The sequence below is a fragment of the Mesorhizobium sp. P170090 genome, from assembly GCF_057786115.1.
This window is the reverse complement of record NZ_JBYNWH010000001.1, coordinates 229,079-281,666: the sequence shown is the minus strand read 5'-3', so window position 1 is coordinate 281,666 and position 52,588 is coordinate 229,079. Positions and strand designations below refer to the sequence as shown.

61 protein-coding genes and 1 pseudogene (1 of these 62 only partly in view) are annotated in these 52,588 nt (G+C 63.8%); 31 read left to right on the top strand and 31 right to left on the bottom strand.

Translation table 11 applies throughout. The features are described from left to right. The 4 genes in view from AC3EML_RS01440 to AC3EML_RS01425 are tightly spaced (at most 49 nt apart) and all read right to left on the bottom strand, a layout consistent with a single transcriptional unit that may run on beyond the window. On the bottom strand, positions 1 to 1,743 hold the 5' portion of the coding sequence (locus AC3EML_RS01440; protein WP_023752872.1) for a xanthine dehydrogenase family protein molybdopterin-binding subunit. 522 nt of this gene lie to the left of the window's left edge; the window shows 1,743 of its 2,265 coding nt (coding positions 1-1,743); the start codon lies at positions 1,741 to 1,743; its stop codon lies off the left edge, out of view. After that, positions 1,740 to 2,222, bottom strand: coding sequence for a (2Fe-2S)-binding protein (locus AC3EML_RS01435; protein WP_023684040.1), 483 nt, complete (start codon positions 2,220 to 2,222; stop codon positions 1,740 to 1,742). Before AC3EML_RS01435 ends, AC3EML_RS01440 begins: the two co-directional genes overlap by 4 nt. Then, positions 2,222 to 3,082, bottom strand: coding sequence for an FAD binding domain-containing protein (locus AC3EML_RS01430; protein WP_023816392.1), 861 nt, complete (start codon positions 3,080 to 3,082; stop codon positions 2,222 to 2,224). Before AC3EML_RS01430 ends, AC3EML_RS01435 begins: the two co-directional genes overlap by 1 nt. A 49-nt stretch (positions 3,083 to 3,131) precedes the next feature. Continuing rightward, a complete protein-coding gene (locus tag AC3EML_RS01425) occupies positions 3,132 to 4,148 on the bottom strand; it encodes an SDR family oxidoreductase (protein ID WP_352522054.1) in 1,017 nt (338 codons plus the stop codon). Between the two features lie 94 nt (positions 4,149 to 4,242). Between AC3EML_RS01425 and AC3EML_RS01420 the strand changes: the two genes are divergently transcribed. Further along, positions 4,243 to 5,151 (top strand): LysR family transcriptional regulator, encoded by a 909-nt coding sequence (locus tag AC3EML_RS01420; RefSeq protein WP_352522055.1) that lies wholly within the window; start codon positions 4,243 to 4,245, stop codon positions 5,149 to 5,151. Here AC3EML_RS01420 and AC3EML_RS01415 read toward each other — a convergent pair. From AC3EML_RS01415 to AC3EML_RS01405, 3 genes are all read right to left on the bottom strand, one after another. Further along, the gene (locus AC3EML_RS01415) at positions 5,115 to 6,290 is read right to left on the bottom strand and encodes an MFS transporter (RefSeq protein WP_352522056.1); all 1,176 of its coding nucleotides are present in this window, start codon (positions 6,288 to 6,290) and stop codon (positions 5,115 to 5,117) included. The two genes, AC3EML_RS01420 and AC3EML_RS01415, sit on opposite strands and share 37 nt — an antisense overlap. Positions 6,291 to 6,445: 155 nt before the next feature. Continuing rightward, positions 6,446 to 6,754 (bottom strand): DUF1244 domain-containing protein, encoded by a 309-nt coding sequence (locus tag AC3EML_RS01410; protein WP_023690051.1) that lies wholly within the window; start codon positions 6,752 to 6,754, stop codon positions 6,446 to 6,448. Between the two features lie 12 nt (positions 6,755 to 6,766). Continuing rightward, positions 6,767 to 7,564, bottom strand: coding sequence for an N-formylglutamate amidohydrolase (locus AC3EML_RS01405; RefSeq protein ID WP_023752876.1), 798 nt, complete (start codon positions 7,562 to 7,564; stop codon positions 6,767 to 6,769). 246 nt (positions 7,565 to 7,810) lie between these two features. On the opposite strand from AC3EML_RS01405, the gene AC3EML_RS01400 reads away from it, so the two are divergent. Both AC3EML_RS01400 and pyk read left to right on the top strand, forming a co-directional pair. Then, the gene (locus AC3EML_RS01400) at positions 7,811 to 8,299 is read left to right on the top strand and encodes a DUF1036 domain-containing protein (protein WP_023673118.1); all 489 of its coding nucleotides are present in this window, start codon (positions 7,811 to 7,813) and stop codon (positions 8,297 to 8,299) included. Further along, entirely contained in the window at positions 8,296 to 9,741 is a 1,446-nt protein-coding gene (gene pyk / locus AC3EML_RS01395; protein ID WP_023673117.1) for a pyruvate kinase, read from the top strand. The genes AC3EML_RS01400 and pyk overlap by 4 nt, the downstream gene beginning before the upstream one ends. A gap of 8 nt (positions 9,742 to 9,749) precedes the next feature. On the opposite strand, the gene AC3EML_RS01390 is transcribed toward pyk, so the two are convergent. The 4 genes from AC3EML_RS01390 to ykgO form a co-directional block, all read right to left on the bottom strand. After that, the gene (locus AC3EML_RS01390) at positions 9,750 to 10,214 is read right to left on the bottom strand and encodes a hypothetical protein (protein WP_352511933.1); all 465 of its coding nucleotides are present in this window, start codon (positions 10,212 to 10,214) and stop codon (positions 9,750 to 9,752) included. A 7-nt stretch (positions 10,215 to 10,221) separates the two neighbouring features. Next, entirely contained in the window at positions 10,222 to 11,289 is a 1,068-nt protein-coding gene (locus AC3EML_RS01385) for an alpha/beta fold hydrolase (RefSeq protein ID WP_352522057.1), read from the bottom strand. A gap of 158 nt (positions 11,290 to 11,447) precedes the next feature. Then, complete coding sequence (locus AC3EML_RS01380) at positions 11,448 to 12,029, bottom strand: tetratricopeptide repeat protein (RefSeq protein WP_023711628.1); 582 nt, start codon at positions 12,027 to 12,029, stop codon at positions 11,448 to 11,450. A 113-nt stretch (positions 12,030 to 12,142) separates the two neighbouring features. Further along, a complete protein-coding gene (gene ykgO / locus AC3EML_RS01375) occupies positions 12,143 to 12,268 on the bottom strand; it encodes a type B 50S ribosomal protein L36 (protein ID WP_006327841.1) in 126 nt (41 codons plus the stop codon). A gap of 242 nt (positions 12,269 to 12,510) precedes the next feature. On the opposite strand from ykgO, the gene AC3EML_RS01370 reads away from it, so the two are divergent. Further along, complete coding sequence (locus AC3EML_RS01370; protein ID WP_023684031.1) at positions 12,511 to 12,939, top strand: lysozyme inhibitor LprI family protein; 429 nt, start codon at positions 12,511 to 12,513, stop codon at positions 12,937 to 12,939. A gap of 37 nt (positions 12,940 to 12,976) precedes the next feature. Here AC3EML_RS01370 and AC3EML_RS01365 read toward each other — a convergent pair whose 3' ends face one another. The 8 genes from AC3EML_RS01365 to AC3EML_RS01330 all read right to left on the bottom strand — a co-directional run bounded on the left by AC3EML_RS01365 (position 12,977) and on the right by AC3EML_RS01330 (position 19,467). Further along, positions 12,977 to 14,053, bottom strand: coding sequence for a 5-(carboxyamino)imidazole ribonucleotide synthase (locus AC3EML_RS01365; protein WP_023752879.1), 1,077 nt, complete (start codon positions 14,051 to 14,053; stop codon positions 12,977 to 12,979). Continuing rightward, positions 14,050 to 14,547 carry a 5-(carboxyamino)imidazole ribonucleotide mutase gene (purE, locus tag AC3EML_RS01360; RefSeq protein WP_023752880.1) on the bottom strand — a complete coding sequence of 166 codons (498 nt, stop codon included), beginning with the start codon at positions 14,545 to 14,547 and terminating at the stop codon, positions 14,050 to 14,052. The genes AC3EML_RS01365 and purE overlap by 4 nt, the downstream gene beginning before the upstream one ends. 74 nt (positions 14,548 to 14,621) lie before the next feature. Further along, on the bottom strand, positions 14,622 to 15,827 hold the full coding sequence (locus AC3EML_RS01355; protein WP_027050794.1) for an aminotransferase class V-fold PLP-dependent enzyme: 1,206 nt from the start codon (positions 15,825 to 15,827) through the stop codon (positions 14,622 to 14,624). Positions 15,828 to 15,847: 20 nt separating this feature from the next. Then, the gene (locus AC3EML_RS01350) at positions 15,848 to 16,309 is read right to left on the bottom strand and encodes a RidA family protein (RefSeq protein WP_023673109.1); all 462 of its coding nucleotides are present in this window, start codon (positions 16,307 to 16,309) and stop codon (positions 15,848 to 15,850) included. A gap of 117 nt (positions 16,310 to 16,426) precedes the next feature. Next, the gene (locus AC3EML_RS01345) at positions 16,427 to 17,245 is read right to left on the bottom strand and encodes an amino acid ABC transporter ATP-binding protein (protein WP_023698474.1); all 819 of its coding nucleotides are present in this window, start codon (positions 17,243 to 17,245) and stop codon (positions 16,427 to 16,429) included. A gap of 4 nt (positions 17,246 to 17,249) precedes the next feature. Next, on the bottom strand, positions 17,250 to 17,900 hold the full coding sequence (locus AC3EML_RS01340) for an amino acid ABC transporter permease (RefSeq protein ID WP_023754124.1): 651 nt from the start codon (positions 17,898 to 17,900) through the stop codon (positions 17,250 to 17,252). A gap of 1 nt (position 17,901) precedes the next feature. After that, positions 17,902 to 18,567, bottom strand: a complete 666-nt coding sequence (locus tag AC3EML_RS01335) for an amino acid ABC transporter permease (RefSeq protein ID WP_023693641.1) — start codon at positions 18,565 to 18,567, stop codon at positions 17,902 to 17,904. Between the two features lie 69 nt (positions 18,568 to 18,636). Continuing rightward, positions 18,637 to 19,467 (bottom strand): transporter substrate-binding protein, encoded by an 831-nt coding sequence (locus AC3EML_RS01330; protein WP_023673105.1) that lies wholly within the window; start codon positions 19,465 to 19,467, stop codon positions 18,637 to 18,639. 155 nt (positions 19,468 to 19,622) lie between these two features. Here AC3EML_RS01330 and AC3EML_RS01325 point away from each other — a divergent pair, with 155 nt between their 5' ends. After that, positions 19,623 to 20,438 carry an IclR family transcriptional regulator gene (locus AC3EML_RS01325; protein WP_023698476.1) on the top strand — a complete coding sequence of 272 codons (816 nt, stop codon included), beginning with the start codon at positions 19,623 to 19,625 and terminating at the stop codon, positions 20,436 to 20,438. Positions 20,439 to 20,462: 24 nt separating this feature from the next. On the opposite strand, the gene AC3EML_RS01320 is transcribed toward AC3EML_RS01325, so the two are convergent. After that, positions 20,463 to 20,666, bottom strand: coding sequence for a YdcH family protein (locus tag AC3EML_RS01320; protein ID WP_023673103.1), 204 nt, complete (start codon positions 20,664 to 20,666; stop codon positions 20,463 to 20,465). Between the two features lie 239 nt (positions 20,667 to 20,905). Here AC3EML_RS01320 and AC3EML_RS01315 point away from each other — a divergent pair, with 239 nt between their 5' ends. The 6 genes from AC3EML_RS01315 to AC3EML_RS01290 all read left to right on the top strand — a co-directional run bounded on the left by AC3EML_RS01315 (position 20,906) and on the right by AC3EML_RS01290 (position 26,181). Beyond that, entirely contained in the window at positions 20,906 to 21,085 is a 180-nt protein-coding gene (locus AC3EML_RS01315) for a YdcH family protein (RefSeq protein WP_023684024.1), read from the top strand. A 287-nt stretch (positions 21,086 to 21,372) separates the two neighbouring features. Then, a complete protein-coding gene (ispG, locus tag AC3EML_RS01310; protein WP_023742770.1) occupies positions 21,373 to 22,626 on the top strand; it encodes a flavodoxin-dependent (E)-4-hydroxy-3-methylbut-2-enyl-diphosphate synthase in 1,254 nt (417 codons plus the stop codon). Between the two features lie 3 nt (positions 22,627 to 22,629). Continuing rightward, entirely contained in the window at positions 22,630 to 23,487 is an 858-nt protein-coding gene (locus AC3EML_RS01305; protein WP_352522058.1) for a transglycosylase SLT domain-containing protein, read from the top strand. A 14-nt stretch (positions 23,488 to 23,501) separates the two neighbouring features. Beyond that, positions 23,502 to 24,053: a chloramphenicol phosphotransferase CPT family protein gene (locus tag AC3EML_RS01300; RefSeq protein WP_352522059.1), complete on the top strand. Its 552-nt coding sequence runs from the start codon at positions 23,502 to 23,504 to the stop codon at positions 24,051 to 24,053. Continuing rightward, positions 24,053 to 25,348 carry a sterol desaturase family protein gene (locus AC3EML_RS01295; protein WP_352522060.1) on the top strand — a complete coding sequence of 432 codons (1,296 nt, stop codon included), beginning with the start codon at positions 24,053 to 24,055 and terminating at the stop codon, positions 25,346 to 25,348. The genes AC3EML_RS01300 and AC3EML_RS01295 overlap by 1 nt, the downstream gene beginning before the upstream one ends. 80 nt (positions 25,349 to 25,428) lie before the next feature. Continuing rightward, a complete protein-coding gene (locus tag AC3EML_RS01290; protein ID WP_023693646.1) occupies positions 25,429 to 26,181 on the top strand; it encodes a Stf0 family sulfotransferase in 753 nt (250 codons plus the stop codon). On the opposite strand, the gene AC3EML_RS01285 is transcribed toward AC3EML_RS01290, so the two are convergent. From AC3EML_RS01285 to AC3EML_RS01275, 3 genes are all read right to left on the bottom strand, one after another. After that, positions 26,182 to 28,524, bottom strand: coding sequence for a response regulator (locus tag AC3EML_RS01285; RefSeq protein ID WP_352522061.1), 2,343 nt, complete (start codon positions 28,522 to 28,524; stop codon positions 26,182 to 26,184). Between the two features lie 85 nt (positions 28,525 to 28,609). Continuing rightward, positions 28,610 to 28,795 carry a hypothetical protein gene (locus AC3EML_RS01280; RefSeq protein WP_023684018.1) on the bottom strand — a complete coding sequence of 62 codons (186 nt, stop codon included), beginning with the start codon at positions 28,793 to 28,795 and terminating at the stop codon, positions 28,610 to 28,612. Positions 28,796 to 28,832: 37 nt separating this feature from the next. Beyond that, positions 28,833 to 29,852, bottom strand: coding sequence for a LacI family DNA-binding transcriptional regulator (locus AC3EML_RS01275; RefSeq protein WP_031208759.1), 1,020 nt, complete (start codon positions 29,850 to 29,852; stop codon positions 28,833 to 28,835). A 218-nt stretch (positions 29,853 to 30,070) separates the two neighbouring features. Here AC3EML_RS01275 and AC3EML_RS01270 point away from each other — a divergent pair, with 218 nt between their 5' ends. The 6 genes from AC3EML_RS01270 (at position 30,071) to AC3EML_RS01245 (ending at position 36,831) form a co-directional block, all read left to right on the top strand. Further along, positions 30,071 to 30,904, top strand: a complete 834-nt coding sequence (locus AC3EML_RS01270; protein WP_031198040.1) for an inositol monophosphatase family protein — start codon at positions 30,071 to 30,073, stop codon at positions 30,902 to 30,904. A gap of 61 nt (positions 30,905 to 30,965) precedes the next feature. After that, positions 30,966 to 31,991, top strand: a complete 1,026-nt coding sequence (locus AC3EML_RS01265) for an ABC transporter substrate-binding protein (protein WP_488505388.1) — start codon at positions 30,966 to 30,968, stop codon at positions 31,989 to 31,991. 91 nt (positions 31,992 to 32,082) lie between these two features. Further along, on the top strand, positions 32,083 to 34,287 hold the full coding sequence (locus tag AC3EML_RS01260; protein ID WP_352522063.1) for an ABC transporter permease: 2,205 nt from the start codon (positions 32,083 to 32,085) through the stop codon (positions 34,285 to 34,287). Between the two features lie 14 nt (positions 34,288 to 34,301). Next, a complete protein-coding gene (locus tag AC3EML_RS01255; protein ID WP_352522064.1) occupies positions 34,302 to 35,402 on the top strand; it encodes an ABC transporter ATP-binding protein in 1,101 nt (366 codons plus the stop codon). Between the two features lie 98 nt (positions 35,403 to 35,500). Continuing rightward, positions 35,501 to 35,974 (top strand): carboxymuconolactone decarboxylase family protein, encoded by a 474-nt coding sequence (locus tag AC3EML_RS01250; RefSeq protein ID WP_023673089.1) that lies wholly within the window; start codon positions 35,501 to 35,503, stop codon positions 35,972 to 35,974. Continuing rightward, positions 35,974 to 36,831, top strand: a complete 858-nt coding sequence (locus tag AC3EML_RS01245; RefSeq protein WP_352522065.1) for a sigma-70 family RNA polymerase sigma factor — start codon at positions 35,974 to 35,976, stop codon at positions 36,829 to 36,831. The genes AC3EML_RS01250 and AC3EML_RS01245 overlap by 1 nt, the downstream gene beginning before the upstream one ends. Before the next feature lie 115 nt (positions 36,832 to 36,946). Here the strand turns inward: AC3EML_RS01245 and AC3EML_RS01240 are convergent, their stop codons facing one another. Next, positions 36,947 to 37,531 (bottom strand): TetR/AcrR family transcriptional regulator, encoded by a 585-nt coding sequence (locus AC3EML_RS01240; RefSeq protein WP_352522066.1) that lies wholly within the window; start codon positions 37,529 to 37,531, stop codon positions 36,947 to 36,949. A 102-nt stretch (positions 37,532 to 37,633) separates the two neighbouring features. Here AC3EML_RS01240 and AC3EML_RS01235 point away from each other — a divergent pair, with 102 nt between their 5' ends. Next, positions 37,634 to 38,449 (top strand): oxidoreductase, encoded by an 816-nt coding sequence (locus tag AC3EML_RS01235; protein WP_488505137.1) that lies wholly within the window; start codon positions 37,634 to 37,636, stop codon positions 38,447 to 38,449. Between the two features lie 68 nt (positions 38,450 to 38,517). Continuing rightward, positions 38,518 to 39,519, top strand: a complete 1,002-nt coding sequence (locus AC3EML_RS01230; RefSeq protein WP_023748329.1) for an NADP-dependent oxidoreductase — start codon at positions 38,518 to 38,520, stop codon at positions 39,517 to 39,519. A gap of 96 nt (positions 39,520 to 39,615) precedes the next feature. On the opposite strand, the gene AC3EML_RS01225 is transcribed toward AC3EML_RS01230, so the two are convergent. Continuing rightward, a complete protein-coding gene (locus AC3EML_RS01225; protein WP_352522067.1) occupies positions 39,616 to 40,533 on the bottom strand; it encodes a polyprenyl synthetase family protein in 918 nt (305 codons plus the stop codon). Between the two features lie 132 nt (positions 40,534 to 40,665). On the opposite strand from AC3EML_RS01225, the gene AC3EML_RS01220 reads away from it, so the two are divergent. The 4 genes from AC3EML_RS01220 to AC3EML_RS01205 all read left to right on the top strand — a co-directional run bounded on the left by AC3EML_RS01220 (position 40,666) and on the right by AC3EML_RS01205 (position 43,448). Next, positions 40,666 to 41,373, top strand: coding sequence for a transglycosylase domain-containing protein (locus AC3EML_RS01220; RefSeq protein ID WP_050586887.1), 708 nt, complete (start codon positions 40,666 to 40,668; stop codon positions 41,371 to 41,373). A 153-nt stretch (positions 41,374 to 41,526) separates the two neighbouring features. Continuing rightward, on the top strand, positions 41,527 to 41,709 hold the full coding sequence (rpmF, locus tag AC3EML_RS01215) for a 50S ribosomal protein L32 (protein WP_008834724.1): 183 nt from the start codon (positions 41,527 to 41,529) through the stop codon (positions 41,707 to 41,709). 196 nt (positions 41,710 to 41,905) lie between these two features. Further along, the gene (locus tag AC3EML_RS01210; protein ID WP_023733045.1) at positions 41,906 to 42,853 is read left to right on the top strand and encodes an agmatinase; all 948 of its coding nucleotides are present in this window, start codon (positions 41,906 to 41,908) and stop codon (positions 42,851 to 42,853) included. 193 nt (positions 42,854 to 43,046) lie between these two features. After that, positions 43,047 to 43,448 (top strand): hypothetical protein, encoded by a 402-nt coding sequence (locus AC3EML_RS01205; RefSeq protein WP_023670154.1) that lies wholly within the window; start codon positions 43,047 to 43,049, stop codon positions 43,446 to 43,448. Positions 43,449 to 43,693: 245 nt separating this feature from the next. Here the strand turns inward: AC3EML_RS01205 and AC3EML_RS01200 are convergent, their stop codons facing one another. The 3 genes from AC3EML_RS01200 to AC3EML_RS01190 all read right to left on the bottom strand — a co-directional run bounded on the left by AC3EML_RS01200 (position 43,694) and on the right by AC3EML_RS01190 (position 45,141). After that, positions 43,694 to 44,125, bottom strand: coding sequence for a GlcG/HbpS family heme-binding protein (locus AC3EML_RS01200; protein WP_023690074.1), 432 nt, complete (start codon positions 44,123 to 44,125; stop codon positions 43,694 to 43,696). Positions 44,126 to 44,300: 175 nt separating this feature from the next. After that, a complete protein-coding gene (locus AC3EML_RS01195) occupies positions 44,301 to 44,534 on the bottom strand; it encodes a hypothetical protein (protein WP_023684002.1) in 234 nt (77 codons plus the stop codon). Between the two features lie 79 nt (positions 44,535 to 44,613). Beyond that, entirely contained in the window at positions 44,614 to 45,141 is a 528-nt protein-coding gene (locus AC3EML_RS01190; RefSeq protein ID WP_023670151.1) for a winged helix-turn-helix transcriptional regulator, read from the bottom strand. Between the two features lie 114 nt (positions 45,142 to 45,255). Between AC3EML_RS01190 and AC3EML_RS01185 the strand changes: the two are divergent. From AC3EML_RS01185 to AC3EML_RS01165, 5 genes and pseudogenes are all read left to right on the top strand, one after another. Beyond that, positions 45,256 to 46,063, top strand: a pseudogene (locus AC3EML_RS01185) (alpha/beta fold hydrolase). A gap of 116 nt (positions 46,064 to 46,179) precedes the next feature. Continuing rightward, the gene (locus AC3EML_RS01180) at positions 46,180 to 46,836 is read left to right on the top strand and encodes a glutathione S-transferase family protein (RefSeq protein ID WP_023711651.1); all 657 of its coding nucleotides are present in this window, start codon (positions 46,180 to 46,182) and stop codon (positions 46,834 to 46,836) included. Between the two features lie 5 nt (positions 46,837 to 46,841). Then, positions 46,842 to 47,168: an ArsR/SmtB family transcription factor gene (locus tag AC3EML_RS01175; protein ID WP_023699361.1), complete on the top strand. Its 327-nt coding sequence runs from the start codon at positions 46,842 to 46,844 to the stop codon at positions 47,166 to 47,168. Between the two features lie 23 nt (positions 47,169 to 47,191). Continuing rightward, positions 47,192 to 47,566, top strand: a complete 375-nt coding sequence (locus tag AC3EML_RS01170; protein WP_032887163.1) for a nuclear transport factor 2 family protein — start codon at positions 47,192 to 47,194, stop codon at positions 47,564 to 47,566. A gap of 16 nt (positions 47,567 to 47,582) precedes the next feature. Beyond that, entirely contained in the window at positions 47,583 to 48,047 is a 465-nt protein-coding gene (locus AC3EML_RS01165) for an SRPBCC family protein (RefSeq protein ID WP_023706276.1), read from the top strand. Positions 48,048 to 48,076: 29 nt separating this feature from the next. On the opposite strand, the gene AC3EML_RS01160 is transcribed toward AC3EML_RS01165, so the two are convergent. The 3 genes from AC3EML_RS01160 to AC3EML_RS01150 form a co-directional block, all read right to left on the bottom strand. Beyond that, positions 48,077 to 48,340, bottom strand: coding sequence for an ArsR/SmtB family transcription factor (locus AC3EML_RS01160; RefSeq protein ID WP_023690079.1), 264 nt, complete (start codon positions 48,338 to 48,340; stop codon positions 48,077 to 48,079). A 32-nt stretch (positions 48,341 to 48,372) separates the two neighbouring features. After that, positions 48,373 to 49,611: an MFS transporter gene (locus AC3EML_RS01155; RefSeq protein WP_023683997.1), complete on the bottom strand. Its 1,239-nt coding sequence runs from the start codon at positions 49,609 to 49,611 to the stop codon at positions 48,373 to 48,375. Positions 49,612 to 49,707: 96 nt separating this feature from the next. After that, positions 49,708 to 49,902 (bottom strand): DUF1192 domain-containing protein, encoded by a 195-nt coding sequence (locus AC3EML_RS01150; protein WP_023670145.1) that lies wholly within the window; start codon positions 49,900 to 49,902, stop codon positions 49,708 to 49,710. 136 nt (positions 49,903 to 50,038) lie between these two features. Between AC3EML_RS01150 and AC3EML_RS01145 the strand changes: the two genes are divergently transcribed. From AC3EML_RS01145 to AC3EML_RS01135, 3 genes are all read left to right on the top strand, one after another. Further along, a complete protein-coding gene (locus tag AC3EML_RS01145; RefSeq protein WP_352519840.1) occupies positions 50,039 to 51,049 on the top strand; it encodes an NAD(P)H-quinone oxidoreductase in 1,011 nt (336 codons plus the stop codon). A gap of 356 nt (positions 51,050 to 51,405) precedes the next feature. Continuing rightward, positions 51,406 to 51,546, top strand: coding sequence for a DUF1127 domain-containing protein (locus AC3EML_RS01140; RefSeq protein ID WP_023670143.1), 141 nt, complete (start codon positions 51,406 to 51,408; stop codon positions 51,544 to 51,546). A gap of 325 nt (positions 51,547 to 51,871) precedes the next feature. Next, the gene (locus tag AC3EML_RS01135; RefSeq protein ID WP_023670142.1) at positions 51,872 to 52,564 is read left to right on the top strand and encodes a DUF1013 domain-containing protein; all 693 of its coding nucleotides are present in this window, start codon (positions 51,872 to 51,874) and stop codon (positions 52,562 to 52,564) included. Positions 52,565 to 52,588 lie beyond the last annotated feature (24 nt).

The following is a 52,588-nucleotide window of genomic DNA, read 5'->3' as shown; positions in this document are numbered from 1 at the left end:
CTCCTTCAGCGACAGGGCTGCAAGATTGCCGTATTTCTCGCCCTTGGCGATGGCGTGGCCGTTTTCCCAGACCACGTCGTCGACGGGGATGTCCCACGTCTGCGCCGCGCGCTCACGCAGGATCTTGATGGCGTTGCGGGCGGCCGAGATCGTCGCCATCGACGACGAGAAGGTGCCGCGGCTGCCGTCGGTCATGTCGTTGTAGCCAAGCGAGGAGGTGTCGGCGACCACCGCCTTGAGCTGGGCATAGTCGATGCCGAGCTCCTCCGCCGCCACCAGCGACAGCGAGGCGCGCGAACCGCCGACGTCCACCGTGCCGACGGCCAGCGACACCGAGCCGTCCATGCCGATGTTCAGGTCCACGCAGGTCTGACCGCCGAAGTTGAACCAGAAGCCACAGGCCATGCCGCGGCCCTGGTTCTTGCCCAGCGGGGCCTTCATGTGCGGATGGTGCTTGGCCGCCTCCAGCGTCGGGCCGATGCCGATCGGGCCGTAGACCGGACCGTAGGAGGAGCGGGTGCCTTCCTGCGCGGCGTTCTTGATGCGGAACTCGACCGGATCCATGCCGAGTTCCTTGGCCAGCTCATCCACAGCGCTTTCCACCGCGAACGCCGCCATCGGTGCGGAGGGTGCGCGATAGGCCGCGGTCTTCGGCCGGTTGACCAGCACTTCGAAGCCGACCGTCTTGACGTTATCGAGCTTGTAGCAGGCGAAGGCCGTCATGGCGCCGATCTCGGCCCATGTGCCGGCATAGGGGCCGCTGGTGTAGCGCAGCGTCGCTTCGGCGGCAGTGATGGTGCCGTCCTTGCGGGCGCCGATCTTCACGTCGATCGAGGTGGCGCTGGTCGGACCCGAGGCGCGGAACACCTCGTCGCGGGTCATGACGAGCTTGACCGGCCGACCGGCCTTGCGCGACAGCGCCAGCGCCACCGGCTCGGCCCAGACATGGGTCTTGCCGCCGAAGCCGCCGCCGATCTCCGAGGAGGTGACGCGCAGCTTCGAGGCTTCCAGCCCGAGCAGTTGCGCACAATGCTGGCGGTAGACGAAATGGCCCTGCGTGCAGACCCAGAGGTCGGCGGTGCCGTCCGACGAGACGCTCGCCACGCAGGCATGCGGCTCGATATAGCCCTGATGCGTCTGCTCGGTCTTGAAGGAGCGCTCGACAATGACATCGGCGTGGCCAAAGCCCTGATGGACATCGCCATGGCCAAACTGGCTGCGCTTGGTGACGTTGGACGGCTTTGCCGGCTTTTCCTCGAGACCCTCGGTGAAGATCGTGTCGTTGATCAAGGGGGCGGTGTGCTTCATCGCCTCGTCGACATCGGTCACATGCGGCAACAGCTCGTATTCGACCTCGATGAGCTTCAGCGCCTGCCTGGCCGTGCGGGCATCGACGGCGGCGACCGCGGCCACGGCGTGGCCGTCATAGAGCGCCTTGCCGCGCGCCATGCAATTGTCGAGGACGTCATACATGGCGGCGTCGCCATCGGTGAGGTCGGGCAGGTCGGCGGCGGTGATCACCGCTTTCACGCCGGCCAGCTTTTCCGCTTTCGAAGTGTCGATCTTGAGGATCCTGGCATGCGCATGCGGGCTGCGCAGGACACGCCCGACCAGCTGTCCCGCCATGTTGAAGTCGGCGCCGTAACGGGCGCGTCCCGTCACCTTGTCGACGCCGTCGGGACGGATAGGCCGCGTGCCGACGGAGGAGAATTTGCGGCCCGAAAAGCGTGGATCGAAGTTCATGCGTGCGCTCCCTTCATCACATTGGCCGCATCCTGGACCGCGCGCACGATCTTGTCGTAGCCGGTGCAGCGGCAGAGGTTTCCGGCGAGGCCGAAGCGGATTTCTTCCTCGGTCGGATCGGGGTTCTTGGCCAAAAGGTCCTTCGCCGCGATCAGGAAGCCCGGCGTGCAGATGCCGCATTGCAAGGCTGCATGCTCGAGGAATTTCTGCTGCAGCGGATGCAACTGATCGCCATGCGCCATGCCCTCGACGGTTTCGATATGCCGGCCTTCGGCTTCAGCGCCAAGCACAAGGCAGGAGCAGACCAGCCGATTGTCGAGAATGATCGAGCAGGCGCCGCAGTCGCCGGTGCCGCAGCCTTCCTTGGCGCCGGTCAGCCCGAGCCGATCGCGCAGGACGTCGAGCAACGTCTCGTCGGGCTGGCAAAGGTATTCGACGTGATCGCCGTTGATTGTCGTTGAAACTGCTACACCGGCCATCATTTGCCTCCTGCGCGTGCGTAGGCGGTCGTCGCGGCCCGTCCGGCCAGCACGCCCGCAACTTTTCGTCTGAACTCGATGGTGCCGCGCTTGTCGTCGATGGGGCGGCAGGCCCCAGCGCAGATCTTGGCGAGCCGCTCAAGTGCCGCCTCGTCCAGCTTCCTGCCGATGAGAGCCTCGGCTGCTTCTTCCACCAGAAGCACGGTCGGGGCCGCGGCGCCCAGCGCGACGCGCGCGGCCGTGATGACGCCATGCTCGTCGAGCGACAGCTTCACGCCGGCGCTGACCACGGCGATGTCCATCTCGGTGCGCGGAATGAACCTGAGATAGGCGTCGCCCGAACGCGGCTCCCGCTTGCCGAGCAGGATCGCCTCGACGATCTCACCCTTGGTGAGCGAGGTCTTGCCGGGCCCGATCGGCACGGCCTCGACAGGAATGGTGCGCTTGCCCGAGGGGCCGGCAACCACGGCCTTGGCGGCGGCGGCCACCAAGGCCGGGACGCTGTCGGCGGCCGGCGATGCGTTGCACAGATTGCCAACGATGGTGCAGCGGCCCTGGACCTGTTTCGAGCCGATCAGCTTCGACGCTTCGACGACACCGGGCCAGGCCTTCTTCAGAACCGAGCTCTCGCCCAGGACGGCGCAGGGGACGGTGGCGCCGATGCTGAAGCCGTCGGCCGTCTCCCTGATCTCGCTCAAGCCCTCGATCGCCTTGATGTCGACGATCAGGTCGGGATCGACAAACCCGCCCTTCATCCGAACGAGGAGGTCACTGCCTCCAGCGAGAATGGCTGATGTGCCGGAAGCGTCGGCCAGCAGGCCAACGGCGTCTTCGATTGAAAGCGGACGTATGTAACGCATCGTCTCCCCTTGGTGATGGTGATCTCGCCGACCGTTATAAACAGTCTCCTCATAATGACCATCCGGTTGCTGATTTCCAGCGATTGGGCCAGCACCGCGAGAGATTTTGTCTAGGCGGCGTCTTTGCATTGTTGAGGCTGATGCCGATGTCCTTCAAGGCCTCGGCCACGGCCTCGTCCAGCGGGGTGTGCGGGACTTCGCCGATGATGCCTTCCAACCGGTCGGACACGAGCCGGTGCGGTTCGAAGCGCAGATAGGACATCGAGACGATCTCGCGCCACATCGCCACGAACGGGCTGCCGGCGCGCAGCACCCACCAGGGCATGAAGGTCAGTTTCAGCGGACGGCCCAGCGCCTTCTCGGCCGCGGCCTTGATGTCCATGTCGGTGACGGCGTGGCCGGGGAAGTTGAGCGCCTCAAAGAAGCCGAGCTTGCCCTGATTACGCGCCAGGCCGACGAAGCCGATGGCGAAGTCCGGCAAATAGGCCCATTCGTGCACGAGGTTGGCCGGGCCAGGCGCGGTGTAGACGCCCTTGCTCATCTTGGCGGCGACGACGAGGTCGAACCATGATCCGCTGCCGGTGCCGCCGAAGAAATCGCCGGCGCGCAGGATGATGGTGCGGACGCGGCCGGCATCGGCCTCGCGGCGAAACAGCGCTTCCATGGCGCAGCGGATGCGGCCCTTCTCGGTGGTCGGACGGAATGGCGTGTCTTCGGTCACCACCTCAGGCATCGGCGAGCCGTAATTGTAGACAGTGCCGGGGAAAAGATGCAGCGCGCCATTGGCATGGCAGGCGGCCATGACGTTCTCCGCCATCGGCAGACACTTGCCCCAGTCGGTGTAGATCGGGTTGAGGCCGTTGAAGATGATGTCGACGCCTTGCGTGGCGCGGATCAGCGCCTCGCGGTCGAGCGCATCGCCGGCGACGGCGGTGGCGCCCTTGAGTTCGGCTGGGACCTTGCCGCTGCGGGTGACGGCGCGGACGTCGAAACCGGCGTCGATGAAGGCCTTGCCAACCACGCGGCCGAGCCGGCCATTGGCGCCTAGAATTGCGATCTTGGTCATTTTCTTCTCCGTGTTTGTGTTTGCACGGCGAATATGATGCCTCCATATGCGAATGAAAATTGACTAGGGATGCAGCTTTGTTATTCATAATTGAATGGAAGATATCGACTGGAACCTGATCAAGAGTTTCGTCACCGTGGCGGAGACCGGCAGCCTGTCGGCCGCGGCGCGCAAACTGTCGGCCAGCCAACCGACGCTCGGGCGTCACATCGGTGAGCTCGAACAGGCGTTGGGCGTCACCTTGTTCCGGCGCGGGCGGCGCGGCTATGCGCTGACGGAAGCAGGCGCCACGCTGTTCGAACGCGGCAAGGCCGTGAGCGAGCAGGCGAGCGCGTTCTCACTATTGGCATTGGGCTCGGTCGAGGCGATCGAAGGCACGGTGCGCATTGCCGCCAGCGAGGTGGTGGCGGCCTATGTGCTGCCGAGGATGACGGCGCGGCTCGGCATCGAGGAATCCGGCATCGAGGTCGAGATCGTCGCCTCGAACCAGGTCGAGAACCTGCTGCGAAGGGATGCCGATATCGCCATCCGCATGGTCAAGCCGGCGCAGAACGAGCTGACGGCGCGCAAGGTCTGCGATATCAAGCTCTGCTGCTGCGCGGCGAAATCCTATCTCGACAGGCACGGACGCCCGCTCAAGCCCGCCGACCTTCTCGACCATCCGCTGATCGGCTTCGACCGCAGCGACGAGATGATCCGGGGCTTTACCCAGGCCGGCATCCCCGTCACCCGAAGCAGTTTCCGCTTCAGGACCGATAACCAGATCGTTCTGTGGGAAGCGCTGCGGGCGGGAAACGGCGTCGGTCTTGGCCAGGAGCCGCTGACGGACAGCGACCCGTCGCTGGAGAAACTGCTGCCCGGCCTGCCACTGCCCAGCCTGCCGGTGTGGCTGGCCATGCATCGCGACGTGCGCACCAGCGTGCGCATCCGCCGCGTCGCGGATTTCCTCTATGAGGAGCTGAAGCGCTATTCGGCGGGGGCGGCCGCGAATTCGGCGCGGTGAGCGAGTCCGGCCATCAACAGCACGACGATCAGCAGCGCCGACATGGCGACGAAGATCGGGCCGAAGCTGGAATGCTCGGCAACGAAGCCGATCGCCGACGGCGCCACCAATATGCCGGAATAGCCCATGGTGGTGACGACGCTCATGCCGGTGCCCGACGACATGCCTTCCTGGTTGCCGCCGGCCGAGAAGATGATCGGCACCATATTGGCGATGCCGAAGCCGCAGAGAGCAAAAGCCGCGATGGCGATCCAGGGCGAAGGCGACAGGCCGGCGACCAGCATGCCGGCGGCGGCGACCACCGCCGAGCCGCGCAGCGTGGCCACCGCGCCGAAGCGGTTGCGCACGCCGTCACCGAAAAAGCGTATGACAGCCATGACGCCGGAGAAGGCGGCGTAGGCAAGGCCGGCGATGGCGAGGTCGGCGCCGAGCTCCTGCCTGAGATAAAGCGCTGCCCAGTCGAGCACGGCGCCCTCGGAAATCATCGTCAGCAGCGCCATGAGCCCGACAAGATAGACCAGCGGGTTGGCCGGCAGCGTTAATCTGTGATGCTCGGCGGCCTGCGGCTTGTCCTCGGCGATGAGGTAGCCGACCGCCACGGCAATGACGGCAAAAGCTATGACCGTGACCACAGCCGCATGGGCGAGGTGGCCGTAAGTCTGGATGGCGTAACCGCCCAGACCGCCACCGGCGAAACCGCCGAGGCTCCAGAAGCCGTGCGAGGACGACATGATGGCGCGGGACAGCCGGCGCTCGACCACCACGGCATTGGCGTTCATGGCGACATCCATGCCGCCGATCGAGCCGCCGAAGATGATCATGGCGATCGACGCCAGCGGCACGTTGGGCGCCAGCGCCACGATCAGCAGGCCGAGGCTGCCGCACAGGCCGAACCAGCGCAACACGGTGCGCGAGCCATGCCTGGAGATCAGATGGCCGCACCAGCTCATGGCCGCGACCGCGCCGACGCCGAACAGAAGGATCAGCAGGCCGAGGGTGAATTTCGAGATGTCGAGCCGGGTCAGGAACACCGGAATCTGCGGCGCCCAGCTGCCGGTCAGGAAGCCGTTGGCGAGGAAGATCGCTGCTACGGCCCATCGCCCCTGAAGGGCGCTCTGCATGGTGTCTTGCGCGTTCATGGCCCGAATCCGGTCAAAGAATGGCTTTGCGCGGCAAATTAGATCGATTCAATTTCTCGTCAAGCGCTTGGCTGCGAAAAGCTTGTGGGCCACATCTAAGGGGAAACCGTTAGGCGCTGTCCCGCCGACGTCAATCCTGTGAACCGCGCGCTACTTCAGTGATCCCTCGGCCGTCTTGCCTCGAACTCCGCTTTCTTGGCGTCCGAAGCCTCGGTCTGGTTCAGCGCCTGCCATTGCGCATAGGGCATGCCGTAGACGATTTCGCGCGACTGATCCTTGCCGAGATCGACGCCCTCAGCCTCGGCCGCTTCGCGATACCAGTTCGACAGGCAGTTGCGGCAGAAGCCGGCGAGGTTCATCAGGTCGATGTTTTGCACATCGCTGCGCTCGCGCAGATGCTCGACCAGCCGGCGGAAGGCCGCGGCCTCGAAATCGCGTTTCTGGTCATCGCTGAGTTCGGTCATTGCCTTGGATCCTCACAGCGGCCCGGTGCGCGAGCCGAACATCTTCACCTGATGTATATCGGGACGGCGGTCGATGGCGTCAACGATCGGCGCCAGCCGTTCCGCCCAGGCCAGCGCCCCCTTGCGGTCTGATATCAGGTCCTGGCGGATCTCGATCAGCGCATGGGCAAAGCCGTTGACGATGGCGTGCTTGAACATGGTGTCGCCGCGCAACGCGCCGTCATAGGGTTCATTGTCGCCGACGACGAGGTTTTTATCCTGCGCCAGCATGTCGATCAGCGGCCGCGCCACGCGGTCGTCGAGGTCCCACAATATGCCGACATGCCAAGGGCGGATGAAGCCCTGCATGACAGGGGTGAAGGAGTGTACGGAGAAGATGAACGGCGCTTTGCCTGAGGCGTGCGCCACCGACGCGATCATGGCGCCGACCGCGTCCTGATAAGGCCGGTAGAAGCCGTCGAGCCGCCTTTCGCGTTCGGCCGGTGCCATAGGATAGTTTCCCGGCACGACGGTGCCGTCATAGAGCTGGCGGATCAGCGTCGGGTCGTCCTCGCCGCGATTGGGATCGATCAGCAGCCGCGAAAAATTGGCGATCACCGCCGGCACGTCGAGCGCTGCGGCCAGTTCGCGCGTCACCGTCTCGACACCGATGTCGTAGGCGATATGGCGATCGAGTTCCGCCGCCGGCAGGCCGAGACTGCCATACTGCTCCGGCAGGTCGCGGCGGGCATGGTCGGCGACAAGCACGATGCCTCGCTTGCGGTCGCCTTCGACGATATCGAAAGGCGCGAAAACTGTGGATCGGGTCATTGGCTGGAAAGGTCTGTTCGCTGGCTTCCGGGGAGGGTGGTACCGTCATTCCCACGAAGAGGATTGTTGCGCAATGCCGTTGTTTGGCCACGGTTTCTGCGAAAATCCTGTGACGCGCGGCAGATCGCGTGTCGGGGGCCTTTCTAAATCGATTGGAATTGGACAGAACGGCGCGTTGACATGCGCCCGGACTTTTCCGAAAAGGGGCGTTGAGAGATGCAGATGACGTTATTGAGGGGTTTCGGGATGGGTTCCGCCGGCAGGCCGCGTGCGCGCACCGCCTTTGCCGTGCCGCTCCTGACCCTGACGCTAGGGCTCACCGCGCTGGTCGCGGCTTCGCCTGCCCGCGCCGATTTCCGCGTCTGCAACGCCACGCAGAACCTGGTCGGCGTTGGCATCGGCTACCGCGCCAAGGCAGGCTGGATCACCGAGGGGTGGTGGCACATCGAAGGATCGAGCTGCAAGACGCTGATCGAAGGTCCGCTGTCATCAAGGTTTTACTATCTTTATGCAGAAGACGCCGAGCGCGGCGGGCGCTGGGATGGCCCGATCAACATGTGCGTGGCTGAAAAAGAGTTCAAGATCGCAGGCGTTACCGATTGCGTCGCCCGGGGCTTCCAGCGCGCCGGATTCCAGGAATATGACACGGGCGAGCAGGCAAGCTGGATGGTCCAGCTGACCGATGAGTCCACAACGGGAGGCGCTCCAGCCGCCCCGGGAACAAACAGTCAATGAGACGTAGCCGCAAGGTCAAGATCCTCGCCACCATCGGTCCTGCCTCCTCGTCCGAGGAGATGCTGCAGAAGCTGTTCGAAGCCGGGGCCGATGTCTTCCGCATCAATATGAGCCACACCGATCACGAGTTGATGCGCACGCTGGTCGGCCGCATCCGCGCGGTTGAGGAGAAAGTTGGCCGTCCGATCGGCATCCTGGCCGATTTGCAGGGACCGAAGCTGCGCGTCGGCAAGTTCGCCAACGGCAAGGAGGTTCTGACGCCGGGCCAGACCTTCACCCTCGACAACAATCCCGAGCCCGGCACGTCGACCCGGGTCTACCTGCCGCATCCCGAAATCCTGAGTTCGGTCGAGGCCGGCCACCGTCTGTTGATCGATGACGGCAAGCTGGAGCTCAGGGCGGTGAAGAGCGACGGCAAGTCTATCACCTGCACCGTCGTCGCCGGCACCACCATTTCCGACAAGAAGGGCGTCAGCCTGCCCGACACCGACCTGCCGGTCGGTGCGCTGACCGAAAAGGACCGCAAGGACCTCGATGCGGTGCTGGCGGAAAGCGTCGACTGGGTGGCGCTGTCCTTCGTGCAGCGGCCGGAGGATTTGGCGGAAGCCCGCAAGATCGCGCGCGGCCGGGCACTGATCATGGCCAAGATTGAAAAGCCGCAGGCGGTCGCCCGGCTGGCCGAAATCATCGAACTCTCCGACGCGCTGATGGTCGCCCGCGGCGATCTCGGTGTGGAAATGCCGCTGGAAGCGGTGCCCGGCATCCAGAAGCAGATCACGCGCGCCGCGCGCCGCGCCGGCAAGCCGGTGGTGGTCGCCACGCAGATGCTGGAATCGATGATCACCGCGCCGGTGCCGACCCGCGCCGAGGTGTCCGACGTGTCGATCGCCGTGTTCGAGGGCGCCGACGCCATCATGCTTTCAGCCGAATCCGCTGCCGGCGCCTATCCGGTCGAGGCGGTGGCGATGATGAACCGCATCGCCACCAAGGTCGAAACCGACCCGACCTATGCCGGCATCATCAACGCGCAGCGCTCGGAACCGGAAGCAACCGGCGCCGACGCCATTTCGCTCGCCGCCCGCGAGATTGCGGAGACGCTGAAACTGTCGGCGATCATCACCTATACGGCGTCGGGCACCACGGGCCTGCGCGCCGCGCGCGAGCGGCCGCAAGTGCCGATCATCGCGCTGTCGCCGATCCTCAACACGGCGCGGCGGCTGTCGCTCTTGTGGGGCACGCATTGCGTCGTCTCGCCCGACGCCAGCGACCTCGACGACATGGTCGACCGCGCCTGCCGCATCGCTTTCGAAGAGGGGTTCGGTCAGCCGGGCGACCGCGTCATCATCACGGCGGGCGTGCCGCTGAGGACGCCGGGTTCGACCAACATGCTGCGCATCGCCTATGTCGGGTCGGACGTGCAGGCCACCCGCAACATAGGTTGACAGAGGCTTCAACTCATCACAGTTCGCAGCGCTCTTGCCGCACCTTCGGCGTGATCGATGCGCCGAAGGAAGCGGTGTGCGCGAGGGATTGGGTCATAGAGATACTGATCCGGGCCGCGCATCTTTCGCCGGTTGAGGTCGGCGGTGTCGAGCAGGTCGAAATCGACCCTTTCCAGCGTGCAGTGCCAGCCTGCGCTATGCGAAGCCCATCCCCTTCCATGGTGCTGCAGAAGCCGCGCTCGGCTGGAATAGCCGTGATAGTCGAAGGCGATCACGCCGTTCGTCATATAGATATGGTTGCCGTAGAAATCCTCGCCCGGAATGATCCGTTCGCCGTAGAATCCGTCCAGGGGAGGATGGCTGAGGAAGGTGCCCGCAAGGATGTGGCAGGCGCCGTAGCCGAAGAAGATGCGATCCGGTAGCGCCCAGAACGCTTCGGGGTTTTTCTTGATTCCGTGCTTCAGGACATACATGCGGCCGTCACGTCGGGGCGAGTTGCGCGTCGGGCACCGTAATGTCGGGGCACTGTGCACCGTTGTACGCATCGCCGGCGATGCGTGCTTCCACGGTTTTTGCCATTGCCTGCAGGTCGACGACCTTGCCGGCGACTTTCTCGATCGCGCCGACGACGAGGTCGGAGGCGATCCAATCCGGCTTGTGGCCGAGATTGTGGACCCAGATCAGTTCGGCGCCGGGGATGTCCCTGACCAGGCCGACCGAATGGATCGAGGCATAGACCACCTTGTCGCGATCGCCCGAGATGACGATCGTCGGCGCTGTGATGTCGCGGTAATGCGGCGCGGCCTTCAGCGTATAGTCGTAGAGGCCGGCGACATCGATGGCGTTGGCGCGGAAAGCGCCGGGACGCAGCACCAGCGGAATCGAGGCATTGTCGACGTAGCCTTCCGGCACCTTGTTGGGAGAAAACACGCAGGCCGTGGCGCCGTCCATCTGCAGCGTGCCTGCCGGATAGGTCAATGTCTGCGAGAACAGCCAGCCGATGATGGGGGTGGCGGTCAGCTTGTAGTACCAGGCGGTCGCGCCGCCCGGCCAGGGGTGGCTGACCGGCGACAGAAAGACCAGCCCGAGCGTCTTCTCCGGGTGTTCGCGGCCAAAGGCGGCGGTGATCACGCCGCCATAGGAATGGCCGACGATGATCGCATTGTGGATGCCGAGACGGTCCATCAGGCTGGCGATGGTGTCGGCCTGCGCCGACGGGCTCTCATTGTTGCCGGGGCCGCGTGCCGACCAGCCGAAGCCCGGCCGGTCGAGGAAAACCATCTCGGCGCGGCCTTCGAGCAAAGGCCTGATCGGCAGCATCTGATCCCTGAGATTGGCGCTGGCGCCGTGGATGAAGACGATGGCCGGCAGCTCTGCATTTTGCGGAGCCGGCACGTGGACATAGTGGATGCGGGTGCCGTCGATGTCGGCAAATTCGCCGGCCGGCGGGTTGCGCCACTCGATCAGCCACGCGCCGGCCCGGGTGACACCGGCCAGGGCAAAGACGAGCGCGAGGAGCAAAGCACAGGCGGCGTAAATGAGGTTCATGCGCGGAGATACGGGGGTGGAGGGGGATAAGTTCTAGGGAGTAGGGAGTAGGGAGTAGGGAGTAGGGAGTAGGGAGTAGGGAGTAGGGAGTAGGGAGGTGGCGTCTCGACCAATCTTCTCTACTGACTACTCACTAATCCCTAATTCCTACTGCCTAATCAAATTCCTTCGCCGGCAAGCTCTTCCGAAATTGCCGCGACCTGGTCCTGGGCGCTGCGCATCATCGGATAGATGGTAAGCACCTTCTGCCAGGCTTCCAGCGCCGATTGCTTGTGGCCGGTGGCGGCCATGATCTGGGCCAGGCCGGAAAGCGCGCCGAAATGGCGTGGTTCCAGCTGCAGCGTCTGGTCGATGTCGGACATCGACTTCCCGAAATTCTTCATCATGTAATGCACGGTGGCGCGCCGGTTCCAGCCTTCGGCATATTTTGGCTGCAGGACGACGACCTGGTCGAGGAAGTCGAGGGCGACGTCGAACTTCTGGTCGTCCATCGCCTTTTGCGACCATTGCATCATCAGGTCGATCGAGGCGCTGCCGGACTGGAACCATTCGCCCCAGATGCGCCCGGCGATGCGCTCGGCCGCCTTTTCGTTGCGCTCGCGCTTCAGCTCGGCAAACAGTTGGTCGAGCCTGGCTTCCCTGGTCAGGGCAACCGGCGGCTTTGCCGGCGGATCGTCCGCCGACGCCGGAGCGACGCCGAAAAGAAACAGGGTCGCCAAAAATGCAAAAAGAATCCGCATCGCCGGAATCTAACCCCGGACGGCGGATCGTCAAACTGAAATTAGCGTGAAAGTGCCTGAAACCAGGCAATTACCATCGTATGGACGGAGGCAACGAGCCTCCGGCCGAACACTCAGCCCTGGCGCGCCTTGTAGCGTGGAGCGGTCTTGTTGATGATGTAGACGCGGCCCTTGCGGCGAACCAGCTGGTTGTCGCGGTGACGCGCCTTCAGCGCCTTGAGCGAATTCTTGATCTTCATGGTCTTGCCCGTCGGTCTGGGCCCTGTCCGGGCCGAATTATTAAGGCGCGCCTGAAAAGCGCGCCTTTGAACTTGCGGTGGCTCATAAACGAGGAGCCTTGCCCGTGTCAACCGCAAGCGTGCTGGATAGAGGCCGAGAATGGCTTTGGCCATCAAATATCCGCCATCTCGGCTCCACGCCATTGCGCGGCCGAAGGCGGGCTGGAATGGTGCGGCACCCGCAAGCCGATTTGGAGACCTCTATGCGCCTGTTGTTTGTGTCCGCGAGCCTTGCCGTTATGGCAGCCGCCTCCATCGCGCAGGCGCAGGAATGCGACCGCAACGACGACAGCCAGCAGATGATGAACATCTGCGCCGGCGAGGACTATCGGGCCGCCGATGCCAAGCTCAACCAGGCCTACAAGGATCTCGTCGGTCGCAACGACGACAAGGGCAGGAAGCTGCTGCAGGTCGCGCAACGCGCCTGGATCGCCTTCCGCGACGCCGAATGCGCCTATACGACGACAGACAGCGAAGGCGGCTCCATCCATCCGATGGAGGTTTCACAATGCCTGACCGAACTGACGGACCAGCGCATCAAACAGCTCACCGCGGGCGCCAATTGTAGGGAAGGCGATGCGAGTTGCGCCAGCCCCGACGAGGACGGGGATCTGAACGACGAGCTGCAATAGGCTCGAGCCACGCCCTCGCGCAAAGTGCCGGAATGGCTTAGCTACGGCGGCTGATGCGCGTGAAATGGCCCATCTTGCGGCCTGGGCGCGCTTCCGCCTTGCCGTAGAGATGCAGCATCAGATCGGGCTCGGCGAGCAAAGCGGGTACGCGCAGCACATCGTCGCCGATCAGGTTTTCCATGATGCAGTTTGAATGCCGGCCAGGGTTGCCCAGCGGCAGGCCGGCAATGGCGCGGATATGCTGCTCGAATTGCGAAACGATGCAGGCGGCTTCCGTCCAGTGGCCGGAATTGTGCACGCGCGGCGCCATTTCGTTGGCCAGCAGCGTGCCATCGGCAAGAACGAAGAACTCGACGCCGATGACGCCGACATAGTCGAGGGCCGACAGGATTTTCGCCGCCGCCCCCTGTGCCGTCGCCGCCGTCTCCAGCCTGATCTGGGCCGGCAGGGTCGAGGTATGCAGGATGCCGTCGCGGTGGACGTTCTCAGCCGGATCGTAGGCGGCGACCGCGCCGTCCAACCCGCGCGCGGCGATGACCGAGATTTCGCGCTCGAAAGCGACGAAGGATTCGAGGATCAGCGGCACATTGCCCATGGTCTCGCATGTGCCGGCAAAGCCGCCCGTCTCCATGTTGCGGAAGACGCGCTGGCCCTTGCCGTCATAGCCCATGCGGCGGGTTTTCAAGATGCCGCTGCCACCGAACTCTCTCAGCGCCGCCGTCAGCTCGTCGTCATTGTCGACGGAGCGGAAATCCGCTGTCCTGATGCCGATGCTGTTAAGGAATAGCTTCTCCGCCACCCGGTCCTGGGCGACTTCCAACGCCCTGGGCGGCGGATAGACCGGGACCTTGGCGGCGAGCGCGCCGGCAGCCGCTACCGGCACATTCTCGAATTCGTAGGTGACGACGGCGCTGACTGCCGCCAGTTCGGCAAGGGCGTCCGCATCGTCATAGGCGGCGGTGATCTGGCGGTTGGCGACCTGAGCCGCCGGGCAATCGGCCTGCGGTTCGAGGATAATTGTGCGGTAGCCGAGGCGCGCTGCGGCGACAGCCAGCATGCGGCCGAGCTGGCCGCCGCCGATGATGCCGATGCTCGATCCCGCGGGCAGGCTCACGGCGCGTCCGTCGGTTCGGTGGCGACCCTGGCGGTTTGGGCGGCGCGCCAGGCATCCAGGCGGGCGGCAAGTTCTTCGTCGTTCAGCGCCAGCACGGCGGCCGCCAGAAGGGCGGCGTTGGCCGCACCCGCCTTGCCGATGGCAAGCGTGCCGACCGGAATGCCGGCCGGCATCTGGACGATGGAGAGCAGCGAATCCTGGCCGGACAGCGCCTTCGATTCGACCGGCACGCCGAACACCGGCAGCGGCGTCATCGCCGCCGTCATGCCGGGCAGGTGGGCGGCGCCGCCGGCGCCGGCGATGATCACCTTGTAGCCGGCCGCCTTGGCGCCCTTGGCGAAATCATAGAGGCGGTCCGGGGTGCGGTGGGCGGAGACGATCAGCCGCTTGTGCGGAATGCCCAGCGCCTCCAGCGTTTCGGCGGCGTGGCGCATCGTCGCCCAGTCGGACTGGCTGCCCATGATGATGGCGACGTCGGCGCGGTGGTCGGTCAAGCGCATGCTCCCGGCGGTAAAGGCGCGCCTTAGCGGAATTCGGGCGAAGCCGCAAGGATGGCGGCCGCCGCAGCCTAGTCCGGCCAGCGCAGGGCGCCGGATGAATCCTTTCGCGGCTGTCTCATCGCATCCGCCGGCCTGTCGGCCGCGGTGAGCACGGCGCGGAGGCGTTCGGCGACGATCTCGGCCTCGCCTGGGTGCAGGTTGCAGGGGTCGAGGAAGAAATGGCCACGCTCGACCTCGTGGTTGCGCACGATGATGGGCGGCGATTCGGCCGCCAATGCCGAGGCGAGGCCGGCGGCACTGAAGCGGCTTTCGGGGGAGACGAAGATCTGCAGCCGGTCGAGCGGATTGGCGGTCGGGTCGGGAATGATGTTTGCGACGATGCCGGGTATTCCCTGCAGCGAATCCCTCCACAGATGGAGCGCCGCTTCCTCGCGTCGGCGGATGCCGGCATGGTCGCGCTTTTCCCAGGCTTCGAGCGCCGCCATCGTGCCGGCGATGCTTTCCTTGCCGACCTTCATGGCGCGGGCGACGCCACGGTTTTGCAGATAGGCGGCGCGGACGAGATCCTTGCGGCCGGCGACGATGCCGCTGGTCGGCCCCGAAAGGAATTTGTGGCCGCTATAGACGACGATGTCGGCGCCGCGCGCCAGGAAGCTGCGCAGGTCATATTCGGAAGCCGCGTCGACGATCACCGGCACGCCCCTGGCGTGGCAGATATCGCAGAATTCCTCAAGGGAAAGCATGCCGTATTGCACGGTGTGGTGCGCCACGACGTAGAGCGCCGCCGCCGTGCGCTCGTTGATAGCCTCGCGCACATGATAATCCTGCGTGACGCTGACCGTGCCGGCCGGAATGACCTTGGCGCCGGCGACGCGGATCGACTGGTCGATCGGTGCGCCGTAATTGACGATATGGCCAAGCTGGATGACGACTTCGGACTTCAGGCCTTCGGTATCGTCGGGCAGCCGTTCGATCGCCAGCAAATTGGTGCCGGTCATCGCCCCGGCGATCGCCATTGTGATGCCTGAGGCGCAGCAGGCGGTGATGAAGCCGGCCTCGCCGCCGGTGAGGCGGGCGGTGATCACGCTTGCGGCGCGCTGCAGATCGTCCATCTCCACCCATTGCGAGGCGATCTCGGCCATGGCGCTGATCGCCTCGGGAACGATGATCGAGGCGCCGAGCGTCGTCATCGTGCCGGAGACGTTGATGATCGGCCGCAGTCCCAGCCGTTCACGGATCGTGGTGTTGGAGCCGGTGTCGGAATAGGTTTTCATGTTCAGCAATCCCTTGACGGTCAGGCGGCGATCTCGACGACCGCTTCGATTTCGACGGTGATGTTTCCAGGCAGCGAGCCGACCCCGATCGCCGAGCGGGCATGGCCGCCGATCTTGTCGAAGACGCTGGCGAACAGGTCCGAGCAGCCATTGACCACTTTCGGGTGGTCGCTGAAGGTCGGCGTCGCATTGACGAAGCCGAGCAATTTGACGACGCGCACGATGCGGCCGAGATCGCCGGCGGCGGCGTGCATGACGGCGAGCAGGTTGAGGCCGGTGAGGCGGGCATGCTCATAGGCCTGCTCGACGGTGACGTCCTCGCCGACCTTGCCGGTGCACAGCGTGCCGTCGGCGCGCAGCGGCCCTTGACCCGAAAGAAAGATCAGCCGGCCGCTTTCCGCATGGGTGACGAAATTGGCGATCGGCGTCGGCGGCTCGGGCAGCGTTAGGCCGAGCTCGGCGAGCCGGATGTAAGGCGTCATGGAAGAATTCTCCTTGGGCCGGCCTGTTGTTTTACGCAATTCCCAAGGGAAAGCGCTTCGCGCTTTTCCCGGGAAAACCGCTTACACTTTTCCTGGAATTGCTTTGGGCCGCCCATGTCAGAAATGCGAGGCGCGGAACCGCGCCAGGAAAGAGCGCAGGCGCTCATTGGTGGTCTCTTCGGCAAGGATCTCCTTCGGCGGGCCAACAGCGCTGACACCGCCATCGGCCATGAAGACAATGCGGCTCGAAGCGTCGCGGGCAAAGGCCATCTCGTGCGTGACCATCACCATTGTCATGCCGTCTTCGGCCAGGCTGCGCACAACGGCCAGCACCTCGCCGACCAATTCGGGATCGAGCGCGGAGGTGATCTCGTCGAGCAGCAGGATCTTCGGCTCCATGGCGACTGCCCGCGCTATGCCGACGCGCTGCTGCTGGCCCCCGGAGAGTTCCGCCGGCAGGCTGTCGGCCTTGTGGGCGAGGCCGACGCGGCTCAGCCAATGCTCGGCGATCTGGCGCGCCTCGGCCTTGCTCTTGCCGCGCACCTTGGTGAGGCCGAGCATGATGTTGCCGGCGGCGGTGAGGTGCGGAAACAGGTTGAAGCTCTGGAACACCATGCCGGTTTCGGCGCGCATATTGGCAAGGTCGCGCTCGCTGCGCTTGGCAAGGTCGCGCTCGCTGCGCCGCTGGCGCGCGCCGGCCTCACGAAAACCGACCTCCTTGCCGTCGATGCGGATCGAGCCTGAGTCGTAGCTTTCGAGAAAGTTGACGCAGCGCAGCAGGGTGGTTTTGCCGCTGCCGGAAGGGCCGATGACGGTGACCACCTCGCCCCTGTCCACCTTGAGGCTGACCGAGCGAAGCACCTCGACCGAACCAAAGGCTTTCGAGACCCCGGCAATGTCGAGAAGGGCAGCATTGTCGTTCGAGCTTGTGGCCATCGTGCTAGTCCCGGATGAAGGCAAAGCGCCGTTCCAGCCGCCGGCTGGCGTAGGAAAGCGCATAGTTGACGGCGAAATAGATCAAGGCGCCGAGGATGTAGAGCGGCATCGCCTCATAGGTGCGGCCGATGACCTGGTTGATCGCCTGCATCAGGTCGGTGATGCCGAGCAGCGAGACCAGGGCGCTGCCCTTGACCGCATCGGTGACGCCGTTGATCCAGGGCGGCAGGAAGCGCCGGAAGGCCTGCGGAAAGATGACGTAGGTGAGCCGCTGGCGAAAAGTCAGCCCAATCGCCATCGCCGCCTCGGACTGCCCTTTGGGAATGGAGCCGACGGCGCCGCGGAGATACTCAATGACCTGCGCGGTCTTGAACAAGGTGAGCGCCAACACCGCCGCCGAGAAGGATTGCAGATGCAGGCCGATGGCCGGCAGGCCGTAATAGACGAAGAACATCAGCACCAGGATCGGGATGCCGCGGATGGTGTCGGAGAAGATGCGCACGGCCCAGCGCACCGGCGCCGGGCCGTAGACCAGGCCGACGCCGAGCGCGACGCCGGCAATCAGCGACAGCACCACGACCAGCAGCGAGACCCACAAGGTGATGGCGAAGCCCTGGGCGAGGAACGGTACGGCGTAGAGGATCTGGCTCAGCATGTCAGCGCGCAGCCCTGAACCGGCGTTCGACCAGCCGCAGCCCGAAGAGCAGGGTGTAACCGGTCACCAGGTACATCGCCGTCGTCACCAGATAGACCTCGACAATGCGGAAGGTGTTGAAGTTGATCCACTGGGCGCCGAAGGTAAGCTCGGGCACCGAGATGACCGATGCGATGGACGTGTCCTTGAACAGCGAGATGAAGGTGTTGGACAGCGCCGGCAGCGTGATGCGCAGCATGGTCGGCAGGCGCACATGAACCAGCCGCTGCCAGGGCGTCAGGCCGATGGCTTTGCCGGCATCGAGCTGGCCGCGCGGCACGGCTTCCAGGCCGGAGCGGAACACCTCGACCAGATAGGCGCCGCTATAGACCGACAGCGTCAGCACGAACGAGGTCGGCGCGTCGTAGGCGACGTCGATCACCGTCGGCAGGCCGTAGAAGACAAGATAGACGAGCAGGATCAGCGGCACGTTGCGGATGAATTCGACGTAAGCCGCAATGATGGCGCGCACCACGCGTCCGGCCGAGACATACCAGACCGCCAGCACCAGGCCGATGACGACGCCGATGGCAATCGAAATCACGGCAAGCTCGAGGCTGAGCAGAAGGCCGCCCCACAGCTTGTCGAAATGGCGCCAGATCAGGTTGAAGTTGAGCGTATAGCCCATGCGTCTCCCGCAATAACCAAGGGGATGCGAACTAGAAGGCGGAAGGGCTAACCCTTCCGCCAGCACTTGTCAGACAACCGGGAAACCGGGATGGCGGGCCGGCGGCTCTTGGCCGAAATAGTCCTTGAAGGCGGCGTCGTAGAGTGCGGTCTCATGGCCGAACATGGCGATGGTGAAGGTCTGGTTGACGAAGGTCAGCCAGTCCAGGTCGCCCTGCCTGACCGCCGCGCCGTAGAGCATCGAGTACCAGCTCTTGCCGGCATCGAAATATTTGTCGGGGTTGCGCGAGGCCAGCCAGCGCACGGTTGAAAGATCGACAGCGGCGGCATCGGCGCGTTTCGATTCCAGTGCCTGCAGCACATTGGCCTGGGTGTCGATCTGCAGCACCTGCGCCTCCGGCAGGGCGTAATGGACCGAGCTTTCGGCATCGACATTCTGCAGGATCGAGATGCGCGTCGCCGAACCACCGGCGAGCAGCTTGTCGAAGGTCTTGTTTTCCGCCGTCGGCAGCGTCAGCAGGGCGACGCCCTCGACATAGTATGGCCTGGAGAAGTGGATCAGCTGCGAGCGCTGCGCGGTCATGGTCATGAACTGGATGGTAATGTCGACCTTGTTGGTGGTGACATTGGGGATGCGCTGCGCCGGATCCTGCATGACGAACTCGACCTTGCTCGGATCGTCGAACAGACCCTTGGCCAGGATGCGTCCCATGGTGATGTCCATGCCGACCAGCTCGCCGGCATCGTTTTCGAAATGCCATGGCGCGTTGGTGCTGCCGGTGCCGACGATCAGCTTTCCGCGGTCAAGCGCGGTGCGCAGAACGCTGTCGGATGCGGCTTGTGCCGCCGCCTTTTCGGCGCTGACAGCGGTCATCACGCCCGCCGTTGCAAGCCCGGCCATGCCTAGTTTCAGAAAATCTCGCTTGGATGCGTCGTTCACTGCGACCTCCTGTTGTTTGAGTTCCCCTTACAGACACACGTGTCGCCGACCTGATTGTCTCTTACAATAGACACATGTATCCTATACAAGACAGATACTAACATCAGGAATCAGTTATGCAAGACAGCAATGGACTCACGGATCGGGCGGAGCTTGGTCCAGCCGGGAGCCCGACGCCCGACAAGACCTCCGGCTCGCGCGAGAAGGGCCTCAACCGGGTGCTGGAGATCCTGGACTTCCTGCATGTTACGCAGCGCGCCATCGGCATTGGCGATCTCGCCAAGGGGGTGAATGCGCCGCGCTCCACCACCTATACGCTGGTGCGTTCGCTGGTCGATGCGGGTCTCCTGGAGATGGAGGGCGACGGCAACCGGGTCTATTTCGGCAAGAAGCTCTACCTCTATGGAATGGACTATGTCAGGGGCAACGACCTGCTTAGGCGGGGCCGGCAGGAGGTCGACAATCTGTCGCGCGAGACCGGCGAGACCTCCGAATTGTGCATGCTGCAAAGCGGGCGCTATACCATCGTCCATTCCAGCCCCGGCACCAGGCCGTTCCGCATCAGCTCGGCCACCGGCCTGCAGATCCCGCTGCCATGGACGGCATCGGGGCGGCTGCTTCTGGCCGGATTGGAAAGGGCCGCCATCCAGGACATGGTCTCGGAAGACGACCTTTTGCTGCCCGACGGCCGCAGGCTGCAGTTCGACGACTTCGTTGCCGATATCGCGACGGCCAGAACGACCGGCTATTGCATCACTTCGGGGCTGGTCGACGCCTACACCAAATGCCTGGCCGCCCCTGTCTTCGCGGCCGCCGGCAAGGTCGAGGCGACGATGTGCCTGGTGGTGCCGATCGACACTTCAGCGGAGAAGACCGACGAATTGCTGACGTTGCTGCGCCATCGCGCGGCGCGGCTGTCGATAGCGGGGTGAGCAGTTAGGCCCCGAGGCCGTCGGCTAAGCGATGATGTCCGGAATGATCTTGTCTTCCAGCGCCATCAGCCGGTCCTTGAGGAAAAGCTTCTTCTTCTTCATGCGCTGGATCTGCAAGGGGTCGCAGCCCATGGCGATCATCGCATTGATGGCCGCGTCGAAATCGGCATGCTCCTGCTTCAGGCGGGAAAATTCGAGGCGGACATCGGCCTTTTCCTGGTCGGACATTCTCTACCGTCTGCATGTCTGCGGCGCCCGGCAATGGGCATGATTGGGCGGGGGCGGCATCAATTGCCGCCGGCGCGCAGCCAATATCACATATCACATTGTCGTGGAATGCTACCACGCAGCATTCGACATCGCAGCCGGATGGTGGCAGACTGTCATGGTGCCGTCACAGATGCGACCTGCGGTGGACGTGCCTTTGACGGCTGCAATCGAGGAAACCATGAAAGGGAGAACCAATCATGTCTCTTGCATCCCATCTTGATGAGTTGCAGCGGAAACACGGTGATATCGAACGCGAGATCGACGATGCGATGAACCATCCATCGGTCGACGACCTCGAAATCGTGAATCTGAAGCGACGCAAGCTGGCACTCAAGGACGAGATTGAAAAACTGAAGGCGAAACCGACGAGACACTGACGCCCTTCCAGGATTAGACGCGCCGCCTTGGCGCGTGACTATCGCTCCGGTGGCGACATGCCGCCGGAGGCCTGTTTTTGCTACTAATTCCCATACTGTTGGCCGGCGAAACCCGTCTGTGGGGTCGCCGCGCTGCTGCGATTTGGCGGCTCTGCTTGTCTGTCGCCATTGACAAGCCATCTTTGCTCCTCCACCTCATGCCCGAACCTCAGCGCTATGCGCTGATAGCTGATTGAGCGTGCGTCGACGTGGACGTGTGTCGCTCGGGTGATCAAGAGGCTGCCGGCATGACCGGGTATTTTTCCTCCCCCTTTGCGCGCCGGACATCGGTCGGCGTCGATGTCGGCGGCGTGGTCGTCGGCGGCGGCGCGCCGGTCGTCGTGCAGTCGATGACCAACACCGACACGGCCGATATCGACCAGACCGTCGCGCAGGTTGCGGCTTTGCATCGCGCTGGCTCCGAGATCGTGCGCATCACCGTCGATCGTGACGAGAGCGCCGCCGCCGTGCCGCGCATCCGCGAACGGCTCGAGCGGCTCGGCATCAATGTGCCGCTGGTCGGCGACTTCCACTATATCGGGCACAAGCTGCTGGCCGACCATCCAGCCTGCGCCGAGGCGCTGGCCAAATACCGCATCAATCCCGGCAATGTCGGCTTCAAGGACAAGAAGGACCGCCAGTTCGCAGCGATCGTCGAAATGGCGATCAGATACGACAAGCCGGTGCGCATCGGCGTCAATTGGGGGTCGCTCGATCAGGAGTTGCTCACCCGGCTGATGGACGAGAACCAGAGCCAAGGCTTCCCGCTGACGGCGCAGGAAGTAACCCGCGAGGCGATCGTGCAGTCGGCCATCCTGTCGGCCGAAATGGCCGAAGAGATAGGCCTCGCCCGCGAAAAGATCATCCTGTCGGCCAAGGTCAGCGGCGTGCAGGATTTGATCGCGGTCTATACCGAGCTTGCCACGCGTTCCAACCATGCGCTGCATCTTGGCCTCACCGAAGCCGGCATGGGATCCAAGGGCATCGTCGCCTCGTCGGCTGCCATGGGCATCCTCTTGCAGCAAGGCATTGGCGACACCATCCGCATCTCGCTGACGCCGGAGCCGAATGGCGATCGCACGCGTGAGGTGCAGGTCTCGCAGGAACTGCTGCAGACCATGGGCTTCCGTCAGTTCGTGCCGATCGTCGCCGCTTGCCCCGGCTGCGGTCGCACGACCTCCACCGTGTTCCAGGAGCTCGCCCAGAACATCCAGGCCGATTTGCGCAAGAACATGCCGGTCTGGCGGGAGAAATATCCCGGCGTCGAGAACCTCAAGGTCGCGGTGATGGGCTGCATCGTCAACGGCCCCGGCGAATCCAAGCACGCCGATATCGGCATATCGCTGCCCGGCACCGGCGAGACGCCGACCGCACCCGTCTTCGTCGACGGCAAGAAGTCGGCGACGCTGCGCGGTCCGTCGATCGCCGCCGATTTCGAGAAGATGGTTGCCGACTATATCGAGCAGCGGTTTGGCCAACACGGCAAGGCTGCGGCCGAATAAGCCATGCGGGGGCTGCTCAAAGCCGGTGTGATCCTGCTCTGCGGGCTGGGTGCCGGACAGGCGCTCGCCGATCCACCGCAATCGCGCTCGGCGGCGAAACGATTGATTGGCCGTGTCTGTGACCTGATCGAGACGCATGCCGAGCGGAACGGCCTGCCGAAGGATTACTTCGCCCGGCTGATCTGGAAAGAAAGCCGCTTCGATCCCAATGCGGTTAGCCCGGTCGGTGCCGAAGGGATCGCCCAGTTCATGCCGGGCACCGCCAAGATGCGCGGGCTGGCCGATCCTTTCGACATCGACCAGGCGATCCCGGCTTCGGCGAAATATCTCGCCGAAATGAAGACCGGCTTCGGCAATCTCGGCCTGGCGGCGGCTGCCTACAATGCCGGCGAGAGCCGGGTTTCGCGCTGGCTGGGTTCCGGCGGTTTCCTGCCCATGGAGACCGAGAGCTACGTCTTCGACATCATGGGCGAACCGGCCGACAAGTTCTCCGACAGCGCCTACGCCGGAACGATCGAGCCGCTCGACGCGAAAACCAGCTTTGCCGTCGCCTGCCGCAAGCTGCCGGTGATCATGTCCAGAACCGTGGCGATGGCCTCGATCAATGTGAAGCCATGGGGCGTCCAGGTGGCCGGCAATTTCCGCAGGGGAGCTGCGATCAATCAGTGGCTGCGGGTCAGGAGCCGGTTTCCGGCGCTGCTGTCCGGTCGTGACCCGGTGGTCAGCCGGGTGCGCACGCCGATCGGCCGACGCGGCATCTACGCCGTCAGGATCGGTGTCGACGACCGTGCCGCCGCCAACGTCATCTGCCAGAAACTGCAAAGCGTCGGCGGCGCCTGTATCGTCGTGCGCAACCGATAGGCCGAGGGGGCGACATGACGGCCAAAATCGTCCTGCTCAATGGCGTCGGCAGCGCCGGCAAAAGCTCGATCGCCAGGGCGCTGCAAACGATCGCCACTGAACGGTTCCTGCATGTCCAGATGGATGCTTTCATCGACATGCTGCCGCCGGCGCTGCAGGATCATGCCGACGGGTTTTCCTTTGAGACGGTGCTGGAAGACGGCAGGCCGTCGGTGGTGATCAGGAGCGGACCGGTCGGCGCACGAACCATGCGCGGCATGCGCCATGCCATCGCCGCCATGGCCGGGCAAGGCAACAATCTCATTGTCGACGACGTGATCTTCGATGAAGAGATAGCGGAGTATGTCGAGTTGCTGTCGAGCTTTGACCTGCATCTGGTCGGCGTCATGGCGCCGCTGGAGGTGCTGGAAGCGCGCGAGGCCGCGCGCGCCGACAGGCTGCCTGGCCTGGCGCGCTGGCAATATGGACGCGTCCACAAGGGCATGGACTACGACCTCGAAGTCGACACCAGCCGGCTGACGCCGCTTGAATGCGCCCGTCGCATCCAGGAAAGATTCCGACTATAGTGGCCGGTGTTCTTTTGTTGCAATCATGGCTCTTCCAATCGCCCAAAAGCGATAGTCACCCGTCATGTGCAGGGTCGTGGCGATTAAATATTAATGAGCCCTGCTGTAGGTCGATATCTCGACGAGAGCTTTTGCGATCGTCAAAAAGGCGGGGCATGGGGGCGGTGGCAAATTTCCTTAGACGCGTTGTAAGTGAACTTGAAACGCCGCGCGCCAAACGGCCGTTCGGTTCTGGCTGGCTGTCCGGCTCGATTGGCTTGCTTGCCGGGGTCACCGCCCTGCTGATGGTCATCGTGCTGCGCTACCCGTCGCTCACATCGATGCCGGATCTGGCCCCCATCCACCAGATGCTGTTCTTCAAGCCGGTGCTCTATTTCGTCCTCATCTCCGGCTATATCCTGGCGATCCTCAGCATGACGCTGCGCAGGCAAAAGACGCTCGGCGCGGCAGCGATGTTCACTGTGCTGCTGGCGTCGCTGGTCGGCATGCTTCCGGTGCGCCATCAACTGCACATCGAAGGGGTGTTCTTCGGGCTTGATTTCTTCATCCTGAACGCCCTGTTCATGGGTGTGCTGTTCGTTCCGCTCGAACGTCTTTTCGCGCGCAACAAGGATCAGACCGTGTTCCGCGACGAATGGCGCGAGGACCTGTTCTACTATCTGGTCTCATCGCTGCTGGTGCAGATTTTGACCTACCTGACCTTGGCGCCGTCCAACTTCGTCAATGCGCAGGGCGCCCTTGGTTCGGTGCGCGCCTGGGTCCACGACTTGCCGTGGCTGGTGCAACTGCTGGCGGTAATGTTCCTGACCGACTTTGCCCAGTATTGGGTGCATCGGGCCTTTCATCGCATTCCCTGGCTGTGGAAGTTCCATGCCGTGCACCATTCCGCCAAGTCGATGGACTGGATTGCCGGTGCGCGCATGCATTTCCTGGAAATCATCATGCTGCGCAGCCTGACGGCAACCCCGATGTTCGTGCTGGGGTTCGATGAATCGGCTATCCAGACGTATATTTTGATCGTCTACGTCTATTCGTCTTTCATCCATTCCAACATCGGGACCAGTTTCGGTCCAGTCGAAAAGATGCTGGTGTCGCCGCGTTACCACCACTGGCATCACGGCCTCGAGAAAGAAGCGATCGACGTAAATTTCGCCATCCATTTCCCGCTGCTCGACCGGCTGTTCGGTACCCACCATATGCCCGAAGGGCGCTGGCCGAACGGCTACGGCATTCACGGACATCCCGTTCCGAACGGATATTGGCAGCAATTCCTCTATCCCTTCCGGCGCGGCTAGACTGGAGTCCTTCGCGAAGCGCGCGTGTCACCGCGCCTGGCGAGGTTAGCCCAATCCATGACAAGCGACAGAGCCCCGAGATGCGTGACGGCTACATAATCTGCGGCACGCCGAGAACCGGAAGCACCTTGCTGTGCGGCCTTCTGGCCTCGACGAAAACAGCCGGCGATCCGCACTCGTTCTACCGGCGGCAGGACAAGGCGGAATGGGCAGAAGAGTGGAAATTGCCGCATCCCGATACGATGAGCGCGCATGACTTCGATGTCGCCTACCTCAAGGCGGCAATCAGCGCGGGAAAGGGCGGAACAGCCGTCTTCGGCTTGCGCCTGATGCGGGAAAACCTGGGTGAACTCTCGGCCATCCTCGACCGGATCTACCCAGACCTGCCATCGGACAAAGCACGCTTTGAAAAGGCCTTCGGCCGGATCCTCTACATCCATCTTTCGCGCGAAAACAAGCTGGCGCAGGCGGTGTCGCTGATCAAGGCCGAGCAGACTGGGCTTTGGCACATCGCGCCCGACGGAACCGAGATCGAACGGGTCGCACCGCCGCAGGAACCCCGCTACGATTTCAAGCGGATCCAGCGCGAGCTTGCCGAACTCGAAGCCTATGACGCGGGCTGGAACGTCTGGTTCGCGGAGCAGGGGATCGTCCCGCTGCGCATCGGCTATGAGCGCCTGTCAGGCGATCCGGCAGCGGCATTGGCATCCATCTGCAAGGCCCTGGGCGTTCCGGCGCCGAATGCCGCCGACGTAAAGCCGGGCGTCGCCAAGCTCTCGGACGAGATTAGTCTGGACTGGATGCGCCGCTATCGTCTGGACGCGGCGATTTGATCAAGCCCTCTTTACCGCGACCGTTTCGCTGAGCCATGTGCCGATCTTACTGCCGAGGCGGTCGGGCGACACCGGCTTGGGCAGATAGTCGTCCATTCCGGACTCGATACATTTGTCGCGGTCGCCCTTCAGTGCGTGAGCGGTGACGCCGATGATTGGTGTGTGATTGCCACTCGCTGCCTCCGCCGCCCGGATGGCGCGGGTCGCCTCGTAGCCGTTCATCTCCGGCATGGAGACGTCCATGAGGATCAGCTTCGGCCGCAGCGCCCGGTACATCTCAACGGCCGTGCGGCCATTGCTGGCGATGCGGTAGCTGAGGCCAAGCCCATTGAGGATTTGGCCGAACACCAGCTGGTTAACGTCATTGTCCTCGGCGATCAGAATATCGATCGGGCCGTTTGGCGTGGCGATCGATTCAGGCACTGTGGCCGCCGGAATTGCCGGGCCGCGAATGACGGTGAAGGCGGGTGGCGTCACGGGTGCCGCCTGCTGAACAACAGGCTCGCGAACGAACTGGGCCTTGCCGATCTGGGCCCGCGCTTTCTGGATGGCCGAGATGACGGTGCCGAGCAGGATGGCCGAGCGCGCCGGCTTGGTGAGATGCGCGGCGATGCCGAAATCGATGACCATCTTGCCGAAATCGACCTGGTCGACGGAGGTCAGCAGCACCACCGGGATGGCGGAGAGACGGCTGTCGGCGGAAATCGCCTTGGCGACATCGGCGCCGTTCATGCCGGGCATCTGGTAGTCGAGGATGATGCAGTCGACCGCAGCACCGAGTTGGCTGGCCCGGTCTAGAAAGGCGAGGCCGACGGCGCCGCTTTCGGCGGCCGCGCAGTCGAAGCTCCAGCTTCTGAGCTGCTCCAGCAAGATCTCGCGGTTGACCGGGTTGTCGTCGATGACCAGCACGCGGGCGCCGGTGACATCGACCGGCACGATCTCGTTGCGCGTGTCCTGCTGATGCGCCGGCAGCGGCACGGCGAACCAGAACACCGAGCCGCGGCCGATCTCGCTTTCGACGCCGATCTTGCCGCCCATCAGGTCGATGAGGCGGGCGGCGATGGCAAGGCCGAGGCCGGTGCCTTCATGGCGGCGCGTCGACGAGCCGTCGACCTGCGCGAATTTCTCGAACACGTTCTCGAGCTTCTCGGCAGGAATGCCGATGCCTGTGTCCTCGACGCGGACCTTGAGCTGGACCATGCCGTCGACCACCTCGCCGCCGACATCGATCAGCACATGGCCCTTCTCGGTGAACTTCACCGCATTGCCGAGCAGATTGGTGACGATCTGACGGAACCGTCCGGCATCGCCGACGACATGGGCAGGCAGGCGCGGGTCGACGCGCACGATCAGCTCGAGGTTCTTTTCGGCGACGCGCGCCGACACCAGTGTGGCCACGTCCTCGACCGCTTCGGCAAGCCGGAAGGGTGCAGGATCGAGCGTCAGCTGACCGGCATTGATCTTGGAGAAATCAAGGATGTCGTTGATGATGGTGAGCAGCGCATTGCCCGATTTGACGATGACATCGGTGAAGGTCTTCTGGCGCGCGTTAAGCTCGGTCTTGGCGAGCAGTTCGGCCATGCCCAGCACGCCATTCATCGGCGTGCGGATCTCATGGCTCATATTGGCCAGGAATTCCGATTTGGCGCGGTCGGCCGCTTCGGCCTTGAACAAGGATACGGCGGATTCGGTGAAGGCGCGGCGGATCGCCTTTTCCATCGGCCGGAAGATCCAGAGGGCAACGATGGCAAGAACCGCGAACAGAAGGCCGCTTGCCCACAACAGCAGCCTGTCGCTGGATGCGTCGGCCAGATGGCGTTCGCCATCCATGGCGGTCCGCACACGCATCAGCATCGGCTGGACGAACAGGTCGTTCTGGTTGAGGATTTCGCGCGAGCTCCATTCGTCGGTCTGTTGCGCCGCCGACATCAGGTTGAAGTTGCGCACGATGTCACGCGACGACCAGAACAGGTCGCCGTTGACGGCGGCCGACGAGAGTTCGTCCAGCGTTTTGGCCGACAGGCTCGGCTTGATCGCGGCCAACTCCGCGGACAGTGTTTCGATCTCGCCGGTCAGGCGTTGCGAATGGCCGCGCGCGGCGGCGGCAAGGCCGTCACGGGTTTCGGTGCGCCAGGTCGTGCTGGCGGTTTCGGCAAAGCTGGAGGCGTTGCGCAGGTCGCGGGTGAAGACGACGAGATTGCTGCTCAGCGCGTCGATGTCGTGGCGGAAGGAATTGACGCGATTGAGCGCAAACATCACCGCGGTGGAAGCCAGCGCAAAGATGAGCAATCCCGAGATGTAGCGGATCCGGATCGAGCGGATGAAGAAAGAATATTCCGGCATGCGCAACCCCAACACATACGCATCATTTTAACGGTCGGGATTACGCTTGATTTACATTAAAATTCCGTTCGCGCCTGGCGGGCCGTCAAGATCCTGGCTGCACGTGCCCGGAGTTGGCGCCATAGAGGGTGGCATCGCATTCGCGCATCATGCGCAGTGCTTCTTCCTCGGTCAGGCCGAACTTGCGCATCATGCTCCGGATTTCGGGGCCTACAGCTATCTCCACCGGTCTTGCCGCCTGGCGGGTCTTCCTGGCCTTTTTCTTGGACATCAGTACGTTTCCCGTCTTGACCGACACATGTTTCGCATCAGCCCTGGCCCGGCCTCACCGTGCTGCGCCAGACCATGGGCGCATGGCAGATCAGGCGGCTGCCAGCCTCCTCCCGCGCGCCGGTCGCGAGCCGCACGGCGCGCCTGGCGATCTCCTCGATCGGCGGCGAGAACGTCGTCAGCCGGTAAGAGGCCCAGTCGGCCTGTTCGATGTCGTCAAAGCCGATGACGCAGAGATCGCGGGGTACGCTGATGCCGAACTCGTGGCGGGCCGCATCGAGAAAGCCGCACGCAATCAGGTCGGTCACGCAGAACGCCGCATCCGGCCGCTGCCGGCCGGAAAAGAGTCGCCTGGCGCCATCGGCTCCGGTGGCATAGCCGGTGCGGCCCTCGCGCCACACGGTCACCTCCAGCCCTTCCTTCTGCGCGGCGGTAAGGAAGGCGGTTTCGCGGGAGAGCAGGCTGGGCGTGCCGGCAGCCGAGGTCACCAAAGCGGGGCGGGTACAGCCGGCCCGGATGAAGGCATGCAGCGCTGCCTCTGCGGCTGCAGCGTTGTCGACACCGATATTGTGCGGGCCGTCGAAGCGGTCATCGCGATTGATCAGCACCAGCCGCTGGCCGTTCTCAAGACAGGTGCGGATCAGCAACTGCGGCGGCGAGCCGGACAGAACGATGCTCGCATCGGCGCGATAGTTCAGCGTGTTGCGCAGCGCCTGGTCGACATGGTGGCTGGGGCCGGAGGTGTTGAACACCATGGCCATTTTGCCGGCGTCCCGCAGATGTTGGGTCAGCGCCTTCTGCAGGCGGGCATGATAGGGCGTGTCGCCATCGGCAACGATGAGGCAGACGATGCCGGTCGAAGCCCGCATCAGGCCGCGAGCCAGATGGTTGACGTGATAGCCGAGTTGCTCGGCCGCCAGCATCACCCGTTCGCGGGTTTCCCCGGAAACGGAAGCGCCGGGCGTGAAGGTACGTGACACGGCCGAGCGCGAAACCCCGGCGAGGTCGGCAACCTGCTGGGCGCTGGAAAAACCGGTGCGGATTCTCGGAACCGTCAAGCGAACGCTCTCGCTGCTGTTTTCGTGATTCTTTGCACGCCCGTGCAATGTAATGCAACTCTTCTGCCATTGCCACCCACCGCACTTGACAGGCATGGCGGAATGCAACAGCTTTGCACAGCCGTGCAATACAACCCGGCTCAAGAGTGGCATCGGAGGAATACCCTGTCCATTTCGCCGAAGACGGCATTGAGGGCGCGACTGTCCGGACCGGCTGCATGAGCAGGGCGGCGGCGCATCCGAAGGCGGACCGGCTGTCCGAGGCCGAGATGGACAGGCGTGCCGAGGTCTGCCGGAAACTGCTTGTCACGGCCGGGCAACTGGCGATGGAAGGCTATGCCCGGCAGGGCGCCGTCCAGCCGGTGGCGATGAAAGGCCCGCAGGATTTTCTCACTGAAACCGACGGCAAGGTCGAGGAGCACATCCGCGCGACGCTGGCAGACGCTTTTCCGCAGGACGGGTTTTTGGGCGAGGAAGGCGGTGGCATCGGCTCTGCCCGCATGTGGGTCGTCGACCCCATCGACGGCACCGCCAATTTCATGCGCGGTATTCCGCATTTCTGCATTTCGATAGCTTTCGTCGAGGACGGCCGCAGCGAGATCGGCGGCATTGCCAATCCGGCCATCGGCGAAACGTATTTTGCCCGTCGCGGGCAAGGCGCGACACGCAATGGCGCGCCGATCCATGTTTCGCCGACGCAAGCGTTCGACCGTGCCTTTGTCGAGTTCGGCTGGTCGCCGAGGATTCCGAACCGTGAGTATCTCGACAAGGTGAGCCTGGTGTGGGCGCTCGGCGCCAATGTACGCCGCTCCGGCTCCGGAGCGCTTGGGCTGGCCTATGTGGCCGACGGCCGCTCGGATGCCTATGCCGAGCTGCACATCAATTCGTGGGACTGCCTGGCCGGATTGCTGCTGGTGGAGGAGGCCGGCGGCCGTGTGAACCGGTTCCTCGACGGCGACGGCATGGCGAAGGGCAATCCCGTGCTAGCGGCAGCACCCGGCGTTGCGGCGACATTGTCCCAGGTGATCGGAGTGCCGCTCGACGACGGGTAGATCGTTTCCAGTGAGAAGACAGGGAGGAATATCGATGAAGACATTTGACAGTAAGCGAGGCTTGCGCGCCGCCTGGCTTGGCCTTGGCGCGGCGCTGGCCATGTTCGGATTGGCGAGTGCCGCCCAGGCGGCCGACCGCAGCCTCACAATGTATTGCGCCGTCGACGAGGCCTGGTGCCGGGCGATGGCGACCACCTACCAGAAGGAGACGGGCGTCAGCGTCGACATGACCCGCATGAGCGCCGGCGAAATCTACGCCCGCCTCCGGGCCGAGAAGGACAATCCGCAAGCCGATATCTGGTGGGGCGGCACCGGCGACCCGCATCTGCAGGCGGCGGAAGAGGGCCTCACCCAGGAATACAAGTCGCCGCAACTGGCAAACTTGCGCGACTGGGCGCTGAAGCAGGCCGACAGGTCGAAGAACCGCACGGTCGGCATTTATCTCGGTGCACTCGGCTATGGCTACAATGAGGAAGATCTGAAGCAGCGCGGGCTGACCGCGCCGGCGTGCTGGGCCGATCTGGTCAAGCCGGAATTCCAGGGCGAGATCGAGATGGCCGACCCGAATTCATCGGGCACGGCCTGGACCATGCTTGCCACCATCGTCCAGCTGATGGGCGAGGACAAGGCATTCGACTATCTCAAGCAGCTCAACAAGAACATCGCCGAATACACCAAGGCAGGGGCCGCGCCGGCGCTCGCCGTCGGCAAGGGCGAGACGCTGATCGGCATCTCCTTCCAGCACGACGTCATCAACGCGGCCAAGCAGAACCCGGCGGTGAAGGTGGTTTCGCCTTGCGAGGGCACCGGCTTCGAGATCGGCTCGATGAGCATCGTGACGGGCGCCAAGCATGTCGAAGAGGCGCAGAAATTCTACGACTGGGCGCTGAGCCCGGACGCGCAGAAGCTCGCGGCGCCGAACGGCAGCTTCCAGATCCCGTCGAACAGCGCCACGCCGGTGCCGCCCGAGGCGCCGGACCTCTCGAAGATCAAGCTGATCGACTACGACTTCGCCAAATATGGCTCGTCGGCCGAACGCAAGCGGCTGTTGAAGAAGTTCACCGACGAGGTTCGCAATGGCGGCTGAGCGCGTTTTTTTGCGCTCACTCTAGCATCTGATCGCCGGCTGCCCCTCGCGGCAGCCGGCGCACCATCCTTTGGCAACAGAAAGACATTGAATGGCCGCGGCCGGTTCCATGGTCAGTTCCGCTCCTGGACGCAGCGCGCTCGCCTGGGTAATGGCCGCGTGGGCGAGCTTCGTGCTCTTGCCTTGGTACAAGGTCGAAGGCGGCTTCCTGTCGTTCGACTGGCTGGCACAGCCGGCGGATGCGACGCCGGCCATCATCCTGGCGCTCGGTGGCCGGCCCTGGCTGTTGCCGCTTGTCCTGCCGCTTTTGCTGGCGAGCTGGCTGGTGGCGCGCAACAACCCCAAGAGCCTTGCGGTTGCAGGCGCGGCGGGCCTGCTGTGGCTGGCCATCGAAGGCTTTTCCATCATCCATTCGGGCTGGGGATTTGGCTTGCTTACCCAGATCGCCGGCACGCCGGGACCGATACAGCCGGGGCTCGGCTGGGGTGCGGCGCTCTATGCCGTGGCGATGCTGATGTTCATCGCCGAGGCGCTCGCCGCGCGCGGCTGGTGCAAGGGCGACCGTTTCGTCGTCGGCTCGCTCTCAATCGTGATTGCTTCGCTGATCCTGTTCGTCGCCTATCCGCTGCTGTCGATCCTCACCTCGGCCATCAAGGACAATGACGGCAATGTCGTGCCGGCGCTGTTCTTCGAAAAGATCTTCAGCGCCAACATATGGAGCCTGCGCTGCCTCTATGGCGAGGGCTCCTGCGGCGTGGCGTGGAACACGGTGGCGATCGCAGTCCTCGTCGGCTTTTTCTGCACGGCGCTTGGGCTGGCTCTGGCGCTGATTGCGCTTCGCACCAAGCTGCCGGCCAAATGGCTGCTGCGCGGCCTGTCCATCCTGCCGATCATCACGCCGCCCTTCGTCATCGGCCTGGCGCTGATCCTGCTGTTCGGCCGCGCCGGCATCGTCACCAACCTCATGTCGGTGCATCTCGGCATTCCGCGCAGCCGCTGGATCTACGGCATGGCCGGCATCACCATCGCGCAGGTGCTGGCCTTCACGCCGATCGCCTTCCTGGTTCTGGTCGGCGTGCTGCAAGGGGTCAGCCCGAGCATGGAGGAGGCGTCGCAGACCTTGCGCGCCAGTCGCTGGCGGACGTTTCGCACCGTCACCTGGCCGTTGATCCGGCCGGGCCTGGCCAGCGCCTTCCTGATCTCGTTCATCGAGAGCATGGCCGATTTCGCCAATCCGCTGGTGCTGGGAGGCAATTTCAACGTGCTGTCGACCGATATATTCTTCGCGGTGGTTGGCGCGGCGCACGACCAGGGCCGCGCGGCGGTGCTGGCGATCGTGCTGTTGATGTTCACGCTGGCAGCCTTCGTCATCCAGCGCCGCTGGATCGGCAGCCGCAGCTACGTCACCGTCGCAGGCAAGGGCGATGGCGGCGTACCGGCGACGCTGCCCAAGGCCTTGCGGATCGGCTGCTACGCCGCCGTCGTTCCGTGGCTGGTTCTGACCATCGTGGTCTACGGCATCATCCTGAGCGGCGGTTTCGTGCAATCGATCGGGCGCGACAACACGCCGACGCTCGAATATTTCCTCACCGCCTTTTCGATCGAGAAAGGCGTCAATGGCTGGTTTTTCAGCGGCTCGGCCTGGCCGTCGCTGCTGATGACCATCGGCCTGGCGCTGGTGGCGATGCCGTTCACCGCGGCGCTCGGCATCCTGACGGCCTATCTGCTCGACCGGCAGCGTTTCGCCGGGCGCACCATGTTCGAGTTCCTGGCCATGATGAGTTTCGCGATTCCCGGCACGGTAATCGGCGTCAGCTATATCCTTGCCTTCAACGTGCCGCCGGTGCAATTGACCGGCACCGGGCTGATCATCGTGATCTCCTTCATCTTCCGCAACATGCCGGTGGCGATCCGTGCCGGGCTCGCCAATCTGGGCCAGATCGACAAGAGCCTGGACGAGGCATCGCTGACGCTTGGGGCGCGGTCTTTTGCTACCTTGCGGCGGGTGATCCTGCCGATCCTGAAGCCGGCGATCGTGACCGCGATGATCTACAGTTTCGTGCGCGCGGTGACGGCGGTCAGCGCCGTCATCTTCCTGGCGAGCGGCCGGTTCAACCTTGCCACGGTCTACATTGTCGGGCGCGCAGATGTCGGCGAATACGGCATCGCGATTGTCTATTCGGCGGTGATGATCGTCGTCATGATGGTCATCCTGATCGGCATCCAGCTGCTGGTCGGCGAACGCCGGCTCGGCCGGCGCCGGCCTGGTCCGGAAGCCGTTGTGGCAGCAATCTGATGGGGAGAAGCGGCGTGGATCAGACGGCGAAGAATGCTGCCCCGGTTGTCACGGACAGGCCGGCCGTGCGGTTCGAGGGCGTCACCAAGAAATACGGCGCGGTGATCGCCGTCGACAATGTCAGCTTCGACATCGCGCCGGCCAGCCTGGTGACGCTGCTCGGGCCCTCGGGTTGCGGCAAGACGACGACGCTCAGGCTGATCGCCGGGCTGGAACAGACCAGCACCGGGCGCATCCTGATCGACGACAAGGACGTCACCTTGCTGTCCGCCGCCGAGCGAGATGTCTCCATGGTGTTCCAGTCCTATGCGCTGTTCCCGCACATGAACGTGATGGAGAATGTCAGCTACGGCTTGCGGGCTATGGGGCTTGGCAAGGCGCAGGCAGCCGAGCGCGCCGCCGAAAAGCTGTCGCTTGTCGGCCTGTCCGGCTACGAGAAGCGCCAGCCGAGCGAGTTGTCCGGCGGCCAGCAGCAGCGCGTCGCGGTGGCGCGCGCCATCGTGCTGGAGCCGAAGGTGCTGTTGTTCGACGAGCCGCTGTCCAATCTCGACGCCAAGCTGCGCCGGCGGGTGCGCGACGAAATCCGCGGTCTCCAGCAAGATCTGGCGCTGACCATGGTCTATGTCACGCATGACCAGGAAGAGGCGCTCGCCGTCTCCGACCGCATCATCGTCATGAACGCCGCTCGCGTCGCCCAGGACGGCACGCCGCGCGACCTCTACAACGAGCCGACCAACCGTTTCATCGCCGACTTCATGGGCGACGCCAATCTGCTCGATGTCGAGGTGCTTTCCAGCAATGCGACCAGTGCCAGGGTCAAGGTCGGACCCTTGCTGCTCGACATGCCGGGTCGCGGTAACGCTCCGGGGCCGGCGATCCTCGCTGTGCGCCCGAATGCCGTGCGCATCTTGCCCGGCCAGCCAGCGGGCACCATGAAGGGCCAGGTGGTCAAGAGCTCGTATCTCGGCGACCACATGGAATACCGAATCGCGATCAGCGATCCGGCGGTCGAACTGTTCGCGACATCGCCTGATGTCACACCCGCCGTGGCGGAAGGGACGATGGTCGGGATCGATTTCGATCCGGCGAAGATCGTGCTGATCAAAGACGATTGAACGCGCCGGGAAAGCACCTTCGAAAAAATCCAGCCTGAATGTCACACCGGCCGGTCTTGTCTCGTCATGATGGCGTACCCAACACAAGGACTGCAATCATGACCGCCAAGATCGACCTCTTCGCCGCCGCCCCTGCGCTGATCAAGCAGTGGCAGCGCGCATCGACCGAACTCTCCGTCGCCGCCGGGCTCGAGCACAGCCTCAACGAGCTGGTGAAGCTTCGGGCGTCGCAGATCAATGGCTGCGCCAACTGCATCAATCTGCATGCCACCGAAGCGCGCGAGAATGGCGAGACCGAGCAGCGCATCTATCTGCTGCCGGCCTGGCGCGAAGCGCCCTGCTACAGCGACCGCGAGCGTGCCGCGCTCGGCTGGACCGATGCGCTGACGCGCCTCTCGGAAGGACAGGACCGCGAAAGCGCCTATGATGATCTTAAGGCGCATTTCACCGAGGAGGAGCAGGTGAAGCTCACCGTTTTGATCAACATCATCAATGGCTGGAACCGCATCGCCGTTGGCTTCGGGCTCTACACCGACGCAGCAACGATACGCGCCAGCGCCAAGGCGGCCTGATGACGGCGACGGCACCCGACGACGCGGCAGCGGGCTTCGGCCCGCTGCGTCCGAAGCTGATGCGGGTCGCCTATCGCATGCTGGGCTCGGTGAGCGACGCCGAGGATGTCGTGCAGGATGCCTTCATCCGCTGGATGGGGACCGACCGCTCGCAGGTTCGCGAGCCAGAAGCGTTCCTGCGCCGCACGGTGACGCGGCTTTGCCTTGACCAGCTCAAATCCACGCGGCGCCAGCGCGAGACCTATATCGGCCCTTGGCTGCCCGAGCCGATCGTCGAAGAGGACGATCTTGAAGATGTCACCTTGCCGCTGATGTTGGCGCTGGAGCGGCTTTCGCCGCTCGAGCGGGCGGCCTTTCTGCTGCACGATGTGTTCGGGCTGGAATTCGAGGAGGTCGCGACCGCCATCGAGCGCGATTCAGCCGCCTGCCGCCAGCTTGCCGCTCGCGCACGGGGCCATGTCCGCGAGGCGCGGCCTCGCTTCAAGGTGGCGAAGCAGCGTGGCCTGGAGATCGCCGAAGCCTTTTTCGCGGCATCGCGCAGCGGCGACATGCAGGCGCTCGGCGCGCTGCTGACGGAAGATGTCAGCGCTCATGCCGATGGCGGCGGCAAGCGTCCGGCGGCTTTGGCGCCGGTGCTGGGCTTCGACGCCGTCATGAAGCAATACGCGCAAGTCGCGGCCTGGCTGCGCGACAATCGCTCGACGCTGGTGCGCATCGGCTTCGTCAATGGACTGCCGGGGTTCGTCACGCGGGAGGCCGATGGCGAACTGCAGACGACCGCGCTTGACATCGAGGACGGGAAGATCGCGGCCGTCTATGTCATGCGCAATCCCGACAAGCTCAGGCATCTGCGTTAGACCCGATTGAATCGGAGCGAAATACCGGTTCGGCCCGCCTCCAAAAGCCGGCCCTTCCTGTGTGCGACCCGAGGACGATGTCAGGGCTGCCCTTTGCCGCTGCCGCCACCGACCTCTAGGATGCCTTCTCCCCGTCACGTGGCTGGATCAGCCTGCGCGCGGCATCTGCTCCTGCCGCAAGGAAGCGATCCGACAATTCGGTCCCTGCCACCGCGCGGGCCAGTTGAAGCGCGCCGATGAGGGTCGCAAAGACGCCCATGGCAACGCCTTCCGGATCCCTGGCCTGCGGAAGCGCTGCAGACAGCTGACGCACCAGAACCAGCAAGCGTTCGGTATAGACTTGTCGCGTTTCGAGCGGCTGACGCGCGAGTTCCGGGAGCAGCGCGGCGTTGGCGCAGCCGGCTCCCGGATTGTCCCGGTGCCCGGCTGACAGATACGCCGCTATGCCCATCTCCGGACCACCGGCTGCCAATACCTCCTGCAGTTGCTGCGACTGGGCCTCCAGTGCCGCTACAAGGCTTTCACGCACAAGCTCCGCCTTGGACTGGAAATGCGGATAGAAGGCTCCGTTCGTCAGTCCGGCGTCGCCCATGATGGCTGCCAGTCCGGACGCGGCGATGCCGTCACCGCGAAAACGCTGGGCTGCGACCTCCACGATGCGATCGCGGGAGGCGTCCTTTCGGCCCTTTTCGTAGCGCATGGCGCTCTTCCTTTCTGCTATTGCATTATAGGTGTAATGTGATATTACGATCATAATTCAATCAACGGCAAAAAGCTAGCCCTCATGTCTGTGGAGTATCAAATGAGTACCCTTTCGGGAAGAACCGCAGTCGTGACCGGAGCCTCTTCGGGCATCGGCCGCGCCAGTGCCGAGGCCTTGGCGCGGGCGGGGTATACCGTCTTCGGGACAAGCCGCAGCAAGGCCGGCAACGGCCCGGCTAAGGTGTCCATGCTGACCTGCGACGTGACCGACGGGGAGTCCGTCAGCGCCCTCGTTGCAACCGTGCTGGCCCAGACCGGTCGTATCGATCTGCTGGTGAACAATGCCGGTGTCGGCCTGCTTGGCGGCGCCGAGGAATCTTCGGTCGCACAGGTGCAGGCTCTGTTCGACGTCAATCTGTTCGGCGTCATGCGCATGACCAATGCGGTGTTGCCGTCGATGCGGCGCCGCGGCCAAGGGCGCATCGTCAACATCGGCTCGATTCTAGGATTGGTGCCCGCGCCATACTCAGCGCACTACTCGGCGGTCAAGCACGCGCTGGAGGGCTATTCGGAATTGCTCGATCATGAGGTTCGCGCCTTCAACATTCGCGTCTCGGTCATCGAGCCGGCATTCGTGCGCACCGTCTTCGACCAGAACGGCATCGAGCCGGATTCCCTGTTGAAGGACTACGATCAGGCGCGCGCCGGTCTCAAGGCGCTGCTTGCCGATGTGATGCCCAAAGCCGATCGGCCGGAAGTGGTGGCGGATGTGGTCGTCAAGGCAGCGACCGACGCCCGTCCGCGACGGCGCTATACCGCAGGGAAGGCAGCGCGCCAGGTCAGCCTGCTGCGCCGCTTCGCCCCCGCGGGGATGTTCGACAAGACCTTGCGCAAGCAATTCCGCCTGCCGGTCTGAACAACGGTGGGACGGAGAATTTCACACACAAACGGCACACCAACGGACACTCTCAGAAAGTCACTGCCATGAAGGCATTCGTTGTCGATAAATATAGCAAGAAAGGCATTTTGCGGCTGGCCGAGATGCCGGAGCCGGAGCTGCTGGACAATGACGTCCTGGTCGAGGTCCATGCCGCCGGGGTGAACCTGCTGGATTCCAAAATCAGGACCGGCGAATTCAAACTCGTCCTTCCCTATCGCCGGCCCTTCATCCTCGGTCACGACGTGGCTGGAAGGGTTGTCAGGGTGGGCTCGAAAGTCCGCAAATTCAAACCCGGCGACGCCGTCTATGCGCGGCCGCGCGACGGCCGGATCGGGACATTCGCCGAATTCATCGCAATCGATGAAGCCGACGTGGCGCTGAAGCCGGCGAACCTCAGCATGGAAGAGGCGGCCTCGATCCCGCTGGTCGGTCTGACCGCCTGGCAGGCTCTCATCGAGAGGGCGGGTCTGAAGACAGGCCAGAAGATCTTCATCCAGGCTGGCTCCGGCGGCGTGGGGACATTCGCCATCCAGTTGGCAAAGCACCTCGGCGCGATCGTTGCGACAACAGCGGGCGCGGCAAGCAACGATCTGGTCAGGGATCTCGGCGCCGATGTCGTCGTCGACTACAGGAAGGACGACTTCGAGAAAATCCTGTCGGGCTACGACGTCGTCCTGAACAGCCAGGACGCCAAGACGCTTGAGAAATCCCTGACTGTGCTGAAACCGGGTGGGAAGCTCATCTCGATTTCCGGTCCTCCGGATCCCGAATTTGCCTGGAAACAGGGACTGAACGTGGTGCTAAGGCTGCTGCTGCGGCTGCTGAGCCGTGGTATCAGGACCAAAGCCAAGCGCCGGGGCGTGGGATTTTCGTTCCTGTTCATGTCGGCGCAAGGTGAGCAGCTGAGCAAAATCACGTCCCTCATCGAAGATGGGGCGATTCGCCCGGTCGTCGACAGGGTCTTTCCTTTTGAAGCGACCAATGAGGCGCTGGCTTACGTCGAAACAGGACGCGCCAAGGGCAAGGTCGTCGTCAAGGTCAGATAGCGCGCCCAGTTGCTTTGGGGCATTTGAGAGACACCAAGCAAGGCAGCGCAAGGCCGACAAATTCCGAAAACGGTTCGGCATCCGATTGCCCAAACCTCAGTTGTTGCGGACTGCCACGAAGCTTGCCGCTGCCTTCAGCAAGGCTGCCTGTTCACCGTAAGGCTCAAGCAATTCATGGGCCTGCTTGACCAGCCCATGGAGCTGGCTGCGCGCCCAGTTCGCGCCATGCAGCGCGACCAGCGTCGCCTTGCCGGCGGCTGCGTCCTTGCCGGTCGCCTTGCCCATCTGGCTGGCATCGGCGGTCAGGTCGAGCAGGTCGTCGGCAAGCTGGAAGGCAAGCCCGACCGCCGAGCCGAATTCGGCCAGCCGGTCGCGGTCCTGCGGTGCAGCGCCGGCAATGATCGCGCCGGCTTCGCAGGCGTAGCGGATCAGCGCGCCGGTTTTCATCGCCTGCAGCCGGACGATGCCGGCCTCGTCCGGCCTGTTGCGCTCGGCTTCGAGATCGAGCGTCTGCCCGCCGACCATGCCCCCCGTGCCGGCGGCGCGCGCCAGCGCCAGCACCAGCGCCGCCCTGCGCTCCGCCGGCAGCGCCGTCGCCTCATCGGCGAGGACATCGAAGGCAAGCGTCAGAAGCGCGTCGCCGGCAAGGATGGCGGTGGCTTCATCGAAGGCCTTGTGCACGGTCGGCTGGCCGCGGCGCAGATCGTCGTCGTCCATAGCAGGCAGATCGTCATGGATCAGCGAATAGCAATGCACGCATTCGAGCGCTGTCGCCACGCGAAGCGACGCCTCGCCATCGGCGCCAAAAAGGGCGGCACTTTCCATGACCAGGAAGGGGCGCAGTCGCTTGCCGCCGTTCAGCACGCCATGGCGCATGGCAGCCATCAAGCGCTCCGGCCGGGCGATCTCGCCGGCAAGCGTGCGGCCGTCGAGCAGCAGCCTGAGCCCGGCCTCGATCGCCGCCGCCCGCCCCAGAAGTGCGGCCTCAAAGGCCAATTGCTCGTCTTTCGTCATGGCCGGGAGCGGTAGCCGACACTCAGACGTTGCGCAAGAAGCCTCGCGCCATTATGCCGGAGGCGGGAGAGTGGCGCGGGTGGGGGCGGCTTGACGGAACCGATCGTCGATCATGAAACCGAAGGGTTTGAGATGGCGCGACCAAGGCGCGTGAACCGCGCCGGTCTGAAGCGCCTGGCACGGCGCGGCCTGGTCGTCGCCGTCGTGCTGGCGGCGATACCCATTGGGCTGACCTTCCTCTATCTGCCGTCCTTCGTGCATCCGATATCGACCTTGATGGTCAAAGACCTCGCGACCTTCTCCGGTTACGACCGGCGTTGGGTGTCGATCGACGATGTGTCGCCGGTGCTGGCCAATTCGGTGATCATGTCGGAGGACGGTCAGTTCTGCTTCCATCGCGGCATCGATCTCGGCGAATTGCGCGGCGTCGTCGACGATGCGCTGGCCGGCGAGGCGACGCGCGGCGCCTCGACCATCACCATGCAGACGGTGAAGAACCTTTTCCTGTGGTCGCGGCCGCTGGGCTCGGTGCGCAAGGTGGTCGAACTGCCGCTGGCCGTCTATTTCGATGCGGTGATGTCGAAACGGCGGATCATGGAAATCTATCTCAACATCGCCGAATGGGGGCCGGGCATTTACGGCATCGAGGCGGCGGCGCAGCATCATTTCGGCGTTTCGGCCAAACAGCTGTCGCGGCGGCAGGCGGCATTGCTCGCCGTCTCGTTGCCCAATCCGATCGCCCGCAATCCGGCCAAGCCCGGTCCGGGTCTGCGGCGCCTGGCGTCGCTGATCGAACGCCGCGCCGGCCGTTCGGGCGCGTATGTCGGTTGTCTTGATTAGGTAGAACCGCTGCCAGTTCAAAAAAAATCGCCACGGTGCTGGCCAAAACGGCGCAGGGCGTGTATAGGCACCCGACTTTCTCAGATTATGGCCCTGACGCGGCCCTTTCACGAGGGCTATCGGGGCATTTTGACCATGTAGTGGAGCATATCCATGGCCGTTCCGAAACGAAAAACCTCTCCGTCCAAGCGCGGCATGCGCCGCTCGGCCGACGCTCTCAAGGCCCCGACCTATGTCGAGGACAAGAATTCCGGCGAAATGCGCCGCCCGCACCATATCGACCTGAAGACCGGCATGTATCGCGGTCGCCAGGTGCTGACGCCCAAGGAAAGCTGAGACCAGCTTTCGAAGGGTTTGAATGCCAAAAGAACCGGCCATTGGCCGGTTTTTTTGCGTTTGGTGCGCGTCGCGCCGCCAACTATGCCAAAGACCGGGCGTCCGTGGCGATACAAGCTGCGGCGGCGGTGCTGTATTGAGTGATGCCTTGTCGCGGCGCTTCCGCGCGATGATCGGCCGGCTTCAGAGGGACCGCATGACCAAGCTCACCACAGCACCGCGCGATATCTTCCAGACCTTCATGAACTTCCCGCTGGTCGAGGACCTCGATGCGCTGAAGGCGGATGTCGCCATCATCGGCATGCCTTACGGCAGTCCCTACACGATCGACGAGTTGGTCAACGACCAGACCAACGCGCCGACGGCGGTGCGGCGCGCCTCGCAGCGCATCAGCCTCGGGCTCGACCGCTATGATTTCGACATTGGCGGAACCCTGTTTGACGGGCAGGACGTCAAGGTGGTCGATGTCGGCGATGTCCCCGGCGATGCCGCCGGCGGCCACTACAGGTTGGCCGAAGCGGCGATCCGAAAGATCCGCGTCGCCGGCGCCTTGCCGATCACCATTGGCGGCGATCACGGCATTCCGATCCCGATCCTGCGGGCGCTTGACGGCGAAGGGCCGATCACCCTGGTTCAGATCGATGCCCATCTCGACTGGCGCGACAATGTCAACGGGGTCAGGGAAGGCTATTCCAGCCCCATCCGCCGCGCTTCGGAGATGGCGCATATAGCCGGGATTTTCCAGCTCGGCATCCGCGGCCAGGGCAGCGCCCGGCTCGAGGAGGTCGAGGCGGCCCGCGCCTACGGCTCCAACATCGTCACCGCCAATGAATGGCAGGATATCGGTACGGCGGCGCTGCTCAAGCGCATCCCGGACCGTGGCCGCTATTACCTGACCATCGATGCCGACGGTCTCGATCCCGCTGTCATGCCGGCGGTCGAAGGCCCGGCGCCTGGCGGCATCAGCTACCGGCAGACGATCGAACTGATCAAGGGGCTGTTCGCCAAGGGACGTGTCGTCGGCATCGACATCGTCGAGATCGCGCCGGCGCGCGACGTCAACGAGATCACCTCGATGACCGCCGGCCTTTTCATCCTCAACGCTATCGGCGCCGCCGTGCGGACAGGCCAGTTCAAGCGCTGAATCCCGGCGTGTCGGTGGTCAGCCGGGGCAACTGTGGCTGACAGGGTTGTTTCGCGCGGTCTTTTTCCGTGTTTGCGGGCGCTAGCGAAAAATCTTGACGGCGTGCCTGCGGGGCATTCTACAGAAGGTGCCCCCATTGTTTAGGCAATTCCTTGGGAAACCGCTTTCCTGGAATTGCTAGAGGAGACGCCTGATGTTCGGTGCCATCCCGCTGCTGATCGTGCCCTTCGTGGCCTACAATCTCGGACTCCTCGGAATATTCGGCAGCGGCGACGATCCGTGGGCGACCGAGATCTTCTCGTTCAGCATGATGTCGGGCGGGGTGTTCTCGATGACGCTCGGCGACCTGATGGTGGTGATCGGGCTGATCTTCCTGTTCCTCGAAATGGTGAAGTCGGTGCGCACCACGAACGCCTCGATCATGGACCATCTGTTGTCGACGCTGGTCTTCGTGGCGTTCCTGGTCGAGTTCCTGCTGGTGAAGGGCGCGGCGCACTCCGTCTTCTTCACGCTGATGGTGATCGCCCTGTTCGATGTGCTGGCCGGGTTTTCGGTGTCGATGCGGTCGGCGAGTAGAGACATAAATTTGAACTAGCCGCCTTCGTTGGATGGTCGCATCCGTTCGCGATTGGCGTGGCTGCTCTTTCTGGTCCTCCTGGGGCGAAGCAAGGAGCGAAGCGACGCGGCGCAGACCTTGGGATCCATTCCGTGAAGCTAAGGCGTTGCAACGGTTCAGAATTCTGCTCCGCTTACACTTGCGGCAAAGGTCGCGGCATGGATCCCGGGGTCTTCGCGACGGAGCTTCGCTCCTGCTTCGCCCTGGGATGGCGAAGCTCCCCCTCAGCCCGGATCGGCGGTGAAGCCCGCCGCTTCGATGCCGGCGATGGCGGCGGCTTCGTCATTGTCCGACGTATCTCCCGAAATTCCGACGGCGCCGATGACGGCGCCTGCCTTGTCGCGGATCAGCACGCCGCCGACGACTGGCAACACGCGTCCACCCGAGACGTCGGAAATGCCGGCGACGAGATGCGGCCGCTCCTTGGCGAAAGCCTCGACACGGCGCGAGCCCATCCCGATGGCGAGCGCGCCATAGGCCTTGCCGGCCGACATTTGCGGGCGCAGGAACGAGGCTCCGTCCTGACGCTGGAAGGCGACGAGATGCGCGCCGGCGTCCAGCACGGAAACGCCGAGCGGCTTGAGCTTCAGCTCGGCGCCCTTGGCGAAGGCGGCGTCGATGATGTGCTTGGCTTTTTCGAGGGTCAGTGCGGTCATGGCTGTCTCCTGATCAAAACGCGTCAATCATCGCCTGACATGCGGGATGCGAAATCCCGGTTGCGGTTGAAATTGCTTCGCGTGGGAAAGCGGAAATGGCGGGCATTGCTGATCGTGGCACATGGCGGATACGATCCGCCGGCATCCAGATCGGGCGTCGATGAAGAAGGCCGCGCTATTTTTTCTTGGCTCGGGGCGCTTTCTTGACCGGAACGGCAGGGGCGTTGGCGAGGTCTTCCGCTTCCTTGGCAAGGCGCAATGCCCGGAGCTTGTTGGTCTTGGCCTGGCGGGCGTCGGCCTCGGCGACATACTCCGCCATCGCCTTTTGCCGCACCGTGGCTGCCTCTTCCTGCTTCTTGAAACGCATATCTGCCCTGGCGCGGGCAGTATCCTTAGAGTTCTCGACCAAGAGCGTTATCCAATCCCGTAAATTATGTTTTTCAGCCCCTTGATAGCAGAGCCGGCCTGATAATGGGGAAATAAGTTGGTCAAGCGGCCGGGGCCTCGATGCCGCTCGACGCCTTGCGGGCTACCACCGCCTCATATCCGGCCTGCAATGTAGCGCGGACGGAAGGCTGCGCGGGTGTGGCGACAGGCGTGCCCAGATGGTCGTGGCGCAACTCGTCCATGAACTGCTCCCACATTGGCGGTCCGCCTTTCTCCAGCAGCTCGGCCCGGATCGAAAGCTCCTCGCTCACCGGCAGCCAGACGCGGCCCCAAGCGCCGAGATGCGCCATGATCGGCACCAGCGTGATGGCCATCTCGGTCAGGCTGTAGATCGCCTTCTGCTTGTGCGAGGGGTCGTCGGCCTTGGTCAGCATGCCGAGTTCCATCAGCCGCTTCAGCCGGTCGGCCAGGATATTGGAAGCGATGCCCTCGATCGAGCCGTTGAGCAGTTCGCGAAAGTGGCGTTTGCCGCCAAAAATCATGTCGCGCAGGATGATCAGGCTCCAGCGATCGCCGAACACTTCCAGCGACAGATTGATAGGGCATCCCGAGCGGTGTTCGGTTTTCATCCGACTCTCCTCAAAAACCAGTTGCATTATCGTACCAGTTTTATTATCGTGCAACCGATTGCAAAACGCAATCAGTTTGGTTGGCCTTTGATTGGCCGATGCGAGGAGAGTCCCATGACACGGGCCGCAGCACCCGAAATCGTCTCCCAGACGTTTGGGGATCCCGGCGATCCAACCGTTCTGCTGGTCATGGGCGCCATGGCCTCGATGCTGTGGGGGCCGGAGGCGCTCTGCAAAAAACTCGCCGGCGAGGGCCGTTTCGTGATCCGCTACGACAATCGCGATACCGGCCTGTCGACCAAATATGCGCCGGGCGAGCCGCCGTATACCTTCGACGACATGGCGGACGATGCGGTGCGCGTCCTCGACGGTTGCGGCATCGGCGAGGCGCATGTGGTCGGGATGTCGATGGGCGGCATGATCGCGCAACGACTGGTGTTGAAACATCCCTCGCGTGTCATCTCGCTGACCGTAATCAGCAGTTCGCCGGTGGGGATCGACACATCGCAGCTGCCGGGAACGACCGAGGCCTATATGGAGCACTCGGCCGATGGCGCCAAGGTCGATTGGTCGGACCGCGACCAGGTGGTCGGCTTCGTCGTCAAGGATGCGCGTGCGATCGCCAGCACCGCGCATCCGTTCGACGAGAAGGCGATGCGCGCGTTCGTCCTTCCTGAGCGCGACTAACCATTTCATGCTGAAGAGCTGCGAGGATCTGAAAGGACGCCTGCGCGAGATCAAGGTTCCGCTGCTCGTCATTCACGGGACATCGGATCCGATCTTTCCGGTCGAGCATGGCGCAGCCCTTGCCGACGCTGTTGCCGGCGGGCGGCTTGTCCGCGTCGAAGGCGGTGGCCACGAACTGCATCCCGACGACTGGGGCACGATCGTTGCCGCCATCGTCACGCATACCAAGCCCTGAAGGCAGTCTCGAACCTTGACACATTCGCCTCACGGGAATAGTTAAGTAAATGCTTCAGTGTTGGCGCTGGCTGGCACCGCTCCAGCATCGGCGAACCACAAACAGACGAGCAAAAAATGTCCCTGACCTTCCATTTCCATCCGCTGGCATCGTTCTGCTGGAAACCGCTGATTGCGTTCTACGAGAACGACACGCCCTTCACGCCGGTTATCGTCGACCTCGGCGACGAGCAGTCGCGGGCAGCATTCCTGAAGGTGTCGCCGACCGGCAAGATGCCGGCGCTGCATGACGATGCACGCAATCGCACGGTGCTGGAATCGACCATCGTCATCGAATATCTGGCCGCGCATTATCCCGGGCCGGTCGAGCTCATCCCGGCCGAGGCCGACCTTGCTCTCCAGGTCCGCCAGGCTGACCGTTTCTACGATTTCTACGTGCAGGCGCCGATGCAGAAGATCGTCGGCGACAGGTTGCGCCCGCAGGACCGGACCGACCCGTTCGGGGTCGACGAGGCGCGCGCGCAACTGCGCAACGCCTATGCGATCATCGAGGAGGAGATGCGTTCGAAAATCTGGGCGGCCGGCCCCACCTTCACCATGGCCGACTGCGCGGCCTCGCCGGCGCTGTTCTACGCCAACAAGGTCGAGCCGTTCGGCGACAGCTATCCGGCCGTGAAACACTACCACGACCGCCTGCTCAAGCGGCCGTCCTTCGCCCGGGTGGTCGAGGAGGCGCAGCCCTACTTCAAGTTCTTTCCCTACAATAACGGCTGATCGCGATGCTGCACGATCCCGCCCAGCTCGACCTGATGTTCCAGGCGCTCGCGGACCCGGCCAGGCGCAGCATGGTCGAGCGGCTGTCGCGTGGGCCGGCCTCGGTCAGCCAGTTGGCCGAACCGCTGGCGATGTCGCTGTCGGCCGTCGTCCAGCATCTCAACGTGCTCGAAGCAAGCGGGCTGGTGCGCTCGGAAAAGCTCGGCCGCGTGCGCACCTGCCAGATCGCGCCGCAGGCGCTGCGTAGTGCAGAACACTGGATCAACGAACGGCGGCTGACATGGGAGCGTCGGCTCGACCGGCTCGGCGATTTTCTCGCCGGGACCGAATGACCTGAAGCAGAGGAGAAATGACCATGCCCGGCAAAAGCAGAGCGGAGTTGATCCGCGGCTATTTTTCCGCCTACCAGGCGAATAACAAGGCTGCCGTCGCGGCGGTGCTCGCCGACGATTTCACCTTCACCAGCCCTTATGACGACGCCATCGACCGTGCGACCTATTTCGAGCGCTGCTGGCCGGACAGCCCGGCCTTCAGCTCGATCGTCATCGAGCGGATATGCGAGGACGAGGACGCCGCCTTTGTCCTCTATCGCTGCGAGACGGCGGACGGAAAGACCTTCCGCAACACCGAACTGCATCTGTTCCATGACGACAGGTTGCGCGCCGTCGAAGTCTATTTCGGCGCGTCCTATCGCGACGGCGTCTTCGTCGCGCAGAAACCATCAAGCTGACCAAGAGGACCTGACCATGGCCGAACGATCCGTCGTCCACTCCACCTTCGTCCTCGAGCGCCTCTATCCATTTGCACCGGCGAAAGTCTATTTCGCGCTCAGCGATCCGGCCGCCAAGCGGCGCTGGTTCGCCGACCCCGACAACCCGATGACCCACAGGCACGAAATGGATTTTCGCGTCGGCGGCCAGGAGGTCAATGCCGGCGGGCCGAAGGACGGGCCGATCCACACCTATACCGCCACCTATCAGGACATCGTGCCCAACCAGCGCATCGTCTACAGCTACGACATGCTGTTCGGTGATGTCAGAATCTCGGTTTCGCTGGCGACAATTGAGCTTCGCCCGGAAGGCACGGGCACGCGTCTGGTGCTCACCGAGCAGGGCGCGTTTCTCGATGGGCACGACACACCGTCATCGCGCGAGCATGGTACCGGATTCCTGCTCGATGCGCTGGGCAAGGCGCTGGCAACGGACACTTGAAAGCCAGGGAGGCGAGCTGGAATCGCGGCCTATGCTTCCCAGAACTGATCAAGCCAAATATTGAGCTTGAGGAAGCCGGCACTGCTGACTGTATAGACCCGCCTCGTGCCCTCGGCCCTGGCCTGAACCAGACCGGCGTCCAGCAGCACTTTCAAATGCTGGGACACGGCCGGGCGGGAGACTGGAAGGCCCGAAGCCAGCTCGTTGACGGTTTTCGGGCCACGCCGGAGCTCTTCCAGAAGATAGCGCCGGTTGGGGTCGGCAATCGCCATGAAGGCGTCAGAAAAGATCATGCCTATACTTGTGGGGCAAAGCTTTTCAAATCTCAACCGTCGGCTTCCGCTTTTCTGAGCCGCAGTGCTTCAGGGGTGACCGAGCGATCGGCCGGCTGGGTCTTGAAGGCGTCGCGGTCTTCGATCGGCACCGGCGCGCGGCGGCTGATGCGCAGCAACGTGTAGGCGGCGAGGCTGAGATGCGCCAGCGCGGTGGCCAGGAACAGGCCTTCGGGGCGGAGCCAGCCCATCAGGGCGGCAGCCAGCAAGGGCCCGATCATGGTTCCGAAGCCATACAGAAGCAGCAGGCCGCCCGAGACCTTGACGAAATCCTCCGATCGGGCGTGGTCGTTGGCATGCGCCACGGCGATCGAATAGAGCGTGTAGGCAAAGGCGCCGTAGGCAGCGGCGAAGACAATGACGAGGACGGCGGAACGCGGTTCGAACAGGAAGATCAGGATGGCGAACAGTGCGGCGCCGAAAGCCGCGCCCGCCAGCACGAAACGGCGGTCGGTCTTGTCCGAGAGGCGTCCGGCCGGAAGCTGCATGGCCGCGCCGGCAATAACGACAAGGCTCATCATCAGTGCGATCTGGGCGGTGGAGATGCCGATACGGGCGCCGTAGACGGCGCCAAGCGTGCCCCAGGCGCCATTGGCGATGCCGACCAACAGGCAGGCGATCGCCGACACCGGCGAGTTGGCGTAGAGACCTTTGACGTCGAGCTTGACGTCCTGCAAAGGCTTGGGAGACGAAGCCGACGACACCGCGGTCGGGATCAGCGACAGGCAGAACAATATGCCGGTGATCATGAACAGCGATGCCGATCTGACGTCGCCGCCGGCAACGATCATCTGGCCGCCCATGATCGAGGCATAGGTGACCATCATGTAGAGGCCGAAGACGGTGCCGCGGTTCTCGTTGGTGGCCTTCTCGTTCAGCCAGCTTTCGATGACCATGAAGGCTCCGGCCATGGTGAAGCCGGTGAAGGCGCGCAGCAGGATCCAGACATATTCGTCGATGATCAGGCCGGTAAGCAACGCCACGATGGCGCCCGAAGCGGCAAAGGCGCCGAACGCCCGGACGTGGCCGGCGCGGCGCACCAGGCGCGGTGCGAAGAAGCAGCCGGTGACGAAGCCACCGGCCCAGGCCGTGCCCATCAGGCCGAGCGATGCGGTCGAAAACCCTTCGAGCTGGCCGCGCAACGGCAACAACAGGCCGTGCAATCCCGAAGCCGCGAGCAGGAAAGCGGTGCCGCGAAGCAGCGAGAGGATCGGCCTGTAGCTTGCAAACATTGTTTGATCCGTCTGGAGATTCGGTGGCGGGGTCTGAAGACAGGCGCATTCGGGCTTTTCGGCGGCGGATGCTCAACGCCGAAACTAACGCGAAAACTAGCCGCGGCGAAACAGGGCTTCGGCCGCCGATTTGGTGCTGCCCTTGGTCTGGAGCTCGGCTTCGAGCCGGGCAATCTCCTCGCGCAGGATGCTGATCCGTTCGGTCAGGTCACCGACCGAAAGCAGCGACAGATCCTGTCCGATCTCATGCGGGCGGGCTTTCTTCTTGGGTTCGTCGTCGAAGATCGCCATCGTCGCTCCTCCCTATTCAGTATTGGGGCTGATTTGGCCATTTGCCTGATCCGGCAATCAGCATACATAGGGCAGGGGCGTAGATGCAAACAGCCGGCAAGAAGCTGGCAGCCGGCGGACCGAGACGGGAAATTTCATGGCGAGCGGACATAAAATTCCAGCCACGATGACGGCCATTGCAATCTCGCAACCGGGCGGGCCGCGGGTGCTGAAACCGGAAACGCGCGACGTGCCGGTGCCTGGTCCCGGCGAAATCCTGATCCGGGTGCGTGCGGCCGGCGTCAACCGCCCCGACGTGCAGCAGCGCAAGGGCGCCTATCCGGCGCCGCCCGGCGCTTCCGACCTGCCCGGTCTCGAGGCATCGGGCGAAGTGGCCGTCCTTGGCGACGACATATCGCGCTGGCGCATCGGCGACCGGGTCTGCGCGCTGACGCCGGGGGGCGGTTATGCCGAATATGTAAAGGTTCATGCCGGCAGCGTGCTGCCGCTGCCCGCCGGCTTCACCCACACGGAGGCGGCCGCGGTTCCGGAAAACTATTTCACCGTCTGGCACAATGTGTTCGAGCGCGGCGGCCTGAAAAAGGGTGAGACGCTGCTGGTCCATGGCGGCTCATCGGGCATCGGCACCACGGCGATCCAGCTGGCGTCGGCCTTCGGCGCCTATGTCGTCACCACCGCCGGCAGCAAGGAAAAATGCGACGCCTGCCTGAAACTCGGCGCCGACCGGGCGATCAACTACCGCGAGGAGGATTTCGTCGCGGCGGTCAAGGATGCGACCGGCGGCAAGGGGGCCGACGTCATTCTCGACATGGTCAGCGGCGACTATATCGCGCGCAACTACGAGGCCGCCGCGGTCGAGGGCAGGATCGTCCAGATCGCCGTCCAGGCCGGCGCGGTGGCGAGCGCCGATTTCTCGAAAATCATGGTCAAGCGGCTGACCCACACCGGCTCGACGCTGCGGCCTCGCACGGTCGAGTTCAAGGCGGCGCTCGCCGCCGCACTGGAAGCACAGGTGTGGCCGCTGCTCGGCACCCGGAAGGTAGCGCCGGTGATGGACATGATCTTCCCGCTGACCGACGCCTGGCGGGCGCATGAGCGCATGGAAGAGGGCGAGCATATAGGCAAGATCGTTCTCGACGTCGGCTAGATGGGGCGAGATTTAGGTGAGGCCGGCCTGCGAATGGCGGCTCCCTGCGCTTCCGGCCTTCGCCGGCCGAAGCCCTCATGAGGCGTTGCGGCAGTTAAGGCTACGGCCGGCGTAGGCCGGTGCTTCGTACTGAAGTACGCTTCGCTCCGGTTCTCGGGAGCCGCCATTCTCTGCTCGGCCTGACCTGAACCTCGCGCCATGCTCCGCGCTCAGCCTGTCGGCAAGATGAACACAAGCTTAATGCTGCAATGCAGCATTTGCATTGCGGCTATGCAAAGACGTCTGTTCAATTCGTGGGCAGCACTGCCTATCTAAGCGTCATCGAAACGATTTGATCCAACAACTGGAGGACAACCATGAACCCGATCCGCGCTTTCCGTAACTGGCGTATGTACAACGAAACCGTGCGCGAGCTGAACAAGCTCAACGCCCGTCAGCTCAGCGACCTCGGCATCAGCCGCGGCGACATCGAGAGGATTGCCCGCAAGGCCATCTAATTCGAAGCCTGGTCGGCCGATGAGGCCTGACCACGCGGCAGAAGCAAGAGCCGCCGCAGACGGTATCCGTCGCCGGTTCCGAGCCCGCTGGACCCTGTCCGGCGGGTTTTGTCGTCTTGGACCCCCTGTACAACTCGGCATCAATGATCGCCGGAGCCGAGGTCCTCCTGGCCTCCCCCGCTGTCCGGTGTCCGACGGCTGCGCCCTGCGCCAAAAACATTGCGAAACGGCAGCGGAGCGGTTATACAGGCCGCGAATTTCCCATTTTGGTGGCTCTAAACCACCGCCCGCGCGGGAACGCGGGCGAACGAGAAGGATTTTTGAAATGGCCAATACGCTGCTGATGCCCAAGGCGACCGCCGTCTGGCTGGTCGACAACACCGCGCTTTCCTTCGAGCAGATCGCGCAGTTCTGCGGGTTGCATCCGCTCGAGGTCAAGGCGATCGCCGACGGCGAATCGGCGCAGGGCATCAAGGGCATGGATCCGATCATGACCGGACAGCTGACCCGCGACGAGATCGCGCGCGCCGAGAAGGATCCGAACCAGCGCCTGAAACTGTCCGACCCCAAGGTGCGGGTGCCGGAATCCAAGCGCAAGGGTCCCCGCTACACACCGCTGTCGAAGCGCCAGGACCGGCCCAACGCCATCCTGTGGCTGGTCCGCAACCATCCGGAATTGAAGGACGCGCAGATTTCGCGCCTGGTCGGCACGACCAAGTCGACGATCGAACAGATCCGCGAGCGCAAGCACTGGAATTCGGCCAATCTGCAGCCGATGGACCCGGTGACGCTGGGTCTCGCTTCGCAGATCGACCTCGACATGGAAGTCAACCGCGCCTCGCGCGGCCGCGAGCAGGCGCAGCCTGTCGGCGACACGCTGCTGCCGGCTGCCGTGACCGAGCGCCTGGTGCCGGCGCCGGAGAAGCCGAAGGACGAGGATGCCGAGCTCGACGCAAACGCCGTGTTCGCCAAGCTCTCGGCGCTCAAGTCCAAGAAGGAAGATGCGGACGACGAGTAAGGTTTGCGACAGTTCATCAAAAAA

What these genes read in the sequence shown, in the direction of transcription:
- rpmF (WP_008834724.1), top strand. Translation starts at nt 41,527, where the DNA reads ATGGCCGTTCCGAAACGAAAAACCTCTCCGTCCAAGCGCGGCATGCGC.
- AC3EML_RS01180 (WP_023711651.1), top strand. Translation starts at nt 46,180, where the DNA reads ATGTCCCTGACCTTCCATTTCCATCCGCTGGCATCGTTCTGCTGGAAA.
- AC3EML_RS01420 (WP_352522055.1), top strand. Translation starts at nt 4,243, where the DNA reads ATGGAAGATATCGACTGGAACCTGATCAAGAGTTTCGTCACCGTGGCG.
- AC3EML_RS01385 (WP_352522057.1), bottom strand. Translation starts at nt 11,289, where the DNA reads ATGAACCTCATTTACGCCGCCTGTGCTTTGCTCCTCGCGCTCGTCTTT.
- AC3EML_RS01260 (WP_352522063.1), top strand. Translation starts at nt 32,083, where the DNA reads ATGGCCGCGGCCGGTTCCATGGTCAGTTCCGCTCCTGGACGCAGCGCG.
- AC3EML_RS01250 (WP_023673089.1), top strand. Translation starts at nt 35,501, where the DNA reads ATGACCGCCAAGATCGACCTCTTCGCCGCCGCCCCTGCGCTGATCAAG.
- AC3EML_RS01325 (WP_023698476.1), top strand. Translation starts at nt 19,623, where the DNA reads ATGCAAGACAGCAATGGACTCACGGATCGGGCGGAGCTTGGTCCAGCC.
- AC3EML_RS01200 (WP_023690074.1), bottom strand. Translation starts at nt 44,125, where the DNA reads ATGACCGCACTGACCCTCGAAAAAGCCAAGCACATCATCGACGCCGCC.
- AC3EML_RS01240 (WP_352522066.1), bottom strand. Translation starts at nt 37,531, where the DNA reads ATGCGCTACGAAAAGGGCCGAAAGGACGCCTCCCGCGATCGCATCGTG.
- AC3EML_RS01165 (WP_023706276.1), top strand. Translation starts at nt 47,583, where the DNA reads ATGGCCGAACGATCCGTCGTCCACTCCACCTTCGTCCTCGAGCGCCTC.
- AC3EML_RS01290 (WP_023693646.1), top strand. Translation starts at nt 25,429, where the DNA reads ATGCGTGACGGCTACATAATCTGCGGCACGCCGAGAACCGGAAGCACC.
- AC3EML_RS01355 (WP_027050794.1), bottom strand. Translation starts at nt 15,827, where the DNA reads ATGAAAACCTATTCCGACACCGGCTCCAACACCACGATCCGTGAACGG.
- AC3EML_RS01390 (WP_352511933.1), bottom strand. Translation starts at nt 10,214, where the DNA reads ATGTATGTCCTGAAGCACGGAATCAAGAAAAACCCCGAAGCGTTCTGG.
- AC3EML_RS01175 (WP_023699361.1), top strand. Translation starts at nt 46,842, where the DNA reads ATGCTGCACGATCCCGCCCAGCTCGACCTGATGTTCCAGGCGCTCGCG.
- ykgO (WP_006327841.1), bottom strand. Translation starts at nt 12,268, where the DNA reads ATGAAGATCAAGAATTCGCTCAAGGCGCTGAAGGCGCGTCACCGCGAC.
- AC3EML_RS01190 (WP_023670151.1), bottom strand. Translation starts at nt 45,141, where the DNA reads ATGAAAACCGAACACCGCTCGGGATGCCCTATCAATCTGTCGCTGGAA.
- AC3EML_RS01230 (WP_023748329.1), top strand. Translation starts at nt 38,518, where the DNA reads ATGAAGGCATTCGTTGTCGATAAATATAGCAAGAAAGGCATTTTGCGG.
- AC3EML_RS01405 (WP_023752876.1), bottom strand. Translation starts at nt 7,564, where the DNA reads ATGACCCGATCCACAGTTTTCGCGCCTTTCGATATCGTCGAAGGCGAC.
- AC3EML_RS01430 (WP_023816392.1), bottom strand. Translation starts at nt 3,082, where the DNA reads ATGCGTTACATACGTCCGCTTTCAATCGAAGACGCCGTTGGCCTGCTG.
- AC3EML_RS01415 (WP_352522056.1), bottom strand. Translation starts at nt 6,290, where the DNA reads ATGAACGCGCAAGACACCATGCAGAGCGCCCTTCAGGGGCGATGGGCC.
- AC3EML_RS01330 (WP_023673105.1), bottom strand. Translation starts at nt 19,467, where the DNA reads ATGGCCGGGCTTGCAACGGCGGGCGTGATGACCGCTGTCAGCGCCGAA.
- AC3EML_RS01335 (WP_023693641.1), bottom strand. Translation starts at nt 18,567, where the DNA reads ATGGGCTATACGCTCAACTTCAACCTGATCTGGCGCCATTTCGACAAG.
- AC3EML_RS01245 (WP_352522065.1), top strand. Translation starts at nt 35,974, where the DNA reads ATGACGGCGACGGCACCCGACGACGCGGCAGCGGGCTTCGGCCCGCTG.
- AC3EML_RS01425 (WP_352522054.1), bottom strand. Translation starts at nt 4,148, where the DNA reads ATGACCAAGATCGCAATTCTAGGCGCCAATGGCCGGCTCGGCCGCGTG.
- ispG (WP_023742770.1), top strand. Translation starts at nt 21,373, where the DNA reads ATGACCGGGTATTTTTCCTCCCCCTTTGCGCGCCGGACATCGGTCGGC.
- AC3EML_RS01410 (WP_023690051.1), bottom strand. Translation starts at nt 6,754, where the DNA reads ATGACCGAACTCAGCGATGACCAGAAACGCGATTTCGAGGCCGCGGCC.
- AC3EML_RS01160 (WP_023690079.1), bottom strand. Translation starts at nt 48,340, where the DNA reads ATGATCTTTTCTGACGCCTTCATGGCGATTGCCGACCCCAACCGGCGC.
- AC3EML_RS01150 (WP_023670145.1), bottom strand. Translation starts at nt 49,902, where the DNA reads ATGGCGATCTTCGACGACGAACCCAAGAAGAAAGCCCGCCCGCATGAG.
- AC3EML_RS01210 (WP_023733045.1), top strand. Translation starts at nt 41,906, where the DNA reads ATGACCAAGCTCACCACAGCACCGCGCGATATCTTCCAGACCTTCATG.
- AC3EML_RS01155 (WP_023683997.1), bottom strand. Translation starts at nt 49,611, where the DNA reads ATGTTTGCAAGCTACAGGCCGATCCTCTCGCTGCTTCGCGGCACCGCT.
- AC3EML_RS01225 (WP_352522067.1), bottom strand. Translation starts at nt 40,533, where the DNA reads ATGACGAAAGACGAGCAATTGGCCTTTGAGGCCGCACTTCTGGGGCGG.
- AC3EML_RS01400 (WP_023673118.1), top strand. Translation starts at nt 7,811, where the DNA reads ATGGGTTCCGCCGGCAGGCCGCGTGCGCGCACCGCCTTTGCCGTGCCG.
- AC3EML_RS01280 (WP_023684018.1), bottom strand. Translation starts at nt 28,795, where the DNA reads ATGTCCAAGAAAAAGGCCAGGAAGACCCGCCAGGCGGCAAGACCGGTG.
- AC3EML_RS01205 (WP_023670154.1), top strand. Translation starts at nt 43,047, where the DNA reads ATGTTCGGTGCCATCCCGCTGCTGATCGTGCCCTTCGTGGCCTACAAT.
- AC3EML_RS01135 (WP_023670142.1), top strand. Translation starts at nt 51,872, where the DNA reads ATGGCCAATACGCTGCTGATGCCCAAGGCGACCGCCGTCTGGCTGGTC.
- AC3EML_RS01285 (WP_352522061.1), bottom strand. Translation starts at nt 28,524, where the DNA reads ATGCCGGAATATTCTTTCTTCATCCGCTCGATCCGGATCCGCTACATC.
- AC3EML_RS01145 (WP_352519840.1), top strand. Translation starts at nt 50,039, where the DNA reads ATGGCGAGCGGACATAAAATTCCAGCCACGATGACGGCCATTGCAATC.
- AC3EML_RS01235 (WP_488505137.1), top strand. Translation starts at nt 37,634, where the DNA reads ATGAGTACCCTTTCGGGAAGAACCGCAGTCGTGACCGGAGCCTCTTCG.
- AC3EML_RS01305 (WP_352522058.1), top strand. Translation starts at nt 22,630, where the DNA reads ATGCGGGGGCTGCTCAAAGCCGGTGTGATCCTGCTCTGCGGGCTGGGT.
- AC3EML_RS01170 (WP_032887163.1), top strand. Translation starts at nt 47,192, where the DNA reads ATGCCCGGCAAAAGCAGAGCGGAGTTGATCCGCGGCTATTTTTCCGCC.
- AC3EML_RS01370 (WP_023684031.1), top strand. Translation starts at nt 12,511, where the DNA reads ATGCGCCTGTTGTTTGTGTCCGCGAGCCTTGCCGTTATGGCAGCCGCC.
- AC3EML_RS01435 (WP_023684040.1), bottom strand. Translation starts at nt 2,222, where the DNA reads ATGGCCGGTGTAGCAGTTTCAACGACAATCAACGGCGATCACGTCGAA.
- AC3EML_RS01340 (WP_023754124.1), bottom strand. Translation starts at nt 17,900, where the DNA reads ATGCTGAGCCAGATCCTCTACGCCGTACCGTTCCTCGCCCAGGGCTTC.
- AC3EML_RS01140 (WP_023670143.1), top strand. Translation starts at nt 51,406, where the DNA reads ATGAACCCGATCCGCGCTTTCCGTAACTGGCGTATGTACAACGAAACC.
- AC3EML_RS01270 (WP_031198040.1), top strand. Translation starts at nt 30,071, where the DNA reads ATGAGCAGGGCGGCGGCGCATCCGAAGGCGGACCGGCTGTCCGAGGCC.
- AC3EML_RS01300 (WP_352522059.1), top strand. Translation starts at nt 23,502, where the DNA reads ATGACGGCCAAAATCGTCCTGCTCAATGGCGTCGGCAGCGCCGGCAAA.
- AC3EML_RS01350 (WP_023673109.1), bottom strand. Translation starts at nt 16,309, where the DNA reads ATGACGCCTTACATCCGGCTCGCCGAGCTCGGCCTAACGCTGCCCGAG.
- AC3EML_RS01345 (WP_023698474.1), bottom strand. Translation starts at nt 17,245, where the DNA reads ATGGCCACAAGCTCGAACGACAATGCTGCCCTTCTCGACATTGCCGGG.
- AC3EML_RS01380 (WP_023711628.1), bottom strand. Translation starts at nt 12,029, where the DNA reads ATGCGGATTCTTTTTGCATTTTTGGCGACCCTGTTTCTTTTCGGCGTC.
- AC3EML_RS01315 (WP_023684024.1), top strand. Translation starts at nt 20,906, where the DNA reads ATGTCTCTTGCATCCCATCTTGATGAGTTGCAGCGGAAACACGGTGAT.
- AC3EML_RS01320 (WP_023673103.1), bottom strand. Translation starts at nt 20,666, where the DNA reads ATGTCCGACCAGGAAAAGGCCGATGTCCGCCTCGAATTTTCCCGCCTG.
- AC3EML_RS01220 (WP_050586887.1), top strand. Translation starts at nt 40,666, where the DNA reads ATGGCGCGACCAAGGCGCGTGAACCGCGCCGGTCTGAAGCGCCTGGCA.
- pyk (WP_023673117.1), top strand. Translation starts at nt 8,296, where the DNA reads ATGAGACGTAGCCGCAAGGTCAAGATCCTCGCCACCATCGGTCCTGCC.